Origin of the sequence: Phyllobacterium sp., from assembly GCF_037994425.1 — a bacterium.
GTDB lineage: Bacteria > Pseudomonadota > Alphaproteobacteria > Rhizobiales > Rhizobiaceae > Phyllobacterium.
In genome coordinates this window covers 1-49072 of sequence record NZ_JBBNAM010000157.1, presented here as the reverse complement: position 1 = coordinate 49072, position 49072 = coordinate 1, and the positions used below count along the sequence as shown (strand labels likewise).

At 58.1% G+C, this 49072-nt stretch carries 49 protein-coding genes; 21 read left to right on the top strand and 28 right to left on the bottom strand.

The window, feature by feature from the left end; all coding sequences use genetic code 11:
* Positions 1-246 (top strand): accessory factor UbiK family protein (locus AAAB35_RS11650; protein ID WP_340668446.1); only part of this gene is annotated, 246 nt, incomplete at its 5' end.
* A gap of 54 nt (positions 247-300) precedes the next feature.
* On the opposite strand, the gene AAAB35_RS11645 is transcribed toward AAAB35_RS11650, so the two are convergent.
* Positions 301-471 (bottom strand): hypothetical protein, encoded by a 171-nt coding sequence (locus AAAB35_RS11645; protein ID WP_340668445.1) that lies wholly within the window; start codon positions 469-471, stop codon positions 301-303.
* Between the two features lie 500 nt (positions 472-971).
* Between AAAB35_RS11645 and AAAB35_RS11640 the strand changes: the two genes are divergently transcribed.
* Both AAAB35_RS11640 and AAAB35_RS11635 read left to right on the top strand, forming a co-directional pair.
* Positions 972-1472, top strand: a complete 501-nt coding sequence (locus AAAB35_RS11640; protein WP_340668444.1) for a YbjN domain-containing protein — start codon at positions 972-974, stop codon at positions 1470-1472.
* Between the two features lie 31 nt (positions 1473-1503).
* On the top strand, positions 1504-1839 hold the full coding sequence (locus tag AAAB35_RS11635) for a tRNA-binding protein (protein ID WP_340668443.1): 336 nt from the start codon (positions 1504-1506) through the stop codon (positions 1837-1839).
* A 97-nt stretch (positions 1840-1936) separates the two neighbouring features.
* Here the strand turns inward: AAAB35_RS11635 and AAAB35_RS11630 are convergent, their stop codons facing one another.
* From AAAB35_RS11630 to AAAB35_RS11620, 3 genes are all read right to left on the bottom strand, one after another.
* Entirely contained in the window at positions 1937-3508 is a 1572-nt protein-coding gene (locus AAAB35_RS11630) for a GMC family oxidoreductase (protein ID WP_340668442.1), read from the bottom strand.
* Between the two features lie 47 nt (positions 3509-3555).
* Positions 3556-4125, bottom strand: coding sequence for a gluconate 2-dehydrogenase subunit 3 family protein (locus AAAB35_RS11625; RefSeq protein ID WP_340668441.1), 570 nt, complete (start codon positions 4123-4125; stop codon positions 3556-3558).
* A 99-nt stretch (positions 4126-4224) separates the two neighbouring features.
* The gene (locus AAAB35_RS11620) at positions 4225-4620 is read right to left on the bottom strand and encodes a VOC family protein (protein WP_340668440.1); all 396 of its coding nucleotides are present in this window, start codon (positions 4618-4620) and stop codon (positions 4225-4227) included.
* Between the two features lie 219 nt (positions 4621-4839).
* Here AAAB35_RS11620 and AAAB35_RS11615 point away from each other — a divergent pair, with 219 nt between their 5' ends.
* Entirely contained in the window at positions 4840-5160 is a 321-nt protein-coding gene (locus AAAB35_RS11615) for a ribbon-helix-helix domain-containing protein (RefSeq protein ID WP_340668439.1), read from the top strand.
* A 62-nt stretch (positions 5161-5222) separates the two neighbouring features.
* On the opposite strand, the gene AAAB35_RS11610 is transcribed toward AAAB35_RS11615, so the two are convergent.
* From AAAB35_RS11610 to AAAB35_RS11595, 4 genes are all read right to left on the bottom strand, one after another.
* Positions 5223-6320, bottom strand: coding sequence for an OmpA family protein (locus AAAB35_RS11610; protein WP_340668438.1), 1098 nt, complete (start codon positions 6318-6320; stop codon positions 5223-5225).
* A gap of 310 nt (positions 6321-6630) precedes the next feature.
* Positions 6631-7971 carry an ATP-binding protein gene (locus AAAB35_RS11605; protein WP_340668449.1) on the bottom strand — a complete coding sequence of 447 codons (1341 nt, stop codon included), beginning with the start codon at positions 7969-7971 and terminating at the stop codon, positions 6631-6633.
* A 391-nt stretch (positions 7972-8362) separates the two neighbouring features.
* The gene (locus tag AAAB35_RS11600; protein ID WP_340668437.1) at positions 8363-9064 is read right to left on the bottom strand and encodes a response regulator; all 702 of its coding nucleotides are present in this window, start codon (positions 9062-9064) and stop codon (positions 8363-8365) included.
* A gap of 73 nt (positions 9065-9137) precedes the next feature.
* A complete protein-coding gene (locus AAAB35_RS11595; RefSeq protein WP_340668436.1) occupies positions 9138-9641 on the bottom strand; it encodes a MarR family winged helix-turn-helix transcriptional regulator in 504 nt (167 codons plus the stop codon).
* A 251-nt stretch (positions 9642-9892) separates the two neighbouring features.
* Here AAAB35_RS11595 and AAAB35_RS11590 point away from each other — a divergent pair, with 251 nt between their 5' ends.
* The 3 genes from AAAB35_RS11590 to AAAB35_RS11580 all read left to right on the top strand — a co-directional run bounded on the left by AAAB35_RS11590 (position 9893) and on the right by AAAB35_RS11580 (position 12075).
* A complete protein-coding gene (locus AAAB35_RS11590) occupies positions 9893-10783 on the top strand; it encodes a branched-chain amino acid aminotransferase (RefSeq protein WP_340668435.1) in 891 nt (296 codons plus the stop codon).
* A 133-nt stretch (positions 10784-10916) separates the two neighbouring features.
* Entirely contained in the window at positions 10917-11228 is a 312-nt protein-coding gene (locus tag AAAB35_RS11585; RefSeq protein ID WP_340668434.1) for a hypothetical protein, read from the top strand.
* Positions 11229-11427: 199 nt separating this feature from the next.
* On the top strand, positions 11428-12075 hold the full coding sequence (locus AAAB35_RS11580; RefSeq protein ID WP_340668433.1) for an MBL fold metallo-hydrolase: 648 nt from the start codon (positions 11428-11430) through the stop codon (positions 12073-12075).
* A 70-nt stretch (positions 12076-12145) separates the two neighbouring features.
* Here AAAB35_RS11580 and AAAB35_RS11575 read toward each other — a convergent pair whose 3' ends face one another.
* The 3 genes from AAAB35_RS11575 to AAAB35_RS11565 form a co-directional block, all read right to left on the bottom strand.
* Complete coding sequence (locus AAAB35_RS11575; protein WP_340668432.1) at positions 12146-12556, bottom strand: BA14K family protein; 411 nt, start codon at positions 12554-12556, stop codon at positions 12146-12148.
* Between the two features lie 311 nt (positions 12557-12867).
* On the bottom strand, positions 12868-13083 hold the full coding sequence (locus AAAB35_RS11570; RefSeq protein ID WP_027233407.1) for a cold-shock protein: 216 nt from the start codon (positions 13081-13083) through the stop codon (positions 12868-12870).
* A 392-nt stretch (positions 13084-13475) separates the two neighbouring features.
* Positions 13476-14345, bottom strand: coding sequence for a lytic transglycosylase domain-containing protein (locus AAAB35_RS11565; RefSeq protein ID WP_340668431.1), 870 nt, complete (start codon positions 14343-14345; stop codon positions 13476-13478).
* A gap of 130 nt (positions 14346-14475) precedes the next feature.
* Here AAAB35_RS11565 and AAAB35_RS11560 point away from each other — a divergent pair, with 130 nt between their 5' ends.
* Positions 14476-15201, top strand: a complete 726-nt coding sequence (locus tag AAAB35_RS11560) for an HAD family hydrolase (protein ID WP_340668430.1) — start codon at positions 14476-14478, stop codon at positions 15199-15201.
* On the opposite strand, the gene AAAB35_RS11555 is transcribed toward AAAB35_RS11560, so the two are convergent.
* The 3 genes from AAAB35_RS11555 to AAAB35_RS11545 form a co-directional block, all read right to left on the bottom strand.
* Positions 15202-16722, bottom strand: a complete 1521-nt coding sequence (locus AAAB35_RS11555) for an ATP-binding protein (RefSeq protein ID WP_340668429.1) — start codon at positions 16720-16722, stop codon at positions 15202-15204.
* A gap of 126 nt (positions 16723-16848) precedes the next feature.
* Positions 16849-18156: an MFS transporter gene (locus tag AAAB35_RS11550; RefSeq protein WP_340668428.1), complete on the bottom strand. Its 1308-nt coding sequence runs from the start codon at positions 18154-18156 to the stop codon at positions 16849-16851.
* A gap of 34 nt (positions 18157-18190) precedes the next feature.
* Complete coding sequence (locus AAAB35_RS11545; RefSeq protein WP_340668427.1) at positions 18191-19234, bottom strand: aldo/keto reductase; 1044 nt, start codon at positions 19232-19234, stop codon at positions 18191-18193.
* Between the two features lie 116 nt (positions 19235-19350).
* Here AAAB35_RS11545 and AAAB35_RS11540 point away from each other — a divergent pair, with 116 nt between their 5' ends.
* Complete coding sequence (locus AAAB35_RS11540; protein ID WP_340668426.1) at positions 19351-19923, top strand: TetR/AcrR family transcriptional regulator; 573 nt, start codon at positions 19351-19353, stop codon at positions 19921-19923.
* Between the two features lie 30 nt (positions 19924-19953).
* On the opposite strand, the gene uvrB is transcribed toward AAAB35_RS11540, so the two are convergent.
* The 3 genes from uvrB to AAAB35_RS11525 form a co-directional block, all read right to left on the bottom strand.
* A complete protein-coding gene (gene uvrB / locus AAAB35_RS11535) occupies positions 19954-22773 on the bottom strand; it encodes an excinuclease ABC subunit UvrB (protein WP_340668425.1) in 2820 nt (939 codons plus the stop codon).
* 126 nt (positions 22774-22899) lie between these two features.
* A complete protein-coding gene (locus AAAB35_RS11530) occupies positions 22900-23157 on the bottom strand; it encodes a SemiSWEET transporter (protein ID WP_340668424.1) in 258 nt (85 codons plus the stop codon).
* A gap of 193 nt (positions 23158-23350) precedes the next feature.
* Entirely contained in the window at positions 23351-24547 is a 1197-nt protein-coding gene (locus tag AAAB35_RS11525; RefSeq protein ID WP_340668423.1) for a mandelate racemase/muconate lactonizing enzyme family protein, read from the bottom strand.
* Between the two features lie 185 nt (positions 24548-24732).
* Here AAAB35_RS11525 and AAAB35_RS11520 point away from each other — a divergent pair, with 185 nt between their 5' ends.
* Positions 24733-25110, top strand: coding sequence for an acyl-CoA thioesterase (locus AAAB35_RS11520; protein WP_340668448.1), 378 nt, complete (start codon positions 24733-24735; stop codon positions 25108-25110).
* Between the two features lie 4 nt (positions 25111-25114).
* Here AAAB35_RS11520 and AAAB35_RS11515 read toward each other — a convergent pair whose 3' ends face one another.
* A complete protein-coding gene (locus AAAB35_RS11515; RefSeq protein WP_340668422.1) occupies positions 25115-25537 on the bottom strand; it encodes a VOC family protein in 423 nt (140 codons plus the stop codon).
* 181 nt (positions 25538-25718) lie between these two features.
* Between AAAB35_RS11515 and AAAB35_RS11510 the strand changes: the two genes are divergently transcribed.
* Positions 25719-26900: a low temperature requirement protein A gene (locus AAAB35_RS11510; protein ID WP_340668421.1), complete on the top strand. Its 1182-nt coding sequence runs from the start codon at positions 25719-25721 to the stop codon at positions 26898-26900.
* On the opposite strand, the gene AAAB35_RS11505 is transcribed toward AAAB35_RS11510, so the two are convergent.
* Positions 26901-27845: an extensin family protein gene (locus AAAB35_RS11505; protein ID WP_340668420.1), complete on the bottom strand. Its 945-nt coding sequence runs from the start codon at positions 27843-27845 to the stop codon at positions 26901-26903.
* 284 nt (positions 27846-28129) lie between these two features.
* Here AAAB35_RS11505 and AAAB35_RS11500 point away from each other — a divergent pair, with 284 nt between their 5' ends.
* Positions 28130-28480 (top strand): DMT family protein, encoded by a 351-nt coding sequence (locus tag AAAB35_RS11500; RefSeq protein ID WP_340668419.1) that lies wholly within the window; start codon positions 28130-28132, stop codon positions 28478-28480.
* Here AAAB35_RS11500 and AAAB35_RS11495 read toward each other — a convergent pair.
* Together AAAB35_RS11495 and AAAB35_RS11490 are read right to left on the bottom strand one after the other, a co-directional pair.
* The gene (locus tag AAAB35_RS11495; RefSeq protein ID WP_340668418.1) at positions 28470-29360 is read right to left on the bottom strand and encodes a DMT family transporter; all 891 of its coding nucleotides are present in this window, start codon (positions 29358-29360) and stop codon (positions 28470-28472) included. The two genes, AAAB35_RS11500 and AAAB35_RS11495, sit on opposite strands and share 11 nt — an antisense overlap.
* Positions 29361-29445: 85 nt before the next feature.
* Positions 29446-30582, bottom strand: a complete 1137-nt coding sequence (locus AAAB35_RS11490) for a PQQ-dependent sugar dehydrogenase (RefSeq protein WP_340668417.1) — start codon at positions 30580-30582, stop codon at positions 29446-29448.
* 305 nt (positions 30583-30887) lie between these two features.
* Between AAAB35_RS11490 and greA the strand changes: the two genes are divergently transcribed.
* From greA to AAAB35_RS11475, 3 genes are read left to right on the top strand one after another with little or no spacing between them, the layout of a single operon-like run.
* On the top strand, positions 30888-31361 hold the full coding sequence (greA, locus tag AAAB35_RS11485; RefSeq protein ID WP_340668416.1) for a transcription elongation factor GreA: 474 nt from the start codon (positions 30888-30890) through the stop codon (positions 31359-31361).
* Positions 31362-31364: 3 nt separating this feature from the next.
* Entirely contained in the window at positions 31365-32429 is a 1065-nt protein-coding gene (locus tag AAAB35_RS11480; RefSeq protein ID WP_340668415.1) for a glycosyltransferase family 4 protein, read from the top strand.
* Positions 32426-33160 (top strand): glycosyltransferase family 25 protein, encoded by a 735-nt coding sequence (locus tag AAAB35_RS11475; RefSeq protein WP_340668414.1) that lies wholly within the window; start codon positions 32426-32428, stop codon positions 33158-33160. The genes AAAB35_RS11480 and AAAB35_RS11475 overlap by 4 nt, the downstream gene beginning before the upstream one ends.
* On the opposite strand, the gene AAAB35_RS11470 is transcribed toward AAAB35_RS11475, so the two are convergent.
* A complete protein-coding gene (locus AAAB35_RS11470) occupies positions 33157-33627 on the bottom strand; it encodes an Lrp/AsnC family transcriptional regulator (RefSeq protein ID WP_340668413.1) in 471 nt (156 codons plus the stop codon). The genes AAAB35_RS11475 and AAAB35_RS11470 overlap by 4 nt on opposite strands.
* Before the next feature lie 98 nt (positions 33628-33725).
* Complete coding sequence (locus tag AAAB35_RS11465) at positions 33726-35126, bottom strand: TrkH family potassium uptake protein (RefSeq protein WP_340668412.1); 1401 nt, start codon at positions 35124-35126, stop codon at positions 33726-33728.
* A 309-nt stretch (positions 35127-35435) separates the two neighbouring features.
* On the opposite strand from AAAB35_RS11465, the gene trxB reads away from it, so the two are divergent.
* From trxB to AAAB35_RS11450, 3 genes are all read left to right on the top strand, one after another.
* On the top strand, positions 35436-36410 hold the full coding sequence (trxB, locus tag AAAB35_RS11460) for a thioredoxin-disulfide reductase (protein WP_340668411.1): 975 nt from the start codon (positions 35436-35438) through the stop codon (positions 36408-36410).
* A 152-nt stretch (positions 36411-36562) separates the two neighbouring features.
* Complete coding sequence (locus AAAB35_RS11455; protein WP_340668447.1) at positions 36563-37459, top strand: LysR family transcriptional regulator; 897 nt, start codon at positions 36563-36565, stop codon at positions 37457-37459.
* Positions 37460-37550: 91 nt separating this feature from the next.
* Positions 37551-38060: a DUF2380 domain-containing protein gene (locus AAAB35_RS11450; protein ID WP_340668410.1), complete on the top strand. Its 510-nt coding sequence runs from the start codon at positions 37551-37553 to the stop codon at positions 38058-38060.
* A gap of 243 nt (positions 38061-38303) precedes the next feature.
* On the opposite strand, the gene msrP is transcribed toward AAAB35_RS11450, so the two are convergent.
* Both msrP and AAAB35_RS11440 read right to left on the bottom strand, forming a co-directional pair.
* Entirely contained in the window at positions 38304-39278 is a 975-nt protein-coding gene (msrP, locus tag AAAB35_RS11445; protein ID WP_340668409.1) for a protein-methionine-sulfoxide reductase catalytic subunit MsrP, read from the bottom strand.
* A 131-nt stretch (positions 39279-39409) separates the two neighbouring features.
* On the bottom strand, positions 39410-40612 hold the full coding sequence (locus tag AAAB35_RS11440; protein ID WP_340668408.1) for a pyridoxal phosphate-dependent aminotransferase: 1203 nt from the start codon (positions 40610-40612) through the stop codon (positions 39410-39412).
* A gap of 241 nt (positions 40613-40853) precedes the next feature.
* On the opposite strand from AAAB35_RS11440, the gene AAAB35_RS11435 reads away from it, so the two are divergent.
* A complete protein-coding gene (locus AAAB35_RS11435; RefSeq protein ID WP_340668407.1) occupies positions 40854-41465 on the top strand; it encodes a glutathione S-transferase family protein in 612 nt (203 codons plus the stop codon).
* Positions 41466-41486: 21 nt separating this feature from the next.
* Here the strand turns inward: AAAB35_RS11435 and AAAB35_RS11430 are convergent, their stop codons facing one another.
* Positions 41487-42404, bottom strand: coding sequence for a LysR family transcriptional regulator (locus AAAB35_RS11430; protein WP_340668406.1), 918 nt, complete (start codon positions 42402-42404; stop codon positions 41487-41489).
* Positions 42405-42528: 124 nt separating this feature from the next.
* Between AAAB35_RS11430 and AAAB35_RS11425 the strand changes: the two genes are divergently transcribed.
* Positions 42529-43560 (top strand): NAD(P)-dependent alcohol dehydrogenase, encoded by a 1032-nt coding sequence (locus tag AAAB35_RS11425; protein WP_340668405.1) that lies wholly within the window; start codon positions 42529-42531, stop codon positions 43558-43560.
* A 112-nt stretch (positions 43561-43672) separates the two neighbouring features.
* Here AAAB35_RS11425 and AAAB35_RS11420 read toward each other — a convergent pair whose 3' ends face one another.
* Positions 43673-43885 (bottom strand): cold-shock protein, encoded by a 213-nt coding sequence (locus tag AAAB35_RS11420; protein WP_027233379.1) that lies wholly within the window; start codon positions 43883-43885, stop codon positions 43673-43675.
* Positions 43886-44209: 324 nt separating this feature from the next.
* Here AAAB35_RS11420 and AAAB35_RS11415 point away from each other — a divergent pair, with 324 nt between their 5' ends.
* On the top strand, positions 44210-45994 hold the full coding sequence (locus tag AAAB35_RS11415; protein ID WP_340668404.1) for an ABC transporter ATP-binding protein/permease: 1785 nt from the start codon (positions 44210-44212) through the stop codon (positions 45992-45994).
* Positions 45995-46138: 144 nt separating this feature from the next.
* Here the strand turns inward: AAAB35_RS11415 and carB are convergent.
* A partial coding sequence (gene carB / locus AAAB35_RS11410; RefSeq protein WP_340668403.1) for a carbamoyl-phosphate synthase large subunit occupies positions 46139-49072 on the bottom strand: 2934 nt, incomplete at its 5' end.

Sequence of the window (49072 nt, the reverse complement as noted above, 5' to 3'; positions counted from 1 at the left end):
GGCGCAGCACAGGGCGTGCGCCGCGAGGTCGAAACCGCATTTCGCGGTCAGGCCGAACGGCTGCTCAATACAATGGACGTCGTCCAGCGTGAGGATTTCGAAGCTGTGCGCGAGATGGCCATTCGCGCCCGTGCGGAGAATACCGCGCTTCTGGCGCGAATCGAAGCACTCGAAGCGCTTGTCGGGTCCAAGAATGAAACCCGGAGCAAACCTGCGCCCGCGGGTGGGCGCACAAAGAAGGATTGAAGCGCAGGCGACGCGCTCGTCACGCATGTCACGTGTGACGCACCGCTTTCAGATCTAGACGCTACTGCTTTCCGCGCTTTTCTGGCCGGCAGCTAGTGCTTCCTCTTCCGTTTCGTACGGGCCGACCTTGGCGCTCTCTTCCCCATTGATGGTGATCACGTAATACCACCGTCCATCATCGTTTTTCTGAGTGGCGGTGATTTTTGCATTCGGCTCGCCTGTCATGGCAGGTCTCCTGGTTGTAACAATTTCATTAGGTCCGCTAACAATCTAAACGAGGTGAATTTCGAACATATGACGGAATTCATGCCGGACGTCCCCAGCAGGGCAGCACGGCTTGTGGGATGCGGGATGTTGTTGTCCCGTTTTGTCGCCTCAGTGATGCTATCCCCAAAATAAATCGCAAGAATTTATCAACAGGCACGAACTGCCGAAAATCGTTTCCTTAGAGTCAGTTAAAGGGGGCTTGTGAATCTTTTTGGCAGCGTCTGTCCACACCCATTCGCGCCATTCGACCAAAAGGGGGCTGGCGCTCGGACTCAGCATCAATACACTGAAATTACAGCATGATTCGTAACAGGGGTCATGCGGCGGTTAGGCCGGCGTCTAGCCGCTATCCGGCTGGTGCGTACTGCCTGTCGGTGCGATTTCAAGCGTATGGTGTTCTTTGGGTGGGTGCTGCGGTCCCGCAGCGTCGATTGGATTCGAAATAGCAGGTAATGGCAATGAGCCTTCTGGAAATAGAAATTGCGCGTGATCTCCATCCAGTGGATGTGATTGAACATGTTGCCCACACGAACGAGTGGGCATTCGAGCGCACCGGGGAAGATGAAATTGCCATAACCGTTGAGGGAAGCTGGACCGACTACCAGATTTCCTTTTCGTGGATGGAGGATTTCGAGGCGCTGCATCTCGCATGCGCCTTCGATATAGCGATCAGCGAACCGCGCATCAATGAAGTCATGCGTCTGCTTTCGCTGATCAACGAGCAGCTGCTGATGGGCCATTTCGACCTGTGGCGCCAAGAAGGTGCCATCATGTATAGGCAATCGTTGCTGCTTTCGGGCGGGGCGGAGCCGACGAGCAAGCAGGTTGAGGTTTTGCTCTCCAGTGCGCTCGATGCCTGCGAGACCTATTTCCAGGCCTTCCAGTTTGTTGTCTGGTCAGGGTCGACAGCACGTGAATCGCTCGACAGCATCCTGTTCGAGACGGTAGGTTCGGCCTGATTGGTTTCAGAACGTTCAGGCAAGCACATCCATGACGATTACTTTTGACGATTTCGAAAAGGTCGACATTCGTGTCGGCACCATTATCGAAGCGCAACCGTTCCCGGAGGCCCGGAAATCGGCCCACAAGCTGAAGATCGATTTCGGCCCTGTAATAGGGGTCAAGCGGTCTTCGGCCCAGATCACCAAGCATTATACGTTGGAGGAACTCCATGGCCGGCAGGTCATGGCGGTGGTCAATTTCCCGCCGCGCCAGATCGGTCCCTTCATGTCTGAGGTTCTGACGCTAGGCTTTCCGGACGACGAAGGCGCGGTCGTTCTTGCGGCGGTCAGCAAGCCCGTGCCGAATGGCGGCAAACTTTTCTAGCTGAACAGAGGCCCAGCTACACCATTGACGCAATCTCGACGGGAAATTGCGCCAATGGCGTAGCCCGATCTGCTTGGGAGAAATCGATCGGGCGTTTTCAGATCGTCTTTGCCGCCATCTCCTTGGCGATATAGTCGGCTTGGCGAATTGCCAGGCTGACGATAGTCAGCGTTGGATTCTCCGCCCCGCCGGTCGTGAACTGGCTGCCATCCGCGACGAACAGGTTTTTGATGTCGTGACTCTGCCCGTGTTTGTTGACAACGCCGTCCTTCGCCTTCTCGCTCATCCGGTTGGTGCCGAGGTTGTGGGTAGACGGGTAGGGCGGGGTCGGGAAAGTGCGGACAGCCCCGACCGCCTTGTAGAGATCCTGACCCTGCTTGTAGGCGTGATCGCGCATCGCAACGTCGTTGGGATGATCGTTGAAGTTCACATTGGCGATGGGAAGGCCGTATTTGTCCTTTTCATCCTTGTGCAGCGTAATGCGGTTGCCCTCCTGGGGCATGTCCTCGCCAACGATCCACATGCCTGCCATGTTCGGATATTGATCGAGCGCCGAGGTGAACGACCGGCCCCATGCGCCGGGATCGAGAAAGGCCGCCATGAAGGGAATGCCGAGCGACAGGGTCTCCATCTCATAGCCGCCGACGAAACCGCGTGAAGGATCATGCCTTGCTTCGTCGCGGATGATGCCGGCCATGGTCGTTCCACGATACATGTGCACCGGCTTTTCGAACACCGCATAGACTGAGCCGGTGGTATGGCGCATGTAATTCCGCCCGACCTGACCCGACGAATTGGCCAATCCGTCCGGGAACATCTTCGATGCAGAGTTGAGAAGCAGGCGGGGACTTTCGATCGAATTGCCTGCAACGGCGACGATTCTGGCCTTCTGCAACTGCTGCTTGCCATCCTTGTCGACGTAGAGGACACCGGTGACCTTGCCGCTCTTGTCGTGCTCGATCTTCTGCACCATGGAATTGGGGCGAACTTCGAGCTTGCCGGTCTTCTCGCCCTTCGGGATTTCCGTATAGAGCGTCGACCATTTGGCGCCCCATTTGCACCCCTGGAAGCAAAAGCCCGTCTGCTGGCAGGACATGCGGTCATCGCGTTCGGCCGAGTTGATGGCCATGTGGCCCGTATTGCATTCCTTGTAGCCAAGCTTGTCTGCGCCTGCCTTCAAGACCTTGAAGTTGTTGTTGCCGGGTAGTCCCTCGATGCCATTGGTTCGCGTCACGCCCATCTTGTCTTCGGCCTTGGCATAATAGGATTCGATTTCCGCCAGGGTAATCGGCCAGTCAAGCAGGTTGGCGCCCTTGACCTTGCCGTAGTGGGTCAGAGCCTGGAATTCGTGTTCCTGGAAGCGCAGTGAGGCGCCGGCCCAGTGCGTCGTCGATCCGCCAACGGATTTGACGATCCACGCCGGCAGGTTGGGAAAGTCCTTGGCGACGCGCCAGTCGCCGGAGGTGGTACGCTTGTCGACCCATGCGAGCTGACCGAAGCTTTCCCATTCGTCATTGATGAAATCTTCATACTCGTGTCGCGCGCCTGCTTCGAGGATAACGACGTCGATGCCTTTTTGCGCGAGTTCATTGCCGAGCGTTCCGCCGCCGGCTCCCGAGCCGATGATAACGACGACGCTGTCGTCTTTGAGATCATAAGGTGCAGCCATGGTTTCCTCCCATTAGCCAAAATCTTCGGTTCTGATCGGCGCTGCCGTCAGAGCCACTCGATGTCGCTGAAGCCACGGGCGATGTAGCCGCCCTTCGAGAAGGATTCGCCTTCGTAGCCAAAGAGCGGCCAAAGATCCTTCTGGTTGTAAAGACCCGTTACAAGCCCGCCGCGGACTGTCTGAAAGAATGGCGTGTCCTCGATCTTGCGAAGGATGGTGAGCCGGTCTTCCTCCCAACCTAGACCGAGATAGCCGCCCTTGCCGGCACGCTTGTCGAGATCGGCGACGCCATCAACGATGAGCTTCTTGGTTTTGGGGTCTTCGCCGGCCTTCGCGTCGTATGGCTTGACGGCAACCGCGTAAAAGCGGTCCGGCACGTGGTCGTGCGGATAGATATCCCGCGCCATCTGGATGAGGGTTGCCATTGTCTGCGGCTCGAGATTTGTCGTCTCGAGCCCCCAGGCAAATTGTGGATGGATGATGGAACTTCCGCTGATGATGAGAATGGCGCCGAGGCTGGCGGTGCCGCCGCTTTTCAGAAGGTCGCGGCGCGACATGCCCTTGCCACCGGGATTTGGCTCGGCCAAATCCGGATTGCGGTTAAAGATAGTAACCATTGATTTCCTCCCTTGCTTGCTATCGGCAGCCCGACGGTTAACCGACGAAACTGCCCTTGCTGGCTTTGACGGCATTCCTCCAACGCCGCTCGGCCGGTTTCAGACGAACCGGCCTTGTCTTTCCAGGACCTCTATTTTGTAGCCGTCCGGGTCCTCCACGAAAAAGAAGCGCGCGATCATCGTCTCGTCCCGCTTGAACTCGACAATGTCCCGGACCTTGTAGTCGAGGCCCTTCAGGCGCGTGTGAATGGCGTCGAGATCATCGACGCTCAAGGCCAAATGGCCGTAACCGTCCCCCAGATTGTAGGGCTCGGTCCGACCTTTGTTGATCGTGAGTTCGAGTTCGAACGGCGTTTCTTCGTTGCGCAAATAGAGGAGCGTGAATGTATCGAAGTCGAGCCGGTCGGCGACGTCTAGACCGAAAGCCGACTTATAGAAGGATTTCGATTTTTCCTCATCGAGAACACGGATCATCGAATGAATGGCTTTTGCCAAGGGCGCCTCCATGGACGTTGACGGGGTCGTCTCAAAACGAGGTTGCAGTGTCGAGACTTGTCGGTGATTATGCGCCTGGGAGAAGAAAAGTGGTGGCAATCGGCTACCACACCGCCTTGCAAGCGGAATAATTTTTCTCGAGACGCACCAATGATCGTTCCGTCACTTCGGGCACCGGTGACGAGCGCGGGTCATTGGGCAGAAAGGGAGGTCTTGGTAATGTGTAAGGTATTTGCAGAACAGGATCCGCAGGGTTACCGGCAGATCAATCGTTCTGTGCGCATCGGCGGACATTCTACGAGCATTCAACTTGAGGCGACCTTCTGGCAACTGCTCGACGAGATTGCCGAAAGTCAGAAAATGACCACGCCGCGATTCATTTCGACGCTTTACGACGAAGCTTTGCAAGCACAGGGAGAGATCCCCAACTTCGCTTCGATGCTTCGCACGACATGCGCGCTCTATCTGCGCGGCGTCCAGATTGCGGCCGAAAAGCCGGGCGAATGCCCCTCGGCTCTGATCGCGGAACACGCGGCCTGATCGACGGGTCTAAACATAGGTTTTTGCGGAATTCAACAGGTTATGCCGGTTGAGATTCGATGTCAGTTCAGTTTAACGAGGACGACGCGGCGGTTCTTGGCGCGTCCCTCTTCGCTGTCGTTGCTGGCGACGGGCGCCATCATTCCCGCCCCAGCGGTTGTCAAACGATTCGCGTTGACCTTGTAGGTGGAGACAAGCTCTTTCTTGACGGCAGCGGCTCGCCGGCCCGACAGATCAACATTATAGGCAAATTTACCCTGGTTATCCGTATGTCCAACGACGATCACAGACAATTTTGGATCCGATTCGAGAAGCTTGGCAATTTCCTTCAGCATCGGTGCTGATTCCGCTTTTACCTCTGACTTGTCCGTTTCGAAATAAATGCCGTACAGCGAAATACTTCCCTGCGAACCGAGCGAACTGGCCATTTCCTTCGCTCCAACGGCAACCATCTTCTTATCGCGCGATTTGGGTTCGAGCACGTGAACCAGGGCGACGGTACGGCCGACCAACGCTTCGCAATAGTTACCGCCCAGTAACGTATATGTCTGCACCGTGACATAGGTGTCACCATCTGACGCAGGCAGTTTTGCCGTAAAGAACCGCTGATCCTTGATACTGGATGTCAATGCGCAGGAGCCGGTGGAAAAATCATCTTCCGTAAGGTCGGACGCATGGAAGAAAGACATCATCAAGCTCATTTCGCCGCCGCCGCCCTTGCTCGACAGCGTGGCGTCGCCGCCGCATCCTTCGGTCTTGCATTCGAACAGGATCTCGCCTTTGTCCGCAGTGATCTCATCCTCGTAATTGCGAAGCACTTCGAGCGGCGAACGCTCGGTCGGCGTCACATAAGCGATGCGCGTCAGTGTCCCCTCGACGTCGAGCTTCTTTTCCGGCACGAAAACACGATTGTTCGACGTGTCACGGGCCTGCTCGTCTTCGCTCGCCTTTAACGGGCCAAGGGGAACCGAGAAGTCCGTATAGGATAGTTTCTCATAATGGACGATGAGGGAGCCTTCATAGCGTTTGATGCGCGCATTATCGCGTGCCCCTTCCACGTCGTTTGTTGGAATTTCGGCATTTGCCTGCGCCCCGTTTACAGCGCCGCCCAGAAAGCAGATTGCCAGAGCAATTCTAAAAGCGTGTTTAGCTCGTATCACGGGATTGCTCCTCGCTGGGAATGCCAGCGTTCGATCGGTTTCGTGGCTGCGGATAGGCAAAAATGACAACGAGCACGGAAGTCGTTTTCAGTAAGATCACCTTATGAAATTAAATATTAGTCACCGCAGGGTGAAAACATGTATCCAGTAAGTATATGGTTACAAATCATTCGAAAATATAGCATGGAAGTATAAAAGATTTATAACATGGGCACCCAGCATTGCAATGCTTGTTGTTTACGATGAAAACGTTGAATGAGGCCGAATACGCAATAGTCTTCAGGGATGTAGTCAGACCGCCCGCTTGGCTTTAGGCCGGGACTCGCACCACGGCCCTGAGCCCCCCGGCCGGACTTTCGTCGAGCGAAATGTCGCCGCCGTGGCTGCGGGCGATATCGAGCGCAATGGCAAGGCCAAGGCCGGTTCCGCCCGAGTCCTGGTTTCTGGCCTCGTCCAGCCGGAAGAACGGCTTGAAGACTTCGTCGCGCATCTCTTTCGGAATACCTGGGCCGTCATCGTCGATCGTGATCGTCAGCCAACCGTCACGATGATCAGCGGCGACAGAGACGTTTTTCGCGTAGCGGAATGAATTGGACACGAGATTGGAGATGAGCCGCGAGAAAGCATTGGGCCGCACCTGGATTTCCGGTTCGCCGCGTATTGTCGACGCAAAGCCTCGCTCAAGAAGGGCGCCTTCTTCCTTGAGCTTGGTGAAAAAGCGCTCGAGACTGAATGCGCCGGTTTCCTCTTCGGCTTCGCTGCGGGCAAATGCGAGGTACCCTTCGAGCATCGATTGCATATCCTCGATGTCCTGCTCCATAGCCTCGGTATCGACCTTGTTGCCGACAAGGGCGAGTTGCAGCTTGAAGCGAGTGAGGATGGTGCGCAGATCGTGGCTCACGCCACTTAGCATGGTGGTGCGCTGATCGATCTGGCGTTCGATGCGCTCGCGCATGACGATGAAGGCAGCGCCTGCGCGGCGCACTTCCTCGGCTCCACGTGGCTTGAAGTCAGGAGGCGGCGCACGGCCCTTGCCGAAACTGTCGGCGGCCGTTGCGAGCTGCTGGATCGGCTTGATCTGGTTGCGCAGGAACAGGATGGCGATGGCCAAGAGCACGAGGGCGGATCCCGCCATCCAGACAAGAAAGATCAACGTGTTCGACGCATAGGCCTGACTGCGCCGCGCAAAGACGCGCAGCACCTTGTTGTCGAGCTGGATACGAATTTCGACGAGGTCGGAATCGCCGATCGTATCGATCCAGAAGGGGCGGTTGATCTGCCTCGTGATCTCCTCGCTCAAAATGCCGTCGAGAATCGAGAAGAACGGTTTCGGGCCCGGCGCGGGCAGGGGGTCGCCCGGCAATATCGATATGTTGAGTGCGAGGCGCTCTCGTGCGATCCGGATCAGGTTTTCATAGCCCGGATCCTGCGGATCGGTATCCATGAGGTCGATGATGCCGGCAATGTCGCGCACTACGGCCGTGGACAGGCGCTGGGTGACCGTTTGCCAATGCCGTTCCATGAACACAAAGGCGATCATAGACTGTAGCAGGACCATCGGCGCAATGATGATGATCAGCGAGCGCGCATAGAGCCGCTTCGGCATCCAGTGTGCGAGCCAGCGCGTGAACTTCCTCCAGGGACCGAGCAACGTGCTTCGCTTGCGCCGCCAGTGACGCTTTCTGACGGCCAATGCGCGTTTTGCGGTGTCTGTCTGTGCCATTACCCGGTATCCGCTAAGGGTACGGATTCATTAATGTGGTCGAAACGGTATGAGACTTTTGGTCCGGATACGAGCAGCAAAGCCGAAGGCAATGTTTACCATTGGCGAGGCTTTGCAATACAGTAGCCGAGCGAAAAGGCCATATCCTTAAGGACACCGAAACGGTGGCAAGCTGCAGTTTCGAACCGCTCGTCGGGGATTGAGCCCGCGCTTTGCAATTCTCCTCGCATCTAATTGCCGTTTCACGCGCCATTTCGATCATATTGATGAGTCCGGACCCTACGCATTGGAATGGCGCGGATCACGAGGGGCCGGGATCCTACTCCACGCTAAGTTTATAGCCGACCCCGCGCACGGTCTGCAACCAAACCGGGTTGGCGGGATCGTTTTCGATCTTGCGGCGCAGTCGGTTGATCTGGACGTCGATCGTGCGCTCGCCGACATCGCCCTCCTGACCGGTCAGTTCGTGCCGCGGCACTGTCTCGCCGGCGCGCGCCGCGAAGATCGCCATGATATCCTGTTCGCGATCGGTGAGGCGGATAACTTCGCCCGACCGCTTGAGTTCGCGCTTGGCGATGATGAACGTATAGGGGCCGAAAACAATCTGTTCGATCTTCGCCTGGGCCGCCGGCGCACCGCGGCGCAGAATATTGTTGATTCTGAGGATCAATTCGCGCGGATCGAACGGCTTTGGAAGATAGTCGTCCGCCCCGGCCTCGAGCCCGGTGATGCGGCTGTCGGTTTCAGACAGCGCCGTCAGCATCAGAATAGGGACGCTCTTTTCCTTGCGGAGCGACTGGGTCAGGGCAACGCCGGTTTCCCCAGGCATCATGACATCGAGAATCAGGAGATCGAAATCGATACCTGCAAGCTTGCGGCGAGCGTCGTCCGCATTGGCGGCCACCGTAATGCGAAAGCCGCTGCCGGTCAGGTATTGCGACAGTAGATTGCGAATTCGGGTGTCGTCGTCGACGATGAGCAGATGCGGTGCATCGTCCGATAGTGGCTGTTCTTCACTCACCAGGTGTGTCCCTCTGATTCCCGGGTCTTGCGCCCCTTGTTCTCTTAATTCCAATTCTTCGTGCACCAAGTTTCTATCCTGCCTTGGGTAGACTGTCGATCTGTTGCCACTGTGAAGGATTGACCATCGCCTTGAGGAAATGTTCGATCACAGAGCGGTCGGAGTGACCGATTTGCTCCAATGCACTGGCAATACGGCGTGATTGCGGTGCCGCAAGTTCAAGCGCCAGTTCGCGTCCCTTGGGCGTCGGGTAGAGTTCGCGCTGGCGCCTGTCGTGGGGACCAGGAATCTGGACCACATGGTCAGTGTCGATCAATTGCTTCAACACGCGTGCCAGGCTTTGCTTGGTGATCTGCAGGACATCCAGCAGTTCGGCCACCGTCATGCCCGGCTTTCGATTGATGAAATAGAGCACGCGATGGTGCGCCCGCCCGAATGAAAGCTTCTCGAGGATCATGTCCGGATCGGCGGTGAAGTCGCGATACGCAAAGAAAAACAGTTCGATGATGTCGAGTTCTCGCGCGTCTTTTTTCGTCAGGGCTGTCTCGATATGCCGATCGGGTGTATAAGATTTCATGCAGATTTCCCGCTCCAGTTGGAAAATTATGTCAGCGTTGTTGACATAATTTTAGACTGTTGATAATTTTTGGCAAGCTGTTGGCCGCGTTTTTGAACGAAACGAAAAGCTGATGAGTGTTTCCGAGACATTTTCCTCTTCGAAACGCCTATTTGTGCCCACCGGCAATGGTACACCAATCGGTAGTCTGAACCAGTTGGTAGCAACTTGAACTTGAAAAAATATCAGGAATCCAACGCCTGGAGGAAAACATGGCATCCGTCCCATTTGATCAGCTTGAAGGTTACATCTGGATGAACGGCGAATTCGTTCGCTGGGCGGATGCGAAGATTCACGTGCTGACCCACGGCCTGCATTACGCAAGTTCCGTTTTCGAAGGTGAGCGCGCCTACGGCGGCGAAATCTTCAAGCTTAACGAACATACCGAACGCCTGCACGAATCGGCTCGTATCCTTGGATTCAAGATTCCCTATACTGTCGATGAATTGAACGACGCCTGCCGCAAGCTTTTGGCAAAGCAGGGGTTTAAGGATGCGTATGTGCGCCCCGTTGCCTGGCGCGGCAGCGAATCCATGGGCGTTGCTGCCCAGAGCAACAAGATAAATGTCGCTATCGCTATCTGGCAGTGGCCGAGCTATTTCGATCCGGCTCAGAAGTTGAAGGGGATTCGTCTCGATCTTGCCGAGTATCGCCGGCCTGATCCAAAAACGGCGCCCTCGAAGTCGAAAGCCGCTGGTCTCTACATGATCTGCACCATCTCCAAGCATGCGGCGGAAGCCAAGGGCTACGCCGATGCACTGATGCTCGATTGGCGTGGGCAGGTGGCGGAAGCCACCGGCGCCAATGTGTTTTTTGTCAAGGACGGCGTCATTCACACACCGACGCCGGACTGCTTCCTTGATGGTATCACGCGGCGCACGGTCATCGACCTTGCCAAACGGCGTGGCTACGAAGTCGTCGAGCGGGTGATTTTGCCCGAAGAGCTTGAACGTTTCGAACAGTGCTTCCTGACCGGAACAGCCGCAGAAGTGACGCCAGTTTCGGAGATCGGGCCGTACCGCTTTAACGTTGGTGAAATCGCGATCAACCTGATGAATGATTATGCTGCTGAAGTAATGCCAAAGAAAGCGGCTGCAGAGTAGACGAAAGTCTTATGAAATTAGTGTTTGATACCTTGCCAACACGACGTCAAGTTGTTTGACTTTGCTTAAAACTTGGTCATCATGATCAATGTCAGGCATGAGTCTGGCATGAAACGTTGACGGGGTGTCAATCATGGAAGCGCTTCTTCCTATCATTATCCAGCTTATCTCAGGTGGCGTCGGCGGTAATATTGTCGGCGGACTACTCAAGAACCTGAGTCTCGGCACAACCGGCAACACTGTTGCTGGCGGTATCGGTGGTCTCATAGGCGGATATCTGACGCAATTTCTCGGCGCCGGCGGTGCCGAGGCAGTCGCCAATGCGGCGGCATCGTCGGGGCTTGATCTTGGCTCGATCATCAGCCAAGTCGCCGGTGGCGGTGTTGGTGGCCTGATCCTGACGGCGATCATAGGAGCTATCAAGAATTCGATGGCTAAGACCTGATACAGTCCGGGATACGAACGTTTTTCTGGGGCGGTCGCTGGCCGCCCTTTTCATTTGCGAAGGTCCCTTATTGGGTCGAAACGTATGAAGATGGCGATGCTTCGCGGAGACCGCGTCGCTATCCGCGAGACAGAACCGCTTCTCATTGAAAAGGAAGCCCTCTAATATGGTGTCGGGCATTGGGTAGGAAGAGTACATAATGGGACAGTTGCAGGCAGGTATCATCCCGGTTACGGCCTTCCAGCAGAATTGCACGATCCTTTTCGATAGCGACGACAAGCACGGCGTCCTCATCGACCCGGGCGGCGACAATGAGCAGGTGCTCGGCGCAATCCGGTCGAACGGCATCACGATCGAGGCGATCTGGATCACACATGGCCATATCGATCACGCGGCCGGGGCGATGGACATGAAGGACGCTCTCGGCATTGACATCATAGGTCCACACGAGGCCGACCGCTTTCTTCTCGATAGTATCGAGGCAAAAGCGGTACAATATGGCATTTCCGACAATGTCCGTAATTGCGTTCCCGACCGGTGGCTCAACGACGGGGAAACGGTATCGTTCGGTTCCCACGTTTTCGAGGTCCTGCATTGTCCGGGCCATGCGCCAGGGCACGTCGTCTATTTCAACCGCGCGGCGAAGTTCGCGCATGTTGGCGATGTGCTTTTCAACGGGTCAGTGGGACGGACAGACTTGCCAGGTGGCGACCACGCTACGCTGATAAACTCGATTAAAACCAAGCTCTTGCCGCTGGGTGATGATATCGGCTTCATATGTGGCCATGGACCGGGCGGTCGTTTTGGCGAGGAACGCCGCACCAACCCCTTCCTGACCGGCGAATAGGGCGCGTGCACGACGCATAAAAAAACCGCCGGTCCGACCGGCGGTTTGGTATCGAACTTGCAACTGAACGTCAGTTTGCGTTGCAGAAATAGTCACGGCCGTCATAGCCGCGGAAGGTACCTGTTTCCGGATTGAACGAGCGATAACGGTTCGAGCAGTAGCGGTACCATTCGCGCGACCATGGCCGCGCTCCGGGGCCATAGTATCGCGGCGCTTCGCGATACACCGTCACCGGGCGGCGGTAATAACCATCATCGTAATCGCGATAGATAACTTCGGGCTGACGCGGTGCGGCAAGGGCGCTGCCGAGAAGCGCGCCCGCCGCAAGGCCAGCGGCACCCGCGACCCAGGCGTCGTTGTTATCATTGTGATGATAGTAGCCGCCTCGGCGCCAATAGTCGGCGGAGGCTGAACTGAGCGGAACCACGGCGGTCGCGAAAGCAGCGGTTGCGAGAATGGCAATTTTCGTGCCGATATTCATATGTGCCTCCTAAAGCATGCCGCAAAGCGTGGTGCGCTTTGCCTGATAGTGCTGACTGAGACAATGCCGAAGTCTCAGCTATGGTTCCTTTTTAAGCCATTCAGAATGAATGCAAGCTGAACAGTACTGATTGGGTCGGCTTGCCGTCATTTCTGACAGCACCGAGGAACACACAGAATTTCAGCAAATCCAAGGCACGAAAGCGCAAACGCTTCATGTGACGACTGGCCGGTTGGGGCGTGTCAGAAAATGGTACCGTCCGAAATCCCCGATAGCCGATCGGGGATTCTTGGCAGCTTGCGCCGCCGGTATTATTCAGTGATCGTGATGTTAACGGCCTTTGGGCCCTTTCCACGACGATCCGGCTCGGTATCGAAGGAGACCTTCTGATTGTCCGCGAGACCTGTGAGTCCGGAAGCCTGGACGGCGGAAATATGAACGAAAATATCCGCTGCGCCGTCATCTGGCTTGATGAAGCCAAAGCCTTTTTCACTGTTGAAGAATTTGACCGTACCGGTCTGTGCCATGCTTCGTTCCTTTTCCTTACTTACCGCGTCCCCCCTCGGGTTAGCGGGATTGGTAGTGCCGTTTTCAGTGCGTTACCTCGAACGGGATCATGCAGGCAGTTCTCGAATTCAGGAAAGGAGCCGATCATTGCCGGGATTGCTCCCGACCCGGTATTCTTGCGGTTCCGGCGCGCCGTTCTTCCAGTCTTCCAGTGTTCGCAAATGCCCGAACGCTTTGAGACTGCTAGAATAAGTGTTTTTTGGCAAGCAAAAGTTTTACTACCATTTAGGCGACTATATCGAAGGACACTGCAAGCTGCATACTTGGCGAAGAGAAATTTCGCTTGAAGTTTGGCCTATGACACCTTTGGCAGGAAAGAAAAGCAGGATTTCGATCGCCGGATTGCCCCGGCTTAGCGATTACGCAAGACGATGCAGGCGCCACCTGCACTGTGCAGTTGGGCGCAAATCTTGTCGGCTTCGGGCCGGCTGTCGGCGCCAATTCGCACGGCATAGATGCCGCGACGCCCCATCGGCGTGCGATTGCGGCTAATGACCGGCTCATGCGTGTTCAGAATGGCGGGAAAGTTCCTGCGCAAGCGGTCAAGCTGGCGGACGGCAGCGGCGCGGCGAAAATTGCCGGCGATCTGAATTCCCCAAGGCTTTGGTTTGATTTGCGCCATCGCGACCGTCTCGAAACGGATGATCGGCAACTGGCGGCACGCAGCATCGAAGCTGAGCTTGGCATTGAGCGGACGAAAGTTGATCTCGCCGCCAGCGGCAAAATCGTCGGGTGATTGCCCGGTAATGTCGAGCACATATTCCTCGGTTTCGAGCGGTAGAAAACCACCGCTTGAAAGCCAGTTCGCAACACGTGTGGGGCCGGCATTATAGGCGGCTGCCGCCAGCCCCCAATTGCCGAAGGCCTTGCGTAAATCCTTCAGAAAGCTCGCAGAGGCGGGCAGTGCCTTGTTAAAGTCGAAGGGGTCGTCAAGCCGCCGTTCCTTGGCCGTGCGCGGCATGAACTGGGCGATTCCCTGCGCGCCGACGGGACTCTCGGCCTGAACGTCGAAGCGGCTTTCCTTCCAGATCAGCCTCGCGAAGAAATCGCGCGGAACGCCGAAGCCATCTGCATGGGTGGCAATGGCCGCGCAAATCTGGCTCACGGTGGGGATCGCCGGTGTTGCAGGAGGCGGGGCCGGCGGGGTCTCGGCCGCCCCCGCGGCGAGCGAAGGCAGAAGCATCATTGCCGCGAGTACGCTGGGCTTTGCGAGCCAATTCACTCTGATGCCATTCCCCTCTGATGCTTCGGCACGCGAGTACCAAGCACAGCCACAAATCTGCTAAAAGGTCGAGCGCCTGATTCCACACTCGGCGCCGTCGTGCACAATGTTTGAATGAAGGAAAAAGATCATGCAAGCAGAACGAGACGTGCTTGCGCCTGGCGATCTGACAACAATCGGTTTCGATGCCGATGATACGCTTTGGCAGAACGAGCAGTTCTTCCGCAGCTCGGAACGGCATTTTGCTGATCTACTTGCTCCATATGCCGACGTTCCCGATCTTTCGGGGCGCCTGCTCGCTATCGAAAAACGCAATCTTGACCTCTACGGGTTCGGGATCAAGGGATTCACCCTGTCCCTTGTCGAGACCGCAGTAGAAGTCACGGAGGGGCGCGTGCCTGCATCGGTCATCGCCGAGATTCTCGCTGCGGGCCGCGAGATGCTGCGCCATCCCGTCGAGACTCTGCCGCATGTAACGGAAACGCTGGAGGCACTTTCCGACGCCTACCGGCTGGTACTGATTACCAAGGGTGACCTCTTCGACCAGGAGCGCAAGCTGGCCCAGTCCGGCCTCGGCGATTTTTTCGATGCGGTCGAAATCGTCAGCAACAAGGACAGGACCACCTACGAGACCATATTCCGGCGCCACGGCGACGGCGCGGAGCGGGCGATGATGATCGGCAATTCGTTGAAATCCGATGTTGTCCCGGCGATCCAGGCGGGAAGTTGGGGCATATTCGTGCCCCATGAACTCACCTGGGTGCTCGAACACGTCGACGCGCCAGTCAATGAACCGCGGTTCCGACAGATCGAAAACCTCGGCGAACTCCTGCCGCTCATGCGCGATATGGCCTGATTACTCGGCTGCTTCCTGTTCGGCGGCCCCTTCGTCGGGGCCATTCGGATCACCGGGGCCGGTCTCGCAGCCAAGTTCGGGGAATGCGACAATGCGATTGCCGGTAAAATCGGTACGCACGACGATCAGGCCTTGCTCCTCAAAGTAGGTGAGCAGCCGGCGGGCCCGCCGTGTGGAGTGCGTGCCATAGGCTCTTGCAAGTGTTGCGTCGGAAGGGCAGCCAACTCCTGTTACCGCCGCCTGCGCAACGATGAAGAATACGCCCTGAACGTCGTCCGGCAGTGTTTTTGAGAGTTCGAGCGCGTGCTGCCATGGTGCGCTTTGCGCCGTCTCGCCATCGATGCCAGCCCGCGCAACCGCAAGGCGGCGCCGGAATTCGGGCATTGACAAAGCCTCACCGGGCACCCGGCGAATGCGGCAGCGAACGAGGAAATCCTGGTAGAGCACCGCGTCCGTCCGGAACGATGCGTCGGGGTCGCCCAGCATTTCCTGCATGACCGCGTTGATCGACGCGTTGCGCTCCGCCTCGTCGATCTCGGGAAAGAGCATCGGGACAGGGTTCTCCGGTTGGGCGGCGGCTTTTGCCGCCTGATTAAGCTGGCTCAGAATATCCGCTGTCGGCGTTGGTGCCGGTGGAGGCGGGGTGCGCCGGACGATCTGACGGCGTTCTTCCGGCGCTGGCGTGAAAATCAGATCGCGGGCGTCTTCCCCCGGTTGCGGCAATGGCGTGAGCTTGGGGCTCGATGAGCGCGCAGACGTCTCGACTGCGCCAATCGTCACCGCCAATGGCCTTCTTGAAAGGGCGGGCCCGAGGGCTACAAAATGACCTCGTGCGAGGTCGCGGAACTGTTCTGCCTGGCGCCGCTCCATGCCGAGCAAATCCGAGGCGCGTGCCATGTCGATGTCGAGGAACGTCCGCCCCATGAGGAAGTTGGAGGCCTCGGCGGCAACGTTCTTGGCAAGCTTGGCGAGACGCTGGGTGGCGATGACGCCGGCGAGCCCGCGTTTGCGCCCCCGGCACATGAGGTTGGTCATGGCGCCGAGTGAAAGCTTGCGTGCTTCGTCCGAAACTTCGCCGGCAACGGCGGGAGCAAAAAGCTGGGCCTCGTCGACGACGACGAGCATCGGATACCAGTAGTCGCGCTCTGCATCGAAGAGGCCTCCGAGAAACGCCGCCGCACAGCGCATCTGCTGCTCGACGTCCAGGCCCTCAAGGTCAAGCACCACGGAAACACGATGCTGCCGGATGCGTGCAGCGATGCGGGTCAGTTCACTTTCCGTGCGCGCACCATCGACAACGACATGGCCGTACTTTTCGGCGAGCGTGACGAAATCACCCTCCGGATCGATGACACACTGCTGAACCCATTGCGCGCTCTGTTCGAGCAGGCGTCGCAACAGATGCGATTTGCCCGAGCCCGAATTGCCCTGCACGAGAAGGCGCGTTGCCAGAAGCTCTTCCAGATCGAGCATGGCTCTCGCGCCGGCGGGCGCCGCTCCCATGTCGATGTCGACCTTCATCTACTCTCCAGATGCGCTAGTGATTCCGCGCTCGAACCGGCGCGCGGACTCTCTTAGCATCGGTCCACACCTTCAATGCATGGTTTTCGGCGGAAACCCACAGTTCGTTTGCTCGGCAACCCGCGTTCAACTCGCCGGCGCAGGCTCTCGAACAGCGTCGTCCTTGCTCTGTTTGCTCAATGTCAACACCAGGAACGCGGCGATGAGGCACAGGATGCCGGCGACGAGGAAAGCCGGGAGATAGGTGGCATATTCCGTGCGGACAAATCCGCCGCCATAGGCCGCCGATGCGGCGCCGAGCTGGTGCCCGGCGAAGATCCAGCCGAATACGAGTCCTGCCTTCTCCCGGCCAAAACGCTCGCTCGCGAGCTTGACCGTCGGCGGCACGGTGGCGATCCAGTCGAGACCATAGAACATGGCAAAGAGCGAGAGGCCATAGAAGGAAAAATCCGAATAGGGCAGATAGAGCAGCGAGAGGCCGCGCAAACAATAATACCAGAATAGCAGCCATCGGTTGTCGACCCGGTCCGAAAGCCAGCCCGACCCGATGGTGCCAAAAAAATCGAAAAAGCCCATCATGGCAAGGACGCTCGCTGCTCCCACCGCGGCAAGACCGTAGTCGCCGCACAGCGCGACGAAATGTGTGCCGATAAGGCCGTTGGTGCTCGCGCCGCAAACGAAGAAGGTGGCAAAGAGCACCCAGAATGTGGAACTGCGACGCGAAGCCTCCTTCAACGCGAGCAGCGGCATCGTGATCAGTGACAGCAGCCCGCCTGTTACCGCTACGGTGGTTGCGACATCCTTATCGCCATAGGCCGGCAGCCCGACATCCGACGGACGGTCGCGCATCAGGAAGAAGACACCCACGACGGCAACAAGCAGCATGGCACAGATGAGCATGATGGCCGTGCGCCAACCGTAGGTTTCGCTTAACGAAGCCATCAGCGGCATGAAGACCAATTGGCCCGTGGCGGAACTCGCAGTCAGCATGCCGAGCACCAGCCCGCGCCGATCCGTGAACCAGCGCGTGGCGACTGTTGCGCCAAGCACCATCGCCGTAAGGCCGGTACCTAAGCCGACGAGAATGCCCCAGAGGAGAACCAGTTCCCAAATCCGCGTCATTGCCAGCGAGGCAAACAGGCCTGTCGTAATGAGAATCAATGCCACGCAGACGACGCGCCTGACGCCAAAATAGTTCATGAAGGCAGCGGCGAACGGCCCCATCAGGCCGAACAGCAGAAGACGGATGGAAAACGCCGTGGCGATCTGCTCCGTCTCCCAACCGAACTCCTTTTCGAGCGGCACGATCAGCACGCCGGGCGCCCCCACCGCAGCGGCGGTCACCAGCATGGTGAGGAATGTGACTGCAACAACGACCCAGCCGTAATGAATATTGCGGCGGGCGAGCAAAGCGGCGACAGGAGTGGAGATCATCGTCTGACTTTCGGAAAGGATGATGGTATGGCGATTAGATCAAAGGTGCGGAGGGCAGGTCGAGAAGATCGAGCTTGCCGCCGCTCAGCCGCTGGCGTGTACGCTCGCTGCCGGTCAGTTCGTGCGGTGCGCCGAGCGCAATCGCGCTGACACGATCCAATCGCTCGACCTGCTCCAGCGAAAGGGCAAGCGAAGCAGCGGCGATATTGTCGCGGAACTGATCGAGAGTCTTCGGACCGATGATCGGCAAGACACCCTTGGCGGCGACCCATGCGATACCCACCTGGCTCGGCGTCACGTCCATCTCCGATGCGATTGCAATCACTTCGTCAATGATCGCCGTGCGCTGGGCGCTATCTTCGTGTTGAATGACAACGCCGAGGCCCGTTGCGCGACCTTCTTCACCCTTGCGGTATTTGCCGGTCAAAAGTCCGCCGCCAAGCGGTGACCAGCCAACGATCCCCAAACCGAAGCCGCGTGCCATCGGCAAAAGTTCACGGTCGGCGGTACGCTCGACGAGACTGTATTCGGTCTGGAGGCCGACGATCGGCGACCAGCCACGCAGGGCGGCGATGGTTGCACCGCTGGCGACGCGCCATGCCGGAAAATTGGAAAAACCTGCATAGACTATCTTGCCGGCGCGAACGAGGTCTTCAAAGCCGCGGACAATCTCGTCGATCGGGGTCATATCGTCGGACATGTGGGCCCAGAGAAGGTCGATGCGGTCAGTTTTCAGGCGCTTCAGGCTTGCGTCCACCGCCTGTATCATGGATTTGCGGCTGTTGCCGACGACCGAAGGTCCGGCATTTGCTGAAGCGCCGTGCGAATATTTGGTGGCGAGAACGAAATTGTCGCGTTCTGATGCGATGAGGTCCGAGAGTATGCTTTCGGACTGGCCGAACTGGTAGCTGTCCGCCGTGTCGATGAAATTGCCGCCAGCCTCGACATAGGCGTCGAATATCTCCTTGGCGATGTCAGCAGTGGAGCCGTAACCCCACCCGGTACCGAAATTGCCAGTGCCAAGCGCGAATTCCGATACCCGAAGGCCCGTGTGAGTGCCGAAAAGCTTGTAGCGCATAAAGTGCTCCTGTGCGGGCTTGTTGCAAGCCGCATTTAGATGACGATCGTAATAGTTGACTATAAATGACGTCCATCATATAAAAAGTCAACAAGGATTTTTGCGAGGGTGATTTCATGCGAGTGAGCAAGGAACAGGCGGCCAGGAACAGGGACCGCATCATCGAAGTTGCAAGCCGCGAATTTCGCGACAAGGGATTTGACGGGATCGGGGTCGCCGACCTGATGAAAAGCGCCGGCCTCACCCATGGCGGGTTCTATGGCCATTTCGCTTCGAAGGATGATTTGATTGCCGAGGCCTGCGCGGCTTCGATGGATCGCTCGGCGGAAAAATGGGCGGAGCTGGCCAACAGATCGCCGGACGAGGCCTTCGCGGCCCTTACCAATGCCTATCTCCTGAAAGACCACCGCGACCATCGGGAAACAGGCTGCACCATGGCCGCGCTTGCGCCCGACATTGCCCGGCAGAGCGGACGCGTGCGCGAGCGCTTCACGCGTGGGACGAGTGCGCTCCTCGACATTCTGGCAAGGCTGGTACCGGGCGCTTCAGCAGGGGCGAAACGGGAGCGAGCGCTTGCCACGATGGCAGGCCTTGTCGGCACGCTGGTTCTGTCGCGTGCCGTCAACGATCCGGAATTTGCCGATGAGATCCTTGCTGCGGGGCAGGCGGCCTTCGGCAAAAAGGACTGAACAATCGCTCGCGAAGCGAGCGATTAAGGATTACCGCCCAGGCCGGCCGGTCTTGCCTGGACGCCGTTTCTTGCGCGCATCATCCGCATCTTCGTACGAACCGACGCCTGTACGCTCACGCCGTATAATTTGGTGGTCGTTTCTGTTCGTGCCCGTGAAGGCGGGCTTTTGCGGCACCGCGCCGACCACTGGCTTTTCCGTTCGACCGACGGTCATCTCGTCGAGCGTATTCTTGCGGAAAACGCCGAGTGGACGCGTGGTATCGCCGCCCATCTCGTCGAGATGCGGTTTGCGGAAGAGTTGCGAGCTCTGGTCGTCCTCGTCAGTGACGACGCGGTGCATCGCCCTTCCGGCATTATGTCGGCCCTTGGTACGTCCGGTAGCCGGGCTCTCCAGTTCGACCTCGCGCGCCATCGGATCGTCGGCAATCGCCAGTTCCGTTTCGCGCAGTCGCTTGATCTCGTCGCGCAACCGCGCTGCTACTTCAAAGTCCAGGTCGTCGGCTGCCTCGCGCATCTGTCGCTCAAGATGTTCGAGATGCGACTTCAGGTTGTTGCCGATCATCGCGCCAGATTCGGCAAAGCCCGAAATGTCAGCACGGACATGGTCGCGTTCATAAACACTGTCGAGAATGTCGGCGATGTTCTTCTTGACGCTGGCAGGCGTGATGCCGTGCTCTGTATTGTAGGCTTCCTGCTTTTCGCGGCGGCGGTTTGTTTCCGCCATCGCCCGCTCCATGGAGCCGGTAATGTGGTCCGCATAGAGGATGACCTTGCCGTCGATATTGCGGGCGGCGCGGCCGATCGTCTGGACCAGCGAGGTTTCGGAACGCAGGAATCCTTCCTTGTCGGCATCGAGAATGGCGACGAAGCCGCACTCGGGAATATCGAGGCCCTCGCGCAGCAGATTGATGCCGACCAGAACGTCGAAGGCGCCGAGCCGCAGATCACGCAGGATTTCGATGCGCTCCAGCGTATCGATATCCGAATGCATATAGCGAACCCGAATGCCCTGCTCGTGCAGATATTCGGTGAGGTCTTCGGCCATGCGCTTGGTCAGAACGGTAACGAGTGTGCGATAGCCCTTTGCCGTCGTCTCGCGAATTTCGCCTAGCACGTCATCGACCTGGCTCTTCGCGGGGCGCACCTCGACCGGCGGATCGATGAGGCCTGTTGGACGGATCACCTGTTCCGCAAAGACACCGCCGGATTCTTCCATCTCCCAGTTGCTGGGTGTCGCCGAGACGGCAACGGTCTGGGGCCGCATGGCGTCCCACTCTTCGAAGCGAAGCGGCCGGTTGTCCATGCAGGACGGCAGGCGGAACCCGTACTCGGCCAACGTGGCCTTGCGGCGGAAGTCGCCTTTATACATGGCGCCGATCTGCGGAATGGTAACGTGGCTCTCATCGATGAAGACCAAGGCGTTGTCCGGAATATATTCGAACAGCGTCGGCGGCGGCTCACCGGGTTTGCGGCCGGTCAGATAGCGCGAGTAGTTTTCGATGCCGGCGCAGGAGCCGGTGGCCTCCAGCATTTCGAGATCGAACGTGCAGCGCTGTTCGAGGCGTTGCGCCTCGAGCAGGCGTCCGGCCGCGTTAAGTTCGACAAGACGATGCTTGAGTTCTTCCTTGATCGACCGGGTGGCCTGGTTCAGCGTCGGCCGAGGCGTCACGTAATGCGAATTGGCGTAGATCTTGACCGAGCGCAAATCGCCCGTCTTCTGACCGGTTAGCGGATCAAATTCGGTGATGGCTTCAATCTCGTCGCCGAACATGGAAATGCGCCAGGCGCGATCCTCCAAGTGTGCCGGGAAGAGTTCGATCGTGTCACCGCGAACGCGGAACGAGCCACGGGTGAAATCCATGTCACGGCGCTTGTATTGCTGCGCCACGAGGTCGGCGAGCAGGGCCCGCTGGTCAAGACGGTCACCGATCTTCATTTCGAAGGTCATGGCCGTATAGGTTTCGACCGAGCCGATACCATAGATACAGGACACCGAGGCGACGATGATGACGTCATCGCGTTCGAGCAGTGATCGCGTCGCCGAATGGCGCATGCGGTCGATCTGTTCGTTGATCGACGATTCCTTCTCTATGTAGGTATCCGAGCGTGGAACGTAGGCTTCCGGCTGGTAGTAATCGTAGTAGGACACGAAGTACTCTACCGCATTGTTTGGAAAGAACGATTTGAACTCGCCGTAAAGCTGCGCCGCCAGTGTCTTGTTGGGCGCGAGGATGAGAGCCGGTCGTTGGGTTTCCTCGATCACCTTGGCCATGGTGAAGGTCTTGCCGGAACCGGTTACCCCGAGCAGGACTTGGGTGCGGTCGTCGTCCTTGATGCCGGAAACAAGATCCTGAATTGCCGTCGGCTGGTCGCCCGACGGTTGGAAATCGGTTTCCATGCGGATCTGGATGCCACCCTCGGATTTTTCTGGACGTGCCGGACGATGCGGCTGCCACGCGGTCCCATTCTTGAACAGCGGATTGCCGCTTTCGATCAGCGCCGCGAGCGCCGCAACGGTAGCGGTGGCACCGCCGGGCGCGATATTGCCGGCGTCTTCGAGCCCGATATCGAGGCCCGCAACGGGATTGAGGCCGGCGGCGGCGCGCGTCTTCGGATCGGTCGACCCGCCGATCGACGTGCCGCGCGATGTTCGCGATGCACTGGACTGGGGCTTCGCGCCCTGCTTAGGCTTTGCACGTGCCGGCTTGGCTTTGGTTGACGCTTCGCTGATCTGATTTGCCCAATCGCTGATCGAACCGGAGAGCGGGGTGCCTTCCAGTTCAGGTTGGGGCGCTTCGCCGAAACCGCTCACATTGTATTTGTCGGGAGATTTAGCCATTCGTCGCATATGGTAAGAGTCCGGCAAAATGGAAAGGGTGGAGCGGCGAAAACTGACACGCTCCTGACAACAGGTTGTCAGGAGTTCCCGTCAAATAATCAGGACGCATCAAGTTGCCGAATGCGCGGACGATCATCAGCTGTAGCGGATTTTGAGGCCTAGAATGGTGAGAATGAGCAGGAACGTGATGCCGTTGGCCATGATCACCGGCCAGGAACCGATCATCACGCCGTAGAGGAGCCAAAGGAAGACCCCGAGCATGAGCGAAGCGTTGGTGACAATTGAGATGCTTGCCGTCTCGCGATGCCGCACGATCTTGAGGATCTGCGGGATCCAGCCCACGGTTGTGATCACGGCAGCAAGGCTACCGATAAGTTCGATATGGAGCGGCACGGAACGGATCTTTCGAAGGATATAACGCGATCAATATATGAGCTGATTTTTCCTTGAAATACAGCGGAATAATGGCGCCAAGCTTTGCATGCGACAATTATTTTCATGCAACGCGACAAGTAAGTGGCGCGGGCTATTCGCCAACGCCGTTGCGTGCGATCATGGAAGGGCCAATCCAGGCTGTGGACGATGGTCATACGATCAGTGGATCGCGTCCCATGCCGAGGTGCAGGTCGTGACCGTCATAGGCATGTGCCGCGGCTTCTTCCTCGTTGAGTTCAACCCCAAGCCCGGGTTCGTATGACGGGATCACGTAGCCGTCCTCCCACTGGATCGGCTTCTTCAAGATTTGCGCATGGAAGCCCCCGAAGCCCTGGATGCATTCAAGGATCAGGAAGTTGGGGCTACAGGTGGAAAGTTGGATATTGGCGGCTCCAACGATTGGCCCACAATAGAGGTGAGGCGCAATCTGTGCATGGAAAGTCTCCGCCATGCCCGCAATCTTCTTGGCTTCGAGAATGCCGCCCACACGGCCGAGATTCATTTGCAGGATATTTGCACCCCTATTGACCAGGAGGCGCTGGAATTCGTACTTCGTCGTCAGGCGCTCACCAGCCGCGATGGGGATCGATGTGTGCTGCTGCACATAGCCCATATTCTCCGGCATATCCGGTGGCACCGGCTCCTCGAGCCAGAGCGGATCATAGGGCTCGAGTCGTTTCGCCAGCCTCACGGCGCTAGTGGGTGTCATCTGCCCGTGCGTGCCGAACAAGAGGTCGGCTTTCGCGCCAACGGCTTCGCGCACGAGGCGAACGAATTTCTCGCCAAGTTCGAGTTGTTCCAGCGAAAGCTGGCGCGGGTCGAATGAAGTGTAGGGTGCAACCGGATCGAACTTCACCGCGGTGTAGCCCTCGGCCACATATTCGGCGGCGCGCTCTGCCGACGCTTCCGCATTCCAGTAGATGGCCGAAGTCTCGCCGAGTTCGGGTCTCGGATAAATATAGGTGTAGCTGCGCAGGCGCTCATGCACCTTGCCGCCAAGCAATTCGTAGACCGGCTTCCCGGCCTCCTTGCCGATGATGTCCCAGCAAGCCATTTCGAGCGCCGAGACCGCTCCCATGACGGTGACATCAGGACGTTGGGTAAAGCCGCTCGAATAGGCGCGGCGGAAAAAGCGCTCGATGTGGTGGGGATCTTCGCCCACGAGCCAACGCTCGGCCACGTCTTCGATGACCTTGCGCATGACCTGCGGGCTGATCGTTGAATTATACGCTTCGCCATAGCCGACGACGCCGGAATCGGTTGTCAGTTTGACGAAGAGAAACCACGTGCCGCCGAATGACGGCGGCGGATTGCCAACCACGAAGGTCTTGACGTCGGTTACTTTCATGGCCCCCTCCGGAACGTTCGTTGCCGTGCCAGACTAAGCCGAGGGCGATGCGAAACCGAAACCGCGCAACGACCCGCAATGTCGGGTTTCTGACAGTTCGGTGCCCGGGCCCCTTTTCAATCCGGCAACCGCCCCGCATCATGGCGAAAGCAAATCATTTACGGAGACGGCAATTGACCGAAGAGATGAAGCCAATCGGCGAACTCACCCTGCGCACGCTCGCGATGCCGGCGGACGCCAACGCGGCCGGCGACATTTTCGGTGGCTGGGTCATGGCGCAAATGGACTTGTCGTGCGGTATCAGGGCCGCGGAACGGGCACGAGGTCGGGTGGTCACCGCCGCGGTAAAGGAAATGGCGTTCGCCAAGCCGGTCAAGATCGGCGATACGCTCTGTGTCTATACGCATATCGCCCATGTTGGCCGCACCTCGATCATCCTCAAGGTCGAGGCGTGGGCGCAGCGCTATCTCTCCGATCTGATGGAACTCGTCACCCATGCCGACTTCGTTATGGTCGCACTCGACAAGGATGGAAAGCCGACACCCGTCCCGAAGGAGGCCTGAGCGATTAGCTCTGGCTGCCGATCATATACCGATCCCAGAAACCGGCCGCGGATTCAATCTGCTCGACAACGTCGATCCAGAGGCCGGAAGGATCATGAAAGCCAAAACGGCGCTGGCCAAAGGGTTCGTCGGTCAGAGGATATTCGATGGTCAAGCCCGTTGATGCAATGGCGTCGAACGCTTCCTGCGCATTTTCGACCTGCAACTCGAAACACATTCCGGTTCCGCCGAACTTTTCCGGTCCGGGCGGGGCAGATGGGTGGTCGGGCGTCATGAAAGCGATGGTTGCTGATTGGTCTTCGGTCATGAGGTAGGAAAACCAGGTGCTATCGAATGCGCTGATGAAGCCGAGATGCTTTATCCAGAAGTCGCGGCAGGCCTCTTTTCGGTCGGTGACAATGATGGGATAGCGGTCAGCGAAGCGCATGCGGGTTCTCCTCCTCGAATGGACTGTTGCACTTAAAGTGGATCCTCGAGGCGCAAACGCAACCCCAAATTGTCAGGAGTGTTGGGACGACCAATCAGACAATGGTGATGCCAAAAATCATTTCATTTTTGGCTGGAACCACTTCATCTTACGGCAGGGCAATGATTTGGAGATGGGCGGCGTGGCTTTCTTCGGGGCTATTCGGGACTATTCCCGCCAGCGCGATGCGGCGGACAGTGCAAAGGTCGATTTTGTCGAGCTCTTCTTCGATCTCGTTTTCGTTTTCGCGATAACGCAAATATCGCACTTTCTTCTGCATGATCTCACCCTCAAGGGCCTGGCAGAAAGCACGCTCTTGCTCACGGCGGTCTGGTGGGTGTGGGTCTATACCATGTGGGTCACCAACTGGCTCGATCCCGCGACCGCGCCCGTGCGGACCATGCTGTTCGTACTGATGCTTGCCGGACTCGTGCTCTCCACGTCGATCCCGGCCGCCTTTGCCGGTCGCGGCATGATTTTTGCGTTCGCATATGTCGCGATGCAGCTTGGACGCACCCTGTTCATGTTGTGGGCCGTCCGCCATCATAACTCCACCAACTACCTGAATTTCGTACGCATTACCGTGTGGCTCATCGTTTCTGCGATCTTCTGGATCGCAGGCGGTGCAGCCCTTCCCGAATATCGCTTGCCTATCTGGACCGTTGCGCTGGCAATCGAAATCCTTGGGCCCGCTGCCGGATTTTGGGTCCCGCGTATTGGCGCGTCGAGCACCACCGGCTGGAACGTCAGCGGCGACCACATGGCCGAACGGGCGGCGCTTTTCATCATCATTGCGCTTGGCGAATCCATTCTCGTTTCCGGTGCAACGTTTTCGGAAGAAGAGTGGAGCCTGGTTTCGTTTGCGGCCTTCCTGACCACCTTCGTTGCGTCCGTTGCCATGTGGCTGATCTATTTCAACGTCGGCCAGTCGGCAGCCCATCACAAGATCGCAGAAACCGATGATCCCGGACGAATGGCACGCCTCGCCTATACCTACGTCCATGTGCTTCTGGTTGCGGGAATCATCGTCGTCGCGGTTTCGGACGAGTTGATATTGGACCATCCGCTCGGCCACGCCGAAGCGGCCGTCATCTGGACCTCGATCGGAGGGACAGCTCTCTATCTCGTGGGCAACCTTCTCTTCAAGCGCTACGTCAACGGCCGAGTGCCGCTCTCCCACCTGGTGGGACTGGGGCTTTGTGCTGGATTGGCGGTCATTTGCCCAGCGCTTTCACCCTTGGCGATAGGTGCCGCAACCAGCATGATCCTGATCATCGTCACCATCTGGGAATATTGGAGCTACACGCAGCGCAAGCAGCAATGATCAGCGACAGGCGCGGTGGCCGCGCCGCTGCATCAGGTCGAAATGGAAATGCGTACTGTGGAAGCGGTCGTAACCGGGCCCGAGCACGGTCGTGAAATAGTCGCAGGCATCCGAACGCACAGTATTGAGAAGACCGCGTTGGCGAAACGAGAACAGCCCGGGCTTTTCGACCTCGATTTCGCGGCCATTGTTGAGCGTGATCTTGGCAATATCGAGCGCGTTGCCCTTGGCGTGTTCGGACATGGGGCGGCCGCGCTGGCTGCTCATGGTACGGCACGAATAGCTCGACGCCTGATGGATCGTGTTGATTCCCGAAAGGTAGCGCAGCCGCGTCGATGGCGAGAGATCGCCCTTGACCCAGCGCGCCAGCGCCAGCGTCATCTGGCAATTCAGCGTCGCGGTCGGTTTCAGTTTGATGTTGCCGCTGGCAAAGCCGCTGACTGCAAGTGGGTGGTCGATGCGGCAGGCTCCTCCATCGTTGATGGCAGGCTTCTCTTGAAACACCACGCCGAGCTTCTTGAGTTCCGTGCGGCAGGCGAGTTCACCGCCGGACATGCCGAGAATGCTTTCGCCACGGGCGATCGGATCACGTATGGCATTGGGATAGCTATAGTTTTTAAGGTAACCATAGCTTTTGTCATCATCCGACGGGGGTTCCATTTCGGGGAGGGAATAGGGCTTGGTTTCGCCTAGTCGGGGAATTTCAGGCGTTGCTTCTGGTTGCTGCAAGGTCGGCGCTGGATCGTTCGGTTCACCTGCCGTCTGATTGGTGTCGGGCACCGAGATGATGTCGGGTGATGGATTTGCCACCTGGTCCGTTGCGGGACTTTCGAGGGTTTGGGTTTCGACGGCGACCTGATTTTCCTCGCTGGCGAGCGACCGGCTGGCAACGGCCGTATCCGAACCGCTCCCGACATCCGCCATGGGACGACGCACCTCATCCATGCCGCAGCCACCAAGGGTCGTCGACACAGACAGAAGCAGTATCGCGGTTAAGCGCCTGGAGCGCACAGCGGACGACAACGCACAACTCATGTCACCACATCCCATTGCCCGGAAAGGGCGCAGCTACGCGCGAAAGTAGAGAAAAATCGTAAAGGAAAGGTCAGCGGGTTCTTAAGGTTTGGGTTCGAAATGTGACGTTCGAGCAAATGGCTTGATTTTGCTGCAATTAGCGGTGCAATTAGCCCGCCGCAGCCAACACCGAATGTCCCCTTGAAAGAGCGATCATGCCGAATTTTCTATCGCAATCCATTGCGCCCATTTTCTTGCTTATTGCTTCCAATGTCTTCATGACTTTTGCCTGGTACGGCCACCTGAAGTTTCCAACAGCGCCGCTGGCGCAGGTGGTATTCATCAGTTGGGGCATTGCGCTGATGGAATATTGGCTGGCCATTCCGGCCAATCGCATCGGCCACACGGTTTATTCGACCGCCGAACTCAAGACGATGCAGGAGGTGATCACGCTGGTCGTCTTCAGCCTGTTCTCGATCTTCTATCTCAAGGAATCGTTCACCTGGCAGCACGTTGCCGGTTTCGCCCTTATTGCGGTCGGCGCGACGTTGATCTTCAAGGCGTGACTGCAGCTCTGTTGCGCAAGAGAGGGATCAGCTCGACGGCGATCATCGAGGCAAAGATGAGGCCGCAGCCGACGATGCCTTGAAGCGTCAAGCGCTCTCCGAGCAGAATGATGCCGAAGATTGCGGCGAACAGCGCTTCGGATGACAGCATGATGGCGGCCTGTGGTGCAGTCGTAAACCGCTGACCGACAGCCTGCAATGTGAAACCCACACCGGAAGATAGGACGCCCGCGAAAATAAGCTCTGGGCCTGCCGCAATAATCGAAAACAGTTCGTTGCGCTCGGTCGTCAGGGTGACGATAAGCCCGAGCGCGCCGCAAACCAGGTATTGGACGAGGCAAAGCATGATGGGTCGGCCGCTTTGTATGCCGATGCGATTGATGAAGATAATCTGCAAAGCCCAGAAAACGGCACAGCCGACAATGAGCCAGTCGCCGATGGTCAATCCATCCAGCCTACCGCCTGAGAGCAGATATATTCCCGCAAGCGCGGTGATGGCGCAGGGCCAAACGACGGGGTGCGGCCACTGCCGGAAGAGAAAGACACCGAGGACCGGCACCATCACAACATAGAGCCCGGTCAGAAATCCGGCGTTCGTGACGGACGAAGTGACCATGCCGACCTGCTGCAGGGCAGCACCTGAAAACAGCAGGAGGCCGATGAACACAAAGCCGAAATAATCTTGCCCTGTCAGGGACTGGCGTGCGTTCTTTGCCTCGCGAAAGGCGAGAGGCGCGACGGTCAATGCTGCCAGAAAAAACCGGATCGCGACGAACATGAACGGCTTGACGCTCGCCATGGCTGTCGATTGGGCAACGAAACCGAAGCCCCAGATGGCTCCGGCAAGCAGCAACAGAACATTGGCCCGGCCATGCGTCATGACGATCCCACAAAAATTGGCGCGGTTACATCAAGTCCGCAATGGCAAACTCCTCTAAACGTTGCAACCGGTTACCGCAAGGCGCTTAACTCGCGTGCGCCCGCGTCAATCGAATGATCTTGCCGTCTGCTTCGTCGGTGAGGAGATAGACCGAGCCATCCGGCCCCACCCGCACGTCGCGGATGCGTCCAAATGCGTCCTTCAACAGGCGTTCCTCGCTGCCGATCTTGCCGTGCTCATCGCGATCAAGCCGCACGAGCGTTGCGAATTTCAAGGAGCCGACGAGAAGGTCACCCTGCCACTCCGGGAACATCTTGCCTTGATAGACGGCAAGGCCGGAGGGGGCGATGGAGGGGTCCCAGTAATAGAGCGGCTGTTCGTAGCCCGCGGCCTTGGTTCCCTTGCCGATCTTTGCGCCGGAATAATCCTTGCCGTAGCTGATCACCGGCCAGCCGTAGTTCTTGCCCGCCCGGGGTTGATTGATCTCGTCGCCACCTTGGGCCCCGTGTTCCACGGTCAAAAGCGATTGCGTGACGGGATCCCAGGTTGCGCCCTGCGGATTGCGGTGACCTTTCGACCAGATTTGCGGCAACGCCTTCTCGCCATCGGCGAAAGGATTGTCAGCCGGCGTGGTGCCGTCGGCATTGATGCGAAGCACGGAGCCTGCTTCGTCCTTGAAGTCCTGTGCACGCTGCCGGTCGCCGCGCTCGCCCATTGTTACAAACAGCTTGCCATCGGGCGCGACAACGATGCGAGACCCGAAGTGCTGACCCTTGTTGGTCTTTTTATGCATCGAGGCAAGTATGATGACACCATCGAGCGCGCCGCCGTTCTCGGTGCGGACAAGTTTGGCGCTCGCGAGGGCAGTGCCGGCGCCTCCCTTGCCTGGCTCGGAGAAGGTGAAATAGATGCGGCCGTTTTCGGTAAAGTCCGGCGCGAGCACGACATCGAGCAGGCCGCCCTGGCCCTTTGCCGCAACCTCCGGTACGCCTGCCACCGGAGCCGAGACCTGACCATCTTTGACGATTCGCATGTTGCCGGTACGCTCCGTGACGAGGAGCGAGCCGTCGGGAAGGAAGGCCATACCCCATGGATGCGCGAGGTTGTGCGCCACCGTCTCGGAGGAGATGCTCACCTTGTCGGTCTTGAATATTTCGGCATGGGCCATCTGAGCACCGAAATAGAGGGCGCTGGCCAGCGCAATGACCATTTTCCGTCGCATCGATGAGGTTCCTTTCATCGTGGGCGTTACTTCGTTTGACGAGTTTGTTTGTGAAATTGAGAACATATTTCGATGCTCCGGTCGTCTCACAGTGATGTGAGTCCTGCGTGAGCCCATGCCAGATATCGTACGAAGCCGTTTGCCGGCACTATTTCCACTTTCTTCGTGAAATTGCCGGAAACGATGCTATATTGAGTGAGGAATGATTGAACGGTTCCGAAGCTGTGAGCTCCGGCGACCGTTTTATTTTTGTGCCGCGTGGCCTCGGTTGAGGCCGTTTCGACACTACAACGAAAGGAGAGGACATGGAAAAGGTCCCGATGACTCAGGCAGGATTTGACAAGCTCAAGGAGGAACTGCGCTGGCGCCAGCAAGAAGAGCGGCCACGCATCATCCAGGCGATTGCAGAGGCGCGCGCTCACGGCGACCTCTCGGAGAACGCTGAGTATCATGCTGCCAAGGAAGCGCAGAGCCACAACGAGGGTCGCGTCGGCGAACTCGAGGACTACACTGCGCGTGCCGAGATCATCGACATTTCCAAGCTCTCTGGCGACAAGATCAAGTTCGGTGCGACGATCCATCTCGTCGATGAAGATACCGAGGAAGAGAGAACCTACCAGATCGTCGGTGACCAGGAAGCTGATCCCAAGGCTGGCCGGATTTCCGTCTCCTCGCCGATCGCGCGTGCTTTAATTGGCAAGAGCGAAGGCGAAACGATCGAAGTTAATGCGCCGGGCGGTGCAAGGTCCTACGAGATCCTCGGCTTCAGATTCGTCTAAGCGGTGTCGTTCGATACCGTGTCCAGCGTCGAGGTGATTGCTCCAAACTTCAAGCGCACGCTTTCGGGCGTCACCTCGACCATCATCCAGCTCATTCCATTGCAGCGTGCAAACGGCCTCAAGATAGCGACCTTGGGGCCGGGCCTGCCCGACGATCTGGCGAAGATCCGTTGGTCGGCTCTGCCTGGTCTGTGGCTAAGGCCGCGAAACCGGCCGTTCCGCATCTGGCATGCCCGGCGCAATACCGAGATGGTTGCCGGGATCCTCATGCACTCGGTCTTGCGCATGAAGCTAAAGCTTCTTTTCACTTCTGCGGCGCAGCGCGACCACAGGTCCTTCACCAAGTGGCTTATCCGGCAAATGAACGCCGTCATTGCGACAAGCGGCAAATCGGGCAGCTTCCTGAAGGTGCCGCACACAGTGATCATGCATGGCGTCGATACTGAGCGCTTCCATCCCCCGCAGGGCGATGCAGACAGCTTCGCCGCCTCGGGACTGCCGGGCGAATACCTCGTCGGGTGTTCCGGGCGGATAAGACCTTCCAAGGGGACCGACCTTTTCGTCGAAGCAATGATCAACCTACTGCCGCAGCACCCCGAATGGACAGCGGTCATGACCGGCCGCACGACGGTGGAAAACAAGGGTTTCGAGCAGGAATTGCGCCAAAAGATTGCTCGCGCCGGGCTGGAGGACCGCATTCTGTTCCTTGGCGAAGTGCCGGACGTGCGCATCTGGTACCGCCGGATGACGCTCTACGTCGCACCGTCGCGTAATGAAGGGTTTGGTTTGACTCCGCTCGAAGCCATGGCGTCGCAGACGGCAGTCGTTGCGAGCGATGCGGGCGCGTACGCGGAAATGATTGCGCCGGGAACGGGAACGGTTGTCCCTGCGGGAGACGGCAACGCGCTTGAAGCCGCGATTGCGCCCTATCTTGCCGATCCAGCGAAGTGCGCTGATGTGGCGACGGCAGGTCTCGTCCATGTCCGGGAGAATTTTCCACTGGAGAAGGAAGCGGGCAAGATCCTCGAGGTCTACGAGACGATGTTTGCCGCCGGATCGCGGCGGTGAAGACCGCCGCATTGATCATCCATCTCGAGCGAGCGGAAAAGCGCGGCGAACACGTGCGAGCGCTGATCAAGCGCCTGCCGATCGAGGCAGAAATCATCGATGCCATCGACGCCAAGGAGATGAGCGCCGGCGAAATCGATTCGATCTATTCCCGATCGCTGCACAAGCCGCACTATCCCTTTGCGCTTCGTCCCTCGGAAATTGCCTGCTTCCAGTCGCACCGCAAGGCGTGGGCGACGATCGCCGAACGCAATCTCGACGCCGGACTGATCATCGAGGACGATGTCGATATCGACGATGAGGCGTTTACGGCGCAACTGGAACTTGCTCTCGGCAGCATCCAGCCCAATGACTATATCCGCTTTCCCCGTTGGACGAGGGGCGAGCAAGGTCCCACGATTGCCCGCAAGGATGGTCACTCTATCATGGAGCCGCGCCTGCCGGGGCTCGGAATGCAAATGCAACTCGTCGGTCGGGAAGCAGCAGCATCCCTCCTCAAAGCGACCGAACGCTTCGACCGGCCGGTTGATACGACCATCCAGATGCGCTGGCTGCACCCGGTACGTATCCTCTCGGCCCGGCCTATAACTATTCGCGAGATCGATTTTGACCTTGGGGGAACAGTCGTTCAGGGCAAAGACAAAAGCCTGGGCGGGCGGCTGAAGCGGGAAATCCTGCGACCATACTACAGGGTTGCCTTGAACCTCTACAGCCGTTTGCGACGGGCCTAGAGCACCATCAGGGGTTCGTTCTTGACCGATCGGATCGTGAGGGACGTCCGAACAGAATCAACATTCGGCGTCGAGGTCAGTTCCTCGATGACGAAATTCTGAAACGTGGAAAGATCGCTGGCCACGCAATGGAGCAGGAAGTCCGATTCACCCGAAACCATCCAAGCGCGGCGCACGAGTGGCCAGTTTTGCGTCTTTTCGGCAAAATTCTTCAGGTCGGCGTCTGATTGGCGGTGCAGGCGAATCATGCAGAAGGCGACAATGTCCTGACCGAGCACCGAACCATTCAAGATCGCCCGGTACCCCTGGATGATGCCGCTTTCCTCGAGTTTGCGCACACGGCGCAGGCAGGGTGGTGCCGAGATGCCGACGCGTTCGGCGAGCTCCACATTGGTAATGCGGCCATTGTCCTGCAATTGTTTCAGGATTTTCCAGTCGATCGCGTCGAGTTCCGCCTTGAGAGGCATGGTTTGCCTTTATCCTGTCTCACACCGTAAGTGCACTATACATAAGCGATTCCTGCTGCTGTGTAATGCATCCCCCGCTGGTTGCAAACAGCTTCCCCTTATCTTGTCCAGAAGCGGCGCGTAAACAGAATGACGACCGTGACGATTTCTAGGCGCCCCGCAAGCATCAGGTAGCTGAGAACGAGCAGGGAAGGATCGCCAATCGTCGAAAAGTTTCCAGCTGGTCCGATCGTGTCGCCAAATCCCGGGCCGACATTCGAAAGCGCGGTCAGGGCGCCGGTAAACGCCGTCCCGAGGTCATTGCCGAGCATAGCAAGCACGGTTGCGCCGATGACGAGTGAAGCCATGTAGAGGAAGATGAACAACAGGGCCGACTGTGCCACTTCGTCGGTGATTTCCGATTTTCCATAGCGCATCTTCACGATGGCGTTGGGCAGGATCAGCCGTGTCAGGCTTGCCGATGCGAGCTGCCAGAGAATGATGAGGCGGTTGATCTTGATTCCGCCAGAGGTTGAGCCGGAGCAACTGCCGATAAACGTTACGAGAAAGAATATGCCGAGGGCTTCTGCGCCCCAGAGCGTGTAGTCCTCGGTGGCAAAGCCAGTCGTTGTGATGACCGACACGAGATTGAACGTTGCCGCAATGATCGCATCGGCAAGGCCAATTCCAGTCTCCAGCATCAATCCCGCGGCAAGAATGGCGCTGAAGCCGATAATGATGATGAAGAAGAGCGTCACTTGCGGATCGCCGATCGACATGCGGCGTTGCGGCATCGCCGCCTTGATATAGAGCACGAACGGCAAGGCGCCGAGGATCATGAACACAGTGGCGATAATCAGGATGGCGCGGTTATGGGCATAGAACCCAAGCGATGAATCGTGCGTCGAGAAGCCGGCGGTGGCAACGGTCGTCATGCCATGGTTGATGGCGTCGAACATGCCCATCCCGGCGGCGAAATAAAGGATTGTACAGAGGAGCGTGAGGCTGACATAGGCGAGGATGATGCCAGTCGCAATCTGATGAATGCGTGGGAGTATCTTTTCCGACTTGTCCGACGATTCCATGTGCAGGAGCTGGATGCCGCCGACACGCAGCGAGGGCAGCAGGAGCAAACCCAAGCCAATGAAGCCGAGGCCGCCGAACCAGCACAGCATCGAGCGCCAGAGGAGGATGCCCCGCGGCATTTTATCGAGCCCGGTCAGGACCGTCGCGCCTGTTGCGGTAATGCCGGACATCGACTCGAAGAACGCCTTGATAATGCTGATCGGCAGGGGCGAGAAGATGAAGGGAAGGGCGCCAAACACTGCCGCAGTGAGCCAGAGCGCGACGATCAGCAGGAATCCGAGGCGAGGCGTAAACCGGATATCGGGATTGTGGGTTGCAAGGCTCGTCAGCCAGCACAGAACGGCGGTGAGAACCGCCGATTGGACAAACACCGGCCAATCGCGATTGCCGATATGCAGGTCGATGAGCGCCGGTATGAGCATCGTCGCTGCCATGACGAGGCCGAACCGTGCGCAGATGTTGATGATGGTGCGAAAAATGGAGTTGACCTCCCTCCGTCAGAAATCGGTCGCTATGGTGGGGGAAACGGTTTTGGTCCGCATTTTGACATCTTGCGTTTCATAACTGGTTCGTGCAGACCGCACAATGGAGCGAAGGTGCCGCCGAACAGCAGCAAGCTGTGGCTAACCTGCCTATGTTTTGGACAGACCTTGCAACGACGGGGGCTGAACCACTACCTTATGGCGGTCCAACGCGAGCTCCGGCTCGTGCCATCTTTTGTGGGATCAATTCAAGGTCTTGTTATGTCGAAGCGCCATGTGCCCGTCCTCATTATCGGTTCCGGTCCCGCCGGCTACACGGCGGCGATCTATGCGGCGCGCGCCAACCTGAAACCGCTTATCGTCGCCGGCCTGCAGCAGGGCGGCCAGTTGATGATCACCACCGATGTCGAGAACTATCCGGGCTACGCCGATCCGGTGCAGGGTCCCTGGATGATGGAGCAGATGCGTATCCAGGCCGAGCATGTCGGGGCCGAGATTGCGCACGACATCATTACCGAGGTCGACCTGTCGGTGCGCCCGTTCCGGCTGACGGGCGATGGCGGAACGCAGTATACCTGTGATGCATTGATCATCGCCACCGGCGCGCAGGCGAAGTGGCTCCGCATTCCAACCGAACAGAGTTTCATGGGCTTTGGCGTCTCGGCCTGCGCCACCTGCGACGGCTTCTTCTATCGCAACAAGGACGTCGTTGTCGTCGGCGGCGGCAATACGGCTGTCGAGGAAGCGCTTTACCTTGCCAATCTTGCAAAGTCGGTGACGATCGTGCATCGCCGCGACCAGTTCCGCGCGGAAAAAATCCTGCAGGACCGGCTGTTCAACAAGGAAAACGTCACGGTCATCTGGGACAATGTTATTGACGAAATCACCGGCACGGAAGCGAAGGCACCCTTGCCGGCTTCAGTGTCGGGCGTTCGCCTGAAGAACATCAAGAGCGACGAATTGACCGACCTGAAAACGGATGGCGTGTTCGTTGCTATCGGCCATGCGCCGGCCGTAGAGCTCTTCAAGGGCAAACTCAAGCATAAGCCGAACGGCTATTTGTGGACGGCGGCAGATTCCACCGCAACCGATGTGCCAGGCGTCTTTGCCGCGGGCGATGTCACGGACGACATCTACCGTCAGGCGGTCACCGCGGCAGGCATGGGCTGCATGGCTGCACTTGAAGCCGAGCGCTGGCTGGCAGCTCAGGAACCAGTTCGCGAAGCTGCTGAATAGCGGCAACTGCCGCGCACCGCGCCGAAGGGCGCGCGAGGGCGCGGCGGGACGTTGAGTGGCGCACCCCCAGAAAATCAAAGATGGTTTTTGGGGCAATGAGCCAAATGGTGCTGGCTGCGATGGCGCGGTCAGAACGGGGAGAAAACTACGCGATGTCGCTTGATTGGGACAAGTTGCGAATATTTCATGCTGCGGCAGAAGCTGGGTCGTTCACCCATGCCGCCGAGACATTGCATCTGTCGCAATCGGCCATATCCCGTCAGGTCAGCGCCCTGGAACAGGACGTCGGCGTTCCGCTATTTCATCGGCATGCGCGTGGTCTCATCCTGACCGAACAGGGTGAAGTGTTGTATCGCACGGCCCACGAAGTTCTCATGAAACTCGAGAACGTTCGCTCGAGGCTCACGGAGAGTAAGGACAGGCCCTCCGGAAAATTGCGTGTGACGACGACAGTCGGCCTTGGTTCAGGCTGGCTGATCGAGCGCGTGCAAGAATTCATCGAGCTCTACCCCGAAGTCCAGTTGCAGTTGCTTCTCGACAATGAAGAGCTGGATTTGACGATGCGTCACGCCGATTGCGCTATTCGCTTGCGCCAGCCGCAGCAACCGGACCTGATCCAGCGCCGCCTCTTCACCGTGCACATGCATGTCTATGCGGCGCCGGGTTACATCGCCAAATACGGCAAGATCGAAAGCATCGAGGAGATCGATTCGCACCGCATCATCAGCTTCGGCGAACCTGCGCCGTCCTATCTGACCAATCTCAATTGGCTGGAGATCATCGGCCGATCGGATGGCAACCTGCGGCCCGCGGTGCTGCAGATCAACAATCTTCTGTCGATCAAGCGTGCGATCCAGAAGGGCGTCGGCATAGGCGTCCTTCCGGATTACATGGTCGAGAAGGATTCGACCCTCGTGCGGCTCCTGCCGGAGATGGAGTTGCCGTCGTTCGATACGTTCTTCTGCTATCCGGAAGGCATCAAGAACGCCGCCAAGCTCCACGTTTTCAGAGATTTCCTGTTTTCGAAGGCACGTACCTGGTCCTACTAGAGCCGATTTTTGCTGTTCTTTCTCTGCCGAGAAATTATAGTGGACGTGAGGGCACCTTCGAAGGGCCGGCGTGGCGCCGGTGCGGTGTCCTATGCATGCAACTGCACACATTTCGCTTGCCCTTTGCTGTTCCCTTCTTACGTCTGGCGATGGTCGTGCTGAAACGCCGGCGGTCATTGCCTCCGCCAATTTCGATTTCATCGACACGTCCGGGGAACCGAGGGATCAATCGGCGGACCATCAGAGACGGTTGACTGACCTTTCCGATTATCTGCGCGAGCAACTGGCCGAGCAGGGCAAGTTCAAGCTCGTGCCGCTGCCATGTCAGGCGAGCCAGTGCACGGCAACCGATCCGGGCTACGAGGCGCTGTCCGCGATGGCAAGGCAAAATGGCGCGGCCTTCGTCGTCATCGGCGCTGTCCAGAAAACCAGCACGCTCATCGGTTGGCTGCGATATTCCGTGCTGGACGTAAGAGACAGTCGTGCGGTCTGCGGCGAGTTCATCACCTATCGCGGCGATACTGACGAAGCATGGAGACGGGCAGCGAGATTTTCCGCCGGGCAGATCATTCGCCATTGCGGGCTAAACTTGAAGAATTGAACATTTTTTGGGCATTTTGAAGAGCAATTGGCGCGGTATGCATCAGGCGCATGGGTGCAATGCACAATTGGGTGTTGCGAGAAAAGGTCAAAACCTTCATATCCACGTCACTTGCCGGTGCGTCTCCTCCTCCCATTGCGCGCCCGCAAGTGTTCCCCTCTGGAGGTTTTAGCCGGAAACGGCACCTTCAAAACTTAAGGCCGGGCAATTGTCCGGCCTCTTTTCTTTTCAGGGGCATGCTTTTCAGCGATAGAGCTCTTCGCCCTGGATCCCCGCATATAATGCGGCCACCTGTTCGCCATAACCATTGAAGATCTGTGTAGGTACGGTTTCACCCGTGTGCAGGATGCGCTCCTGTGCCTGGCTCCAGCGCGGATGAGCGACGTCAGGATTAACGTTGGCCCAAAACCCATATTCGTTCGATGCAAGGCCCTCCCAGAAGCTGACCGGGCGCTCGTCGGTGAATGTGATCTTGCGGATCGACTTGATCGATTTGAACCCGTACTTCCATGGCAAAGCGAGGCGGAGTGGCGCGCCGAACTGGTTGAGCAAAGGCTTTCCGTAGGCGCCAGTAACCATAAAGGCGAGTTCGTTGGCGGCTTCCGCGATGGTGACGCCTTCCACGTAGGGCCAGGTGTATAGGAACCCGTTCTGGCCGCTCGCCATGGACGGATCGTAGAACGTCTCGAAGCGAATAAATTTGGCAGAAGCAGTCGGCTTTGCCAGCTCCACCAGTTTCGCCAAGGGAAATCCGGTCCAGGGAATGGTCATCGACCACGCCTCGACGCAGCGGTGCCGATAGAGGCGCTCTTCCAGCGGAATTTTTGCCTCAAGTTCAGCAAAGGCGATGATGAACGGCTTTTCTACCATACCACCGATTTCGATATCCCACGGATTGGTTATTAGGTTTTGCGCCTCGGTCCAGATTTCCTTGTCGCCCCCGAATTCGTAGAAATTATTGTATTTGGCGTTGATCTCTTCCGGCGTCAGGCTGCGGTCGAGCTTGTAGGCGGTGTTCTGCTTTGCAGGATAGAGAGCCGGGTTGCCCGCGGGCAGGGGTGCAGCGTGAACTGGCTTTGAAAGGCGGGCGCTCGTAGCGAGCGCCAGTGCGCCAAGACCCCAGGCCTGTAAAATAGCCCGCCGGTTGAGAAACGTCGTTTCGGGCGTCACCAAAGCTTCGGAAATTGCCCATGCGGGCGTGCGATGTATCGCGGCCATAACCACTCCGTACCTGCCATGTCTCGTTGCAAAATACCGAGTAATCGCAATCCGTTGTCACACAATGCCGTGATTGCAGCTGGCAAGAAAAAGGGGCCGTAGCCCCTTTCGTAATATCGTAGTTTATCCGCTCAGCGCAGGCTGGCGCAGAAGCGCTGGATACGCTTGCCGGCTTCCTCGAGGTTGGCGTCGGAGGTTGCATAGGAGATGCGGAAATTCGGTCCGAGGCCGAATGCGGATCCGTGCACTGCGGCGACAGCCTCGGTTGCGAGCAATTCGCTGACGAAATCCTCGTCGGTTTCGATGACCTTGCCTGAAGGAGCCGTCTTGCCGATCGCCGCCGCGCAGGACGGATAGACATAGAACGCGCCTTCCGGCTTCGGACATTCAAGAAGCTTGGTCTGGTTCAGCATTGACACAATGAGGTCGCGGCGCCCTTCGAACGCCTTCTTGAAGATCGGCAGATGTTCCTGGGTTCCATCGAGTGCTTCGACGGCCGCCCATTGCGAAATGGAGCTGGTGCCCGAAGTTTGTTGCCCCTGGACCATGTCCATGGCCTTGATCAATTCGAGCGGCCCGGCCGCATAGCCGATACGCCAGCCGGTCATGGCATAAGCCTTTGATACCCCGTTCATCGTCAGCGTGCGGTTATAAAGATTCGGCTCGACCTGCGCCGGTGTGACGAACTTGAAGTCGCCATAGGTCAGGTGTTCGTACATGTCATCGGTCAGCACCCAGACATGTGGATGACGCATGAGAACGTCGGTCAGCTTCTTCATCTGGTCCCAGCTATAGGCCGCACCCGACGGGTTCGAAGGCGAGTTCATGATGATCCACTTGGTCTTGGGCGTCATTGCGCGCTCCAGATCCTCGGGCTGCAACTTGAATTCGTTCTTCTGGAGCGCCGAGACGATGACCGGCGTTCCCCCGCAAAGAGCGACCATTTCCGGGTAGCTTACCCAATAAGGCGCAACGCAAATCACTTCGTCGCCGGGGTTCAGCGTCGCAAGCAGTGCATTGTAGATGACGTGCTTGCCGCCGGTGCTGACGATGACCTGGTTGGCCTTGTATTCGAGCTCGTTCTCGCGCTTGAACTTGCGCACGATCGCTTCGCGCAGCTGCGGTATGCCGGCCACGGGGGTGTATTTGGTTTCGCCCCGGCGGATGGCCGCAATTGCGGCTTCCTTTACGTTGTCGGGCGTGTCGAAGTCCGGCTCACCAACCGAGAGCGAAATGACGTCACGGCCCTCAGCTTTCAGATCGCGCGCTTTCTGGGTGATCGCAATTGTTGCGGAAGTCTTCACACGGGAAAGGGCGTCTGCGAGGAATGCCATTTTATCGTTCTCCAGAAACGAGGGTTGATGACCGGTAGACGGTTGCGGGGTTCGTATGTCGTAATGATTGGCGAATCGCAAGCAAAAGCATTCTGTGAAGGCTTTTCTTCGCTCACTTTCTATGCAGGGTGTGACATCGAACCGACGAAGCATCAGCTTCGCTTGTACGTTCCTTCAATCAAAATGATTGGACATTGCTCAAAGGAGCGAAAATATTCGCCTGCCACTGGAGACTAGCCATATGCCTAAACTCTATTCACAGCCCGAATCCGGAAACTGCTACAAGCCACGGCTTTTGATGGCGAAATTGGCCTTACCCTTTGAACATGTCACGTTGTCTTCAGTTGACGGTTCAACCCGCAAACCGGAATATCTTGCAAAAAATCCGAACGGCAAGGTTCCACTGCTCGAACTCGACGACGGGCGATTGCTGGCAGAATCAAACGCCATCCTGCTGCATCTTGCCGAGGGCACTCGCTTCATACCGGAGGACGCTTATGAGCGAGCACTGATGTATCAATGGCTGTTCTTCGAGCAGTATACGCACGAGCCGAACATCGCCGTGCGCAAGGCCCTGCTCGTCTACCCGGAACGGGCGAGAGAGGCAACGCCCGAGCGGCTGGCGGCAACGCTGGAGGGCGGCAACAAGGCGCTCCTCGTCATGGAAACCCAGTTACAGAAGTCGCCGTACCTTACGGGCAGCAACATCAGCCTCGCGGACATCGCGCTCTATGCCTATACGCATGAGGCCAATCGCGGCGGCTATGATCTTTCGGCATATCCATCCGTTTCAAAATGGTTGAGCCGGGTTGCTGCAGACGAAGGGCATGTACCGATCACGTGGATACCGTAGAGCGCGTACCGTTCACTGCGCCTACTTGATCTCTCGATCCGCGCCGGTCATGCCCGGAAGCCGGGTTGCCAACGCATCGACGAGAACGCGCAATCGAGCGGGCATGAAGGGCGCGGTCGGCCACACGGCGAAAGTGTCGAAAACCAGCGGTTCGAACTCGGTCAACACCTGAACAAGCCGGCCCTGCCGAACGTGTTCGCTGATCAGCCAGCATGGCGACCATGTGAGGCCAAGGCCGCTTGCGGCCGCATCTGCCGCGGCCTCGAGGTCGTCTACGATAAGCTGGGTCCGCGTCGGAGCGGCAATCGTGCCGCCGCGACCGTCGGGGAACAGCCAAGGGCGGGTATTGCCGTCGCGCCCATAGGTGACGGCATCATGTGTCGCGATATCATCAAGAGTGAGCGGGATACCGCGCGCGGCAACGTAGTCCGGCGACGCGCAGATCGCCATTCGTTGGCGGGCGATGCGTCGTGCGCTCAGTCCCGCCCTGTCCGGCAGGGCGGTATTGCGCACGATCAGATCGTAACCTTCTTCGATGATATCCACTGTCCGGTCAGTGAAGGAGACGTCGAACCGCAGTTTCGGATATTGCCGCGCAAGATCGAAAATGATCGGGGCAACGCAGCGCCGCCCGAAGATCGCAGGCACGCTGACGCGCATGCGGCCGGCGGGCTCGGACGTCTCCGAGGCAAGCGCAAGCTCTGCCGCTTCAACCTCGGCGAGCACACGCAACGAGCGCTCGTAGAAGGCATGGCCCTCGGCGGTGAGCGTGAACGCCCGCGTCGTGCGATGGCACAGCCTTACGCCGAGCCTCTGTTCAAGCCTTGCGATGGTCTTTCCGATCGCCGAGCGGGACATGCGCAGACGTTCGGTGGCCGCCGAAAACCCACCCGCGTCGACGACGGCAACAAATTCCTGAATGCCAGCCAACTTGTTCAAGATGTGCGCCTCATTGTAGATGGTATGGATACAATATTGACGTTTAATAGCGCAACTGTTGTTCGTCGGGCGCATATATGGTCGACACCTCAACCCGGAGGCGGGTTCAGTAGAGGGCATATCCATGACGACGATGATGAGGCGCTGGCAACTGACCGCGGCGGGCAGAGAAAATCTGGAGCTTGTCGATGTTCCGGTTCCAAAACCTGGGCCGGGCGAAATATTGATCAAGGTGTCTGCAGCCTCCCTGAACTACCGTGACAAGCTTCTGATCGACGACGGCTTCGGCTTACCTGATCCGCAGACCGAACCGGTCACCCCCGCTTCCGACCTTTCCGGCATCGTTGCGGAGATCGGGCTGGGGGTGACGCACTTTGCCGTTGGCGACAGCGTCATTTCCACATTCATCCCGGACTGGATCGATGGTGTTGGTCCTGGTACCGCGAGAGAGCCGAACGGCCAAACGCTTGGCGGAACGGTGCAAGGCGTCTTGGCGGAGTATGTTGTACTGCATCAGGATTGGGCGGTCCGCGGCCCGGCGAATCTTACGCATGTCGAAGCGAGCACACTGCCCTGCGCCGGACTGACCGCCTGGACCGCGCTTATCGAACGCGGCCATCTGCGGGCAGGGCAGAAGGTTCTCGTTCTGGGGACCGGCGGCGTCTCGTTGTTCGGTCTTCAGCTTGGCCTCATGCATGGGGCGGAAGTGATCGTTGTTTCGGGCGACGACAGAAAATTGGCGCGCGCAAGCGAACTCGGCGCCCGTCACGGCATCAATCGCAAAAAGGAGGATTGGGTCGCCGCGGTCCACCGTCTGACGAACGATCATGGAGCCGACCATATTCTCGAAACCGTGGGCGGCGCCCATCTTGGCAAATCGTTGGATGCAGCCGCCGTCACAGGGCGAATCTCGCTGATCGGCATCCTCGAAGGCCTTGATGTTTCTGGCAACTTCGGTGCGCTCGCCCGCAAGCGGGTCATTGTCGAAGGAATTCAGGTAGGGCATCGGCGGGGGCTGGAAGACCTCGTCAGAGCCTACGGCGTTTCAGGGGTAAGGCCCATCATCGACGCCGTCTACAGGATGGATGAGCTAGGCTCGGCGCTCGATCATCTTGCTCAGGGGGCGTTTGGTAAAGTTGTAGTCGAACTTGCTTAGAGGTTGAATCCGGCAAACTCGTTAACATGCTGACATAAAACGAAAAAGGCGGGGTGAACCCGCCTTTTTCAATTCTGTGCTTCAGAAATCGAACGATTCCCGGTATGCGGCATCAGCCCGCGACGCTGAGGTTGTCAGCGGACGACTTGCCCGAACGACGGTCCTGAACGATCTCGTAGTTGACCTTCTGACCGTCATTGAGGCCGCGCAGACCCGCGCGTTCAACAGCGGAAATATGGACGAATACGTCGGCACCACCAGTATCAGGCTGGATGAAACCGTAGCCCTTAGTGCTGTTGAACCATTTCACTGTTCCCGTAGCCATGGGAAATTCCTTTCAGATGTATAAGACAGGCAGCATGCACATATGCAGCCCAGGGAATCGAACCTATGCAATGGAGTTCATCAGGAAGCGCAACGGGTTACGCAGGTCGCAAAGTCACTCGACCGATAAAATCGATGTCGGATACATATGACAGATTCCGGGCCAAAACAAGCCGAATTCAAAATGCCTGTCTTCCGCATTAAGGCGCTCCGCTTGCGCGCACAAATTTTGCCCTTACATTCCGTCTTGCATTTCAGCGCATTATCCGACGTGTGTTAGAAGTAATAACAAGGCCGACTCGCGGTCGCCCACGAGAGGAAACTCATGGCGGAGCAGAAACCGAACCGATCCGCGCCCACCTCCGTTGCGGGCGAAGTGGAAGCCGGTCTCTGGGCGCAGCTTCGCGTCATTGGCAATATCTACAGGATTTCGCCGGTCCGTAACCGGCTCATCCTCCTCATTCTTGGCGTCTTTGCGATCATCATTGTTACTTCGGCGGGGCAGGTGCTTCTCAACCGCTGGAACGTGCCGTTCTACGACGCGCTATCGCGGCGCGATTTTTCGGCGTTTGTCGATCAGCTCATGGTATTTTTTGCCATTGCCTCGGTGCTGCTCGTACTCAATGTGGCGCAGACCTGGCTCAACCAGATGGCGCGGCTCAAGCTGCGCGAGGGGCTGACCCGGGATCTGGTCGGCGAATGGTTGCAGCCGCGCAGGGCATTCAAGCTCTCGAATTCCGGTCCGATCGGCGTCAACCCCGACCAGCGCCTGCATGAGGACGCCCGCCATCTTGCCGAAATGTCGACCGATCTCGGCTTCGGGCTGTTGCAGGCCTCGATATTGCTGATCAGCTTTGTCGGGGTGCTGTGGACGTTTTCCAGCGGCTTCGTTTTCAACGTCGCCGGCTATAGTTTTTCGATTCCGGGCTACATGGTCTGGGCAGCCTTCCTTTATGCAGGCATCGCTTCGTGGATCAGCTGGCTCGTCGGACGCCGGCTCATTAATCTCAACGCCGATCGCTACCAGAAGGAATCGGAACTGCGCTTCTCGCTGATGCGCGTCAACGAGCATATCGATGCGATTTCGCTTTATCGCGGCGAGGCCGATGAAAACCGGCGGCTCGGTTTCGATATCGATCGACTACTTGGCGCGATCCGCCTGCTTGTGACCGCACTGACGCGACTAACGTGGGTTACGTCCGGCTACGGCTGGATCACCATTGTTGCGCCCATTCTGGTGGCTGCACCGGTCTATTTTGCCGGAAACCTTTCATTTGGCGGTCTGATGGCGGCGATAGGGGCGTTCAACCAGGTGCATGACGCGCTCAAGTGGTTCGTCAACAATTTCGGTGCAATCGCTGATTGGCGCGCCACGCTCCTGCGCATCACATCGTTCCGCCAGGCGGTGCAGGCGACCGACATCCGGAACAGCGTCGATCAACGCATCAAGTTCAATGAGACCGATTCCAACCAGATCATTCTTGATTCGCTCAAGATCACCGCACCCCGGGCGACGGTTCGCCTGAAGGAAAAGAAGGCAATCGTCAAGGAAGGCGAGCGCGTCCTGATCACAAGTGAAGCGGGGATCGACCGAACATTGCTGTTTCGAGCCATTGCGGGGCTTTGGCCGTGGGGTGCGGGAACCGTCAGCCTCCCGGCAAATACGTCGATTCTTTATATGCCACGCTCGCCATACTTTCCGCCGGGGTCTCTACGCGGAGCGATGTCGTATCCCGAAGGCGACGAGGCCTTCTCCGATGAACAGCTCGTGTCTGCTCTCCACGAGCTCGGCCTGACGCGCCTTGAAACCATGCTCGATTTCCGCGCGCGCTGGGAACGAGAACTGAGCGATGACGAACAGCAGTCGCTTGCGTTTGCCCGGTTGAAACTGCACGAACCGAGCTGGGTGGTCATCGATGAGGCTCTTGACGGTATGGAGCCCGCAGCGCACGAACGGGTCATGAAGGTTCTGCGCAACCACCTTTCCAAGTCGACCGTGGTGCACATTGGCCGCGAGGATAAGGATGAAAAGCTCTTCGCCAAGGTGCTCCATTTCGTCAGCGACCCATCAGGCCATGGATTGGAGCAAGAGGGCGTCGAAGGGGTCTAGGGCCTACCAGATTGTGGAGGCGTAGACGTATTCCCGTACTTAACGTCGGCCGTCAGCAGCGGTGCGCTCAAGACATGGGATGTGGCGATAATCATGCGATCGGCCGGATCCTTGTAACGTGAGCATGCCAGCTGAATCACAACCTCACACGAAATAATCCTGCAGCGGTCTTACTTCCAGCGAACCGGCTTTCAATGCGGCGATGGCTTCGGCAACCGCATCTGCGCCCGAGAGCGTCGTATAATAAGGCACCTTCTGCATCAGCGTTGCGCGGCGGAGGGATTTGGAGTCCGAAATCGCCTTGGCACTGTCTGTGGTGTTGAACACGAGCTGCACCTGCCGGTTGCGAATTGCGTCCTCGACATGCGGACGACCCTCTTGAACCTTGTTGATTTTCTGGGCCTCGACGCCGTTTTCCGAAAGGAATCGCGCCGTTCCGCCCGTCGCCATGATTTTGAAGCCAAGCCCGGAAAGACGTTTCACGGCCGAGAGGATTCCCGGCTTGTCGTCATCGCGTACTGACACGAACAGCGTTCCGTCACGCGGAAGATCGACGCCTGCACCAAGCTGGGACTTGGCAAAGGCAAGCGCATAGTCGTAGTCGAGGCCCATGACTTCACCGGTCGAGCGCATTTCGGGGCCGAGCAGCGTGTCGACGCCAGGGAAGCGTGCAAATGGGAATACCGCTTCCTTCACGGCGATATGCTTGCGGCCGGTCGTTGCCGGCTTGCCGCCATAGTTGCCGAGTGCTTCATCGAGCGTCTCGCCCGACATGATCCGCGCCGCAACCTTGGCAATCGGCAAGCCAATCGTCTTGGCGACGAAAGGTACAGTCCGCGATGCGCGTGGGTTTACCTCGAGTACGTAGATCGTTTCGTCCTTGATGGCGTATTGTACGTTCATCAGGCCAACGACATTGAGCGATTTGGCAAGGGCCGCCGTCTGCTTTTCGAGCTCGGCGACCGTTTCGGTCGAGAGTGAGTGGACGGGCAGGGAGCAGGCGCTATCGCCGGAATGAATGCCGGCCTCTTCGATGTGCTCCATGATACCGGAGACCCAGGTATTCTTGCCGTCGCAGAGGCAATCGACATCCACCTCGATGGCCTCGGTGAGGTAGCGGTCGAAAAGCAGCGGGTTCTTGCCAAGCAGGGTATTGATCTGCCCTGTCTTGTCGTTGGGGTATTTCTGCTTGATGTCTTCCGGGACAAGTTCGGGCACGGTGTCGAGCAGATAGCTTTGCAGCGACCGCTCGTCGTGGATGATCTGCATCGCGCGGCCGCCAAGCACGTAGGACGGGCGGACGACGAGGGGAAACCCGAGTTCGCCCGCGATGGTGCGCGCCTGCTCGACCGAATAGGCAATGCCGTTTTTCGGCTGGGTGAGGTCGAGCTTGACGAGAAGTTTCTGGAACCGGTCACGATCCTCGGCGAGATCGATAGCGTCCGGTGACGTGCCGAGGATCGGGATGCCGGCCTTTTCCAGCGCGTCGGCGAGCTTGAGCGGGGTCTGGCCGCCGAACTGGACGATGACGCCGTGGAGCGTCCCCGCAGTCCGTTCGGTCCGCAGGATTTCCAGAACGTCCTCAGCCGTCAACGGCTCGAAATAGAGCCGATCCGAGGTATCGTAGTCGGTCGAAACCGTTTCCGGATTGCAGTTGATCATGATGGCTTCGTAGCCGGCATCGCGCAGGGCGAAGGCCGCATGGCAGCAGCAATAATCGAACTCGATACCCTGACCGATGCGGTTCGGACCACCACCGAGGATGACGACCTTCTTGCGGTCGGAGACCTGTGCCTCGGAGGCGAGCGCCCCTGCGAAGGGCACTTCGTAGGTCGAATACATATAGGCGGTAGGCGAAGCGAATTCGGCCGCGCAGGTATCGATGCGCTTGAATACCGGATGTACGTCAAGCTTATTGCGGAGCTTGGTTACATCGGCGGCATCCACCTTGGCCAGGCTGGCGAGACGGGCGTCGGAGAAGCCCATGCCTTTCAACATCCGCAGGTTCTGTGCGTCCTGCGGCAGGCCATGTTCGCGCACGCGCTCCTCGGTTGCGATGATTTCCGCCATCTGTTCGAGGAACCATGGATCGATCTTGCAGCCCTCATGCACTTCCTCGACCGAAAGGCCAAGCCGCAGCGCCTGGGCGACCATGCGCAGGCGGTCCGGCGTTGGCGTGCCGATGGCGGCGCGGATTGCATTGTTGTCATTGCCTTCGCCGGTGCCGGGAATGGCGATCTCGTCCAGGCCGGTAAGGCCGGTCTCAAGGCCGCGCAGTGCTTTTTGCAGCGATTCCTTGAACGTGCGCCCGATGGCCATGACTTCGCCCACCGACTTCATGGCGGTCGTCAGGATCGGTTCGGCGCCGGGGAACTTTTCGAAGGCAAAGCGCGGAATCTTGGTGACGACATAATCAATCGAGGGCTCGAACGAAGCGGGCGTCGCGCCGCCGGTAATATCGTTGTCCAACTCATCGAGCGTGTAGCCGACCGCAAGCTTCGCCGCTACCTTGGCGATCGGGAAGCCGGTTGCCTTCGATGCCAGAGCCGAAGAGCGCGATACGCGGGGGTTCATTTCGATAACGATCAACCGACCATTTTCTGGATTAACCGCGAACTGAACGTTCGATCCGCCGGTTTCTACCCCGATTTCGCGCAACACCGCGATCGAGGCGTTGCGCATGATCTGGTATTCCTTGTCGGTCAAAGTGAGGGCAGGCGCGACGGTGATGGAGTCGCCGGTGTGGACGCCCATTGGATCGACGTTCTCGATCGAGCAGATGATGATGCAGTTGTCCGCCTTGTCGCGAACAACCTCCATCTCATATTCCTTCCAGCCAAGGACCGACTCTTCGATCAGCACTTCGGTTGTAGGCGAGGCATCGAGGCCGCTGGCGATGATGTCGTAGAATTCCGTTCGGTTATAGGCGATGCCGCCACCCGTGCCGCCCATGGTGAAGGATGGGCGGATGATCGCCGGAAGCCCCACATGATCGAGCGCCGCGCCAGCCATACCAAGCGCATGCGATACATAGCGCTGCTTGCGGTCACCTTCGCCGAGTTGCCATTCGGTCTCGAG

Coding starts and splice junctions, on each gene's coding strand:
- AAAB35_RS11585 (WP_340668434.1), top strand. CDS start 10,917: ATGGAAGCGCTTCTTCCTATCATTATCCAGCTTATCTCAGGTGGCGTC.
- AAAB35_RS11415 (WP_340668404.1), top strand. CDS start 44,210: ATGGCGGAGCAGAAACCGAACCGATCCGCGCCCACCTCCGTTGCGGGC.
- AAAB35_RS11545 (WP_340668427.1), bottom strand. CDS start 19,234: ATGCGCTACAAGCTTTTCGGCACTCACACGGGCCTTCGGGTATCGGAA.
- greA (WP_340668416.1), top strand. CDS start 30,888: ATGGAAAAGGTCCCGATGACTCAGGCAGGATTTGACAAGCTCAAGGAG.
- AAAB35_RS11490 (WP_340668417.1), bottom strand. CDS start 30,582: ATGCGACGGAAAATGGTCATTGCGCTGGCCAGCGCCCTCTATTTCGGT.
- AAAB35_RS11455 (WP_340668447.1), top strand. CDS start 36,563: ATGTCGCTTGATTGGGACAAGTTGCGAATATTTCATGCTGCGGCAGAA.
- uvrB (WP_340668425.1), bottom strand. CDS start 22,773: ATGCGACGAATGGCTAAATCTCCCGACAAATACAATGTGAGCGGTTTC.
- AAAB35_RS11420 (WP_027233379.1), bottom strand. CDS start 43,885: ATGGCTACGGGAACAGTGAAATGGTTCAACAGCACTAAGGGCTACGGT.
- AAAB35_RS11540 (WP_340668426.1), top strand. CDS start 19,351: ATGCGAGTGAGCAAGGAACAGGCGGCCAGGAACAGGGACCGCATCATC.
- AAAB35_RS11640 (WP_340668444.1), top strand. CDS start 972: ATGAGCCTTCTGGAAATAGAAATTGCGCGTGATCTCCATCCAGTGGAT.
- AAAB35_RS11580 (WP_340668433.1), top strand. CDS start 11,428: ATGGGACAGTTGCAGGCAGGTATCATCCCGGTTACGGCCTTCCAGCAG.
- AAAB35_RS11505 (WP_340668420.1), bottom strand. CDS start 27,845: ATGGATGAGGTGCGTCGTCCCATGGCGGATGTCGGGAGCGGTTCGGAT.
- AAAB35_RS11440 (WP_340668408.1), bottom strand. CDS start 40,612: ATGGCATTCCTCGCAGACGCCCTTTCCCGTGTGAAGACTTCCGCAACA.
- AAAB35_RS11615 (WP_340668439.1), top strand. CDS start 4,840: ATGTGTAAGGTATTTGCAGAACAGGATCCGCAGGGTTACCGGCAGATC.
- AAAB35_RS11575 (WP_340668432.1), bottom strand. CDS start 12,556: ATGAATATCGGCACGAAAATTGCCATTCTCGCAACCGCTGCTTTCGCG.
- AAAB35_RS11525 (WP_340668423.1), bottom strand. CDS start 24,547: ATGAAAGTAACCGACGTCAAGACCTTCGTGGTTGGCAATCCGCCGCCG.
- AAAB35_RS11450 (WP_340668410.1), top strand. CDS start 37,551: ATGCATGCAACTGCACACATTTCGCTTGCCCTTTGCTGTTCCCTTCTT.
- AAAB35_RS11470 (WP_340668413.1), bottom strand. CDS start 33,627: ATGCCTCTCAAGGCGGAACTCGACGCGATCGACTGGAAAATCCTGAAA.
- AAAB35_RS11495 (WP_340668418.1), bottom strand. CDS start 29,360: ATGACGCATGGCCGGGCCAATGTTCTGTTGCTGCTTGCCGGAGCCATC.
- AAAB35_RS11500 (WP_340668419.1), top strand. CDS start 28,130: ATGCCGAATTTTCTATCGCAATCCATTGCGCCCATTTTCTTGCTTATT.
- AAAB35_RS11550 (WP_340668428.1), bottom strand. CDS start 18,156: ATGATCTCCACTCCTGTCGCCGCTTTGCTCGCCCGCCGCAATATTCAT.
- AAAB35_RS11555 (WP_340668429.1), bottom strand. CDS start 16,722: ATGAAGGTCGACATCGACATGGGAGCGGCGCCCGCCGGCGCGAGAGCC.
- AAAB35_RS11625 (WP_340668441.1), bottom strand. CDS start 4,125: ATGGTTACTATCTTTAACCGCAATCCGGATTTGGCCGAGCCAAATCCC.
- AAAB35_RS11630 (WP_340668442.1), bottom strand. CDS start 3,508: ATGGCTGCACCTTATGATCTCAAAGACGACAGCGTCGTCGTTATCATC.
- AAAB35_RS11520 (WP_340668448.1), top strand. CDS start 24,733: ATGAAGCCAATCGGCGAACTCACCCTGCGCACGCTCGCGATGCCGGCG.
- AAAB35_RS11590 (WP_340668435.1), top strand. CDS start 9,893: ATGGCATCCGTCCCATTTGATCAGCTTGAAGGTTACATCTGGATGAAC.
- AAAB35_RS11595 (WP_340668436.1), bottom strand. CDS start 9,641: ATGAAATCTTATACACCCGATCGGCATATCGAGACAGCCCTGACGAAA.
- AAAB35_RS11635 (WP_340668443.1), top strand. CDS start 1,504: ATGACGATTACTTTTGACGATTTCGAAAAGGTCGACATTCGTGTCGGC.
- AAAB35_RS11560 (WP_340668430.1), top strand. CDS start 14,476: ATGCAAGCAGAACGAGACGTGCTTGCGCCTGGCGATCTGACAACAATC.
- AAAB35_RS11435 (WP_340668407.1), top strand. CDS start 40,854: ATGCCTAAACTCTATTCACAGCCCGAATCCGGAAACTGCTACAAGCCA.
- AAAB35_RS11465 (WP_340668412.1), bottom strand. CDS start 35,126: ATGGCAGCGACGATGCTCATACCGGCGCTCATCGACCTGCATATCGGC.
- msrP (WP_340668409.1), bottom strand. CDS start 39,278: ATGGCCGCGATACATCGCACGCCCGCATGGGCAATTTCCGAAGCTTTG.
- AAAB35_RS11570 (WP_027233407.1), bottom strand. CDS start 13,083: ATGGCACAGACCGGTACGGTCAAATTCTTCAACAGTGAAAAAGGCTTT.
- AAAB35_RS11425 (WP_340668405.1), top strand. CDS start 42,529: ATGACGACGATGATGAGGCGCTGGCAACTGACCGCGGCGGGCAGAGAA.
- AAAB35_RS11515 (WP_340668422.1), bottom strand. CDS start 25,537: ATGCGCTTCGCTGACCGCTATCCCATCATTGTCACCGACCGAAAAGAG.
- AAAB35_RS11645 (WP_340668445.1), bottom strand. CDS start 471: ATGACAGGCGAGCCGAATGCAAAAATCACCGCCACTCAGAAAAACGAT.
- trxB (WP_340668411.1), top strand. CDS start 35,436: ATGTCGAAGCGCCATGTGCCCGTCCTCATTATCGGTTCCGGTCCCGCC.